Genomic DNA, 56220 nt, shown 5'->3' on the forward strand with positions numbered 1-56220 from the left:
AGCGGTAAGCGGTAAGCGGTAAGCGGTAAGCGGTAAGCGGTAAGCGGTAAGCGGTAAGCGGTAAGCGGTAAGCGGTAAGCGGTAAGCGGTAAGCGGTAAGCGGTAAGCGGTAAGCGGTAAGCGGTAAGCGGTAAGCCAGCAGTATCCTGTCGTGGCCTGGCTCCATGCAACACATGACATCTCACGAGAAAGCCCCTGCAGCTTGAACTGCAGGGGCTTTCATTTGGTGCCTTAGCTCATGGCTTAAAGCTTATCGCTTACAGCTTACACATCCCCCTCTTCCTCATCGTCCGCCAGGTCGCGACCGAAGGCCCGCCACTGGGCCAGGGTCAATACCTCGGTGGATTCGGTCTTGAGGTCATGGGCAATGATCAGTTCACTGCGTTCAAGCTGAACCTTGAGCTCGGCGACCCAGCCGCTCATGCCGCTTCCCGTGTCGGTGGTGTCATACCCCTGGCGAGTGACGAATGTCTCAAGCAAGGCATCGAGGGTTTCGGCTGGCAGCATGCGGTAGGGGACTTCGATAAAACGGCTCATGCGTCACTTGCTCCATCATCTTCTTCGTCCCCGGCTGGCATGGCTTCCCACTCGGCAAGGCGGACAAGAAACGTCTCCTCGTCAATGACGGGTACGCCCGCCTGCTCGGCCTTGGTCAGCTTGCTACCCGCTCCAGGACCCGCCACCAGGCAACTGGTTTTCTTCGATACGCTACCCGCGACCTTGGCACCCAATGCCTGAAGCCTCGTCTTGCCTTCGTCCCGGGTCATGCTTTCCAGTGTCCCAGTCAGCACCCAGGTCTGGCCTTCCAAGGGCGTCGCCCTTTGCTTGATCACGGTTTCATCCCAGTGTACACCCGCTTCGACCAGGGCCTTGATCGTTTCGATGTTGTGCTCTTGTTGAAAGAACGTCGCCACATGGGCCGCCACGATCGGCCCTACATCATTGACCTGTTCCAACGTCTCACGCTCGGCTTGCATGAGCGCCTCCAGAGTGCCGAAGTGAGCCGCCAGGTTAGCTGCGGTGGCTTCGCCTACCTCTCGAATCCCCAGGGCAAAGACGAAACGCGCCAACGTCGTGCCTCGCGCCTTGTCCAATGCTACCACCAGATTATTGGCTGACTTCTCGGCCATGCGCGGCAACTCAGCCAGTTGTTCAGCCGAAAGGAGGAACAGGTCCGCTGGCGTCGTTACCATCTCGCGGTCGACCAGTACATCGATCAACTTGACCCCAAGCCCATCGATATCCATGGCACGCCGGCTGGCGAAATGCTTGAGCGCTTCCTTGCGTTGGGCTGCGCAATACAGACCACCGGAACAGCGCGCCACTGCTTCGCCCTCGACACGCTCGATTTCCGAGTCACACACGGGACAGCGGGCAGGAAATACGATGGGGCGCGCGTCTGCCGGACGCTCATCCTCGATCACCCGCACAACCTGGGGAATGACATCACCTGCCCGGCGGATGGCAACAGTGTCGCCAATCATCACCCCAAGACGTTCAATCTCATCGGCATTGTGCAAGGTCGCATTGGATACTGTCACACCTGCCACATTGACAGGCTCCAGGCGCGCCACTGGAGTGATAGCGCCGGTACGGCCAACCTGAAATTCCACATCATTGAGACGCGTGGTCTGCTCCTGGGCGGGAAACTTGAAGGCAATGGCCCAGCGCGGCGCGCGGGCGACAAAGCCCAGTTCCCGCTGCAGGCGAAGATCATCAACCTTGATCACCGCACCATCGATGTCGTAGCCGAGTCCATCACGGCGCTCGCCAAGATGATGGCAATAGTCAATGACCCCCTTCGCTCCTTTGACCACCTTCAGTTCGCGACTGACCGGGATACCAAGCGATGCCAGACGCTGCATCAGTTGGCTATGTGTTTCATCGCCCATCTGCGGCTCAAGGCGGGCAAGTTGATAGCCGGAAAATTCCAGCGGACGGGTCGCTGTCATCTTCGGGTCGAGCTGACGCAAGCTGCCGGCAGCAGCATTGCGGGGGTTGGCAAAGACTTTTCCATCCTGCTCTCGAGCGCGTTCGTTCATGGCCTCGAAACCCGCGTGGCTCATGATGACTTCTCCCCTGGCTTCTACCAGGGCAGGCACATTCTCGCCACGTAACTGCAAAGGAATGGAACGCAGTGTCTTCAAATTGGACAGGATGCCCTCTCCGGTACGTCCATCTCCCCGTGTCGCCCCACTGACCAGCGTCCCATTTTCGTAGACCAGAGACACCGCTGCTCCGTCGAGCTTGGGCTCACAGCTGAACACCAGGGATTCAGGATCAACTTCCAGCCGCTCCGCCACACGCTCGACAAAGGCACGCAGCTCATCCTCGCTGAACGCATTGTCCAGCGACAACATGGGAATGGCATGGGTTACCTGAGGAAAACCATCGGCAGGTTGAGCGCCAACCCTCTGCGTCGGGGAATCTGCTGTCACCAGCTCAGGGTGCTTTTCCTCCAGTTCCTGCAGGCGACGCAGCCGACGATCGTACTCGGCATCGGTCAGCAGCGGATCATCGAGCACATAGTAACGATAATTGGCGTCATTGAGTTCGGCGCGCAGCCGGTTGGTTTCGTCGAGGATCGAAGCGTCGGTGGTCATGGGAACCTTCAGCGAGACGGGTTGAGCGCTGGCCATTCTACCCCAGAATGAAAACAACCCCATGTTTCCATGGGGTTGTTTTCTCAGGCGGAAAAAACATCAAGGCCGATCAATTCGCCTGATAACGATGCAGACGATGGCGACGTTCGAACTCCTGAACCCGCTGGCGGGCAAATTCTACCGTCTGGGCCGTCATCACACTGCGATTCTCATCCTTCAGTTCACCACCCAGGTGACGAACGATGACCATTGCCGTTTCGACCATGGCTTCGAAAGCCGCAGATGTGTCATTGGCACTTGGCAATGGCATCAACAGAGTGACACCTGGCGTGGAGAATTCATCCATGGCTTCAATCGGGAAAGTCCCCGGCTTGAGTACATTGACCATGGAGAATTGCAGCGCACTGTCAGCATCTGCCGTCTCGAAGCGATGGAAGATACCCATATCGCGGCTATAGCGTAGGCCGCAGGCCATCATCAGCTCCAGCAGCGTAGAGCCCGGGAAACCATTTTCATCGCGCGACATCACACTGATGACGATGATTTCCTCGGCGTTGCTCAGGGCATCGCGAGCATGTTCAGCCTTGACATCATGGCGCAGGACCTTTTCCAGTACAGGATGCGTCCGAACCTTGCTGTAATTCGGTTCATCCCTGGCAGGCTCCATCGCGTCGTCAGCAGTGAAGTCTTCACGAACCTCGTTGTAGTCATAACCTGCCATGTCACCCATGGTTTCATGGACAGGCCCTGCAGTGCTCAACGGTGGCTCTGCATACTGCCCACGATCCGCATTTGGTTCGCGGCGTGGTGAAAACAGCGGATCGTTATCATCAAAGGAAGGCGCTGCTGCTGCCTGAGCTTCCTTGGCTGCTGCTTTTTCCGCAGCCTTCTGCTCAGCCAGGCGAGCTGCTTCGGCAGCTTTCTCTGCTTTCAACTGCTGGCGACGCTCTCGCTCGACCCGCTTGTGCTCGCGCCGCTCGGCCAGGTTCTTCTTCATGGAAGCACTGAAACGCTGCATGGAAGAGCCAACCTTGCGGGAGCGGGACTTCATGGAATCGCCGATTCCTTCGAAATCGACCAGGCGATATTGATCTTCGTCGAAATCATCATGGTCAGCCGGATCAGCAACCAACGGCTCGTGCTCGGAAGCTTCAGCGACAACATCACTTGCATCGCCGTCACCCAGTACCGGTTCAGTACGTTTGTCCTTGCCAGTTCCTGTCTGTCCGGCTTCAGACTTGACGGGGCCATCAGTCTCAGTTGTCACCGACTCGGCCTTATTGTTGCTGAGCGCGTCTGCCACTGGCGCTTGCAAGTCGGAGGAAGCAGTTGACGTCCCGGAAGATGCAACAGTCTCTGTAGACGCCTTGGTCTCTGTAGACGCCTTAGCGGGCTCGACCTGATCAACCTCGGCCCTGGCTTCTTGAGGCGCCGGTGTTGTTCCAGAGAAGCTCCCAAAAGACGTGGTGCCAGGTTCCAGACGCACACGCGGCTTTTCCACCCGGCTCCCGCCTTCCGCGCCTTGACTCTGCGCGTGGCTCTTCTGAGCCTGCCGGAACTCATGCAGCACACGGGAAGGCCCCGGGTGCTCCTGACGTTCCAGCTTGGGTTTCTGTTGCGGCCGGGAGGTGGCTTCAGCGGGTCTGACGACGCGCGCCCCTCCATTGGGCAACTCCCAATTGGTGTCTTCATCGACGGTTTCCTCACCGGCTCCGCTACCAGACATGCTGGTACGCTCACCGGCGTCTACACCGTTTGAGACATCCATCCCCACTGCATCCAAGCGGGGAGTGCGACGCTGACGCTGCAGGCGACGAACCCCATCAATCACGATGAGTGTCACCAGTGCCAGCCCCAGAATGATCAGCCACTCTCTAAGTTCCATGGGTCGTCATGCCTTTGCTAAGGCGCCATGCCTGAAGGTTATTCGTCAATAGCATAGCGTGATCGCGAAAAAAAGGGCCACTTTTTTGTTTGTCAAGCGCCGATTTTTTTACCGGTCTTCTCAACAATGCCCTTCGCATTCGCCCTTCCAACTCCCTCTGCTTTCTTTGCTTTGCAATATTATCGCTGTTTAGCAAACATTTCTTTACAGCATCTCAAACACGTCACGCCTCGGCAAGAGCTGCGGCCTCATCCACATCCACAGACACCAAACGTGACACACCTGGCTCCTGCATTGTCACCCCCATCAATCGCTCTGCAGCTTCCATGGCAATCTTGTTATGGGTGATATAGATGAACTGAACGCTCTCTGACATTTCTTTCACCAACTTTGCGTAACGACCAACATTGGCATCATCCAGAGGAGCATCAACTTCGTCCAACATGCAGAACGGTGCCGGGTTCAATTGGAAGATCGCAAATACTAGTGACAACGCAGTAAGGGCTTTTTCTCCCCCCGAAAGCAAATGAATCGTGCTGTTCTTCTTGCCAGGAGGTCGTGCCATGATCGCCACGCCGGTCTCGAGCAAATCCTCTCCTGTCAGCGTCAACCATGCGGTTCCACCACCAAAGACCCGCGGAAAAAGAGACTGAAGACCGGCATTGACCCGCTCGAAGGTGTCACGAAAACGTGTCCGCGTCTCTTGGTCGATACGCCGAATCGCCTTGTCCAGGGTTTCCAACGCCTCGTTCAATTCAGCCTGTTGGGCCTGCAGGTAATCGCGACGCTCGGCCTGCTGCTCGTACTCTTCGATGGCCGCCAGATTGATCGCGCCCAGGCGTCGAATCTTGTCTCCCAGCTCCTCCAGGCGAGTCTGCCAGGCAGATTCGGTAGCGTTGGGATCCAGTCCTTCGCCGAGCAGATCAGCATCATGGCCCAGTTCCTTTAGCTGCTCATCCTGGCTTTCTGCTTTCAACGCCAACGCTTGAACCTGCATACGGGCTTCCTGCAAGCGCTCTCGAATGCCTTCCAGTTGTCTCTCGTGTCCCTGGCGAGCGTGTTCATCATCGCGCAGACGCTCGACCAGTGCTGCCGCCCTGGCGCGTGCTTCATTAAGATCCCGTTCTTCCCGCTCACGCCGATAGAGCAGTTCGTCGAGTTGCTCGCGACGCTCTTCGCCCGGCTCCTGCAGGCCTTCGCGGGTTTCCTCCAATTCAGCAATGCGTTCCTCGAGACGGGTTCGAGTATCGCCTGCCCGCCCCTGCTGTTCGGCCAGACCAGCACGTTCCGTGGTCAAACGCTGGTGTTCCAGAGTCAGTTGCTGTGCCCGCTCACTCAGGGGACGCTGGCGGGTACGCAAGGACATCAACCGCTCACGTGCCTCTGTGCGTTGACGTTCAAGCCGCTCGCGAATCTCGGCGCCTTCTTCCAGGCGGCTCATGGCCGCCTGCCATTGCTCGCGCATTTCCTCGATGGCAAGCCTGGCCTCTTCATCAGCTTCAGCCAGACTCTCCAGCTCTTCGTGGATCTCGGCGCCTCGACTCGACAGGTGCTCCAGACGGCTTGCCAGTCCACTATCCTGAACCGCCAGCTGCTGACGTTCCTGGTCCAGTTCACGCTCTTCCAGACGCAACTGCTCAAGGGTTTCCTCAGCAGATTCAACCCGAGCGACCGCCTGATCACGCTGCTCCTCGAGCAGTTCCAGGCGCGCTTCTACCTCGGCGAGTTCCTCGGAGGCTTCTTCCAGGCGACGGCGGCTGACCAGTAAAGCATCGGGACCTTCTCCGGCACCGCGCTGACGTACCCAGCCACGACCAAGCCACAACCCATCGGTAGTGATAAGGCTCTGTCCTGCTGCCAGCTCACTGCGCAGCTCCCAGGCCTGCTCTCGCGACTCGGCACAGCGAATACCCGCCAGCCATTCTCCGGCGGCTCCTGCGCCAGACACCTTGACCGCCAGGCTATCGGCAGGGGCCGAAACACCTGCGTGATCGAGTAGCACCAACTCGGCCTGCAACTCGGGGCTCAGCGCCTCACGTACCTGCGACAGCGATGTCAGCCGAGCCTTGAGCCACGGCGCCAGAACCCAGGAAACCACTTCTTCCCAACCGTTATCCACGGACAGGCTCTCACCCAAACGTGGCGACTCACCCAGGCCATGTTCGCTCAAATGGCGATCAAGCCCCTCATCGTGTTCAGCCAAGGCCGCCTCTACCAATGCCTCGAGAGACGATATTTCTCCTTGCAGGGCACTGCGCCGTGAGCGCTCATGTTCACGGTTGGCATCATGTTCACTGAGTGTCTGCCGGCCTTGCTCACGCTGACCAGCAAGCTGTTCACGGCGTTCCTCCAAGGTCTCCTTGCGCTCATCACAAGCGGCCAGGCGCTCCTTGACCTCATCGCGCTGGGCCGAAAGCCCTGCAATATCGGGCAACTCATCCAACTGCTGGCGACGCTTGGCACGCTCGGCCGCCACCCTTTCAAGGCGGCTTTCCAGCTCACGCAGCCGGTCCTGGCTACGTTCTGCGGCCAGGCTATCGGAGCGCCAACGCTCATTGAAAGCTTCCCACTCGGCGTCAGCTTCTTCCACCGCCGGTTCGGCTTCTTCAAGAGCGGCCTCCAGCTCAGCCAGTTGCTCAGCCAGTTCTTCCTGCTCCGGCCCCAGGGTTTCCAGACGCTCTTCCAGACGCATCAAGCGCTGGTCATCGTCCTCTCCCAGCCGTGCCAGTTCCTCGAGTTCACGGCGGGCACTTTCCAGGTCACGGGCTAGTTGCTGATCACGCGAACGGGAATGTTCAAGCTCTTGCTCGATCCGAGCAATAGCCGTGGTGGTCTCATAGAAGCTTGACTGGCGAGTATCCAGTTCCTGGGCCAGGCCGTCGTGCTCGGAGCGCGCCTCTTCAAGGCGCGTCTCACATTGACGCATGCCAAGGATCTCTCGTTCGACAGCGGTTTCCAGCTCAGCAACTCGGCTTTCCTGTTCACCCTGAGTGGCTCGCAGAGCCCTGCCACGTAACAGGGCAAGCTCGCCCTTGACCCGGTGCTCTTCTGTCTTGAGCGTCTGATAGCGTTTGGCCGCCTCAGCCTGACGGCGCAGGCGTTCGAGCTGCTTGTCCAGTTCTTCCCGGATATCCTCTAGACGGTCCAGGTTCTCCTGGGTGCGGCGCATGCGATTTTCCGTTTCGCGGCGGCGCTCCTTGTACTTGGAAATGCCGGCGGCTTCTTCCAGGGTCGAGCGCAGATCTTCTGGTCGCGCTTCGATCAACCGGGAGATCATGCCCTGGCCGATGATGGCATAGGAACGCGGCCCCAGACCGGTCCCTAGAAAGAGGTCCGCAATATCACGGCGGCGGCACTTCTGGCCGTTGAAGAAATAGTTGGACTGAGCGTCTCTGGTAACCTGGCGCTTGACCGAAATTTCGGCGTACTGGGCGTAGGCTCCGCCCATGGAGCCATCGCGATTGTCGAACACCAGCTCCACGGAAGCCATGCCTACCGGTTTACGTCCGGTCGAGCCATTGAAGATGACGTCGGTCATCGACTCGCCACGCAAGGTCTTGGCCGACGACTCCCCCATCACCCAGCGCACCGCATCAATGGTATTGGACTTGCCGCAACCATTGGGGCCGACGATGGCAGTCATATTGCCATCGAAGGGCACCGTCACCGGGTCGACAAAAGACTTGAATCCTGACATGCGGATCGACGTCAGACGCATGGGCTACTCAACCACTCGATCAATCGTAAGCGCGACAGGATCCGCATCTACGTCGGAGACTGCAACCTTTTGTTGCTCTCCCCATAGGTCTCCAGGCTGCGGCTGGGCCTGCCCAGAGCGAGAGACACGAGCCACCAGGCGTACCTCCTGGGCATCGGCAAGGCTGGCCATCGGCGACATGGCATCGTTCACACCAAGGGATAGGGTCAATGGCAACTCACCCAAGCTCACCCGGCGAATGGCCAGCGGCGGTAGGCGTCCTTCGCTGTCTCGCGCGACCACGAATACCGACGTGTCTGCCGGTAGGTCTGCCCCGATGCCATTCGCCAGGGACAAGTGCACCTGTATGTTGGCAGCAGAATCCATTGTCTTGTCACTGCCACTGGAGACCGCAGCAATCCTTGCCTGGGCAACAGCAATACCTTCGCGCATGGCGCCGGCCACCGCTGGGGGAAGGTCAGCCGCCAGAGCACGCCGCCAATAATCGATAGCATTGTCAAAGTCTTCATGCTCGAAGGCATCGATGCCAAGCAGTCCCATCACGGTAGGCTCATTGGCATTCTGGGCCAGGACTTCATCGACCAGGGCCTGGACTTCAGGCGTCAACTGACGTCCCTGCTGGAAATATTCCAACTGGGCCAGTTCCGCCAGCCACCACGGATGGCGACCATCCAGGGAAATCAACTGCTGCAAGGCATGGCGAGCCTGTTCCAGTTGGCCTCCATCACGGTATAGCGGATACAGTGTGCGCCAGACCTGAGGATTATCCGGTTGCTGTTTGGCCTGCTGTTCAAGGGCTGTCACAAGCTCGACAGAGTCTCCATTCTGGCGGGCCTGTTCGATGGTCTGATACAAGGCCAGATTTCCCGCGGCCCCCTTTTCGTGGTACCAGAACAGACTCGCCACGATCACCGCCAGCAGAACCAGAGGCACGGCAAGCTTGCCGGAAGTGGCGCCCTTCAAGGACGATTTTTCTTGCTGAGAAGCATCATCGAGCAGGCTGCGTTGCAGTTCGCGCAAATCCTCGGCAAAGCGCTCGGCATTGATGTCCCCGCGCGCGTGGGCCGCTTCCAGAGAAGCCTCCCTGCGGCGATAGATAGCCACGTTCTGTGCGGTAACATCATCTCGTGCTTCTACTGCCTGCTGTGCCCGCGCGACACTTCCGCTACGCCTCAGAGGCAACATCAACAACCAGGCCGCCGGCATCAGCAACAGGGCAAAGACAATCCAAAGTTCGATCATTTGCCCTCCTTGTGAGAATGCCGCTCTCCAGCCATATCATCCATTTCAATCAGAGCATCCAAGCGGCGCCTCTCTTCGTCGGACAGCTCCCCAGCTCGCGCATTGCGGCGTGAACGGATCAATACGGCCACCACCAAGGCCCCTACCAGCACCAAGGCGCCAGGCAGCCCCCACAGCAGCAACGTACGCCCTTCAAGGCGAGGATTGTAAAGCACATAGTCGCCGAAGCGCTGGACCATGAAGTCGATGATTTCCTTGTCCGAGCGCCCCTCCTGAAGCTGCTGATAGACCCTCTCGCGCATATCCGCGGCAATCGGTGAGTTGGAGTCACCGATGGCTTGATTCTCGCACTTGGGGCAGCGCAATGTGGCCGACAGGTCGTCGAAGCGCTGTTCCATGACCGGGTCATCGAAGGTCCGCACCTCGATGGCGGCCAACGCACTTCCCGCCGTACCAGCCAGGTATAGTGTCAGAATGGCCATCAGAGCGAGAGAGGAGATATGTCTCAACGCCATTTTTCCACCTCCGGCAAGATCACCCTGCGAACATCTTCCGCAGTGATATAGCCCGTATGGTGATAACGAATGACGCCGTCGGCATCGACCAGAAAGCTCTCTGGCGCACCATAGACACCGAGATCAAAGCCAAGCGTTCCTTCAGGATCGAACACATTGACCTCGAATGGATTACCGAACTGCCGCAGGAAGTTTTCCCCCTTTCTGCGTCTTTCTTCCTCGGTGGCCCCTTCCTCCTTGTAATCGACGCCGACCAGGCGCACGCCCTGCTTGGCCAGGGCAAGCAGTTGAGGCATTTCCTGACGGCATGTCGGGCACCAGGAGCCCCACACATTGACCAGCGTGACTTTTCCCTTGAACAGCCCTTGATCGACGATGCGCTGCGGCTCGCTCAAGGTGGAAAGCTCGAAGGCCGGAAAGTCGCGTGCGATCAGGGCCGAATCCCGCTCTGATGGGTTAATCGAGAGGCCTCGAAAGAGGAGCACTCCAAGTACGAGGAATACCAGCAGGGGCAACAGCAGCATCAGGCGTCGCTTCATACCGTTGCCTCCTCTCGAACCTGGGCTATGTCTGTCTGGGCCTGGCGATCCGCCAGCTTGCGCCGGTAACGCCGATCAACCACGGCAATCAAACCACCGGCTGCCATCAACAGTGCCCCCAACCACAGCCAGCGCACGAAAGGCTTGATCTGAATTCGCAGCGCCCAGCTGCCATCCCCCAGATCTTCTCCCATGGCGACATAAAGATCGTGGAACAGGCCAGGACGCAAGGCTACCTGGGTCATGGGCATGCCTCGGGCAATATACAGGCGCTTTTCCGGAGTCATCACAAAACTGGTCGCACTATTTTCGCCATCACGACGGACCTGCACTGTCGCCACCTCGGCGATATAGTTGGGGCCTCGGCGCTCTTCGAGATGGGACATGGTGAAGTGGATACCACTGATATCGACACTATCCCCCTCCGCCATGCGGACATTGCGTTCGACGGAGTAATTGGAGACCAGTGTCACGCCGATAATCGTCACCGCCAGCCCCAGGTGTCCAAGAACCATTCCCCAGTAAGCCGGGGTCAACGCTTTCATGCCTGTCCAACGCGAATCACTGCGAGCACTCTTGTCCCACAGGTCGCGCATGAGAGAGAGCACCAGCCACAATGCAATGGCCAGGCCGATGGATACTTTGAGATCCCATTCGCCGTGATAGACCAGCGGTAGTACGGCCGCAATCAACAAAGCCACGAGCCCCGACAGCCATAGGCGAGCAAGTAGCTCGCGCCCCGCCATGCGTTTCCACCGGGCCACCGGGCCAAGGCCCATGAAAATACACAGGATCACGGTCAATGGCACGAACAGCGCATTGAAGTAAGGCGGTCCGACACTGATCTTGCCCAGCTTCATGGCATCGAGAATCAACGGGTAGATAGTCCCGAGCAATACCGTGACCGTCATCACCACCAGCAGGATGTTGTTGACCAGCAACAAGGCATCTCGCGACAGCCAAGTGAAGGCACCTGGGCGGCTGACGCGTGGCGCACGCAGTGCAAACAGCAGCAACGATGCCCCCACGGTGATCCCGAGCAGGACCAGGACAAACAAGCCCCGAGCCGGGTCGTTGGCAAAGGCGTGAACGGAAGTCAGCACACCGGAACGAACCAGGAAGGTCCCCAGCAGCGACAACGAGAACGTCATGATCGCCAGCAACACCGTCCAGCTCTTGAAGGTTCCACGCTTTTCGGTCACAGCCAGGGAGTGAATCAAGGCTGTGCCGGCAAGCCAAGGCAGCAGTGAAGCGTTTTCCACCGGATCCCAGAACCACCAGCCTCCCCAGCCCAGCTCGTAATAGGCCCACCAGCTACCCAGGGCAATACCCACCGTGAGGAAAGCCCAGGCGATATTGGTCCAGGGGCGGACCCAGCGTGTCCAGGCAGCATCCAGGCGGCCACTTAGCAATGCCGCAATGGCAAAGGCAAATACGACGCTGAACCCGACATAGCCGGTATACAGCATGGGAGGGTGCACGATCAGGCCAAAATCCTGCAGCAGAGGATTGAGGTCGGCGCCATCCATAGGCACATCAGGTAACGAACGATCGAAAGGGTTGGAAGTAAACAGCACAAAGGCCAGGAAACCAAGACTGACTAGTCCCATCACGCCCAGCACGCGCGCCACCATATCCGGCGGCAGGCCACGGGAAAAGCGGCTGACGGCATAGGTCCAGGCGGACAGAATCAAGCTCCACAACAACACGGAGCCTTCATGGTTGCCCCATACGGCACTGAACTTGTAATACCAGGGCAGCATGGAATTGGCGTTGTTGGCCACGTTGATGACACTGAAATCATCGAGTAGATAGCTGGCCGTCAGACAACCATAGGCCAGCAAGAGAAACAGGAACTGTCCCGTTGCCATTGGCCAGGCATAAGCCATCCATAATGGACGCCGGGTAGCCGCCCCGGCCAAGGGCATGACGGCCTGCACGGCGGCCATCAACAAGGCAATGATCAGAGCATAATGACCAACTTCAGGAATCATCTCGATCATGGAGCCTCGCCACTGGTCGCCATTTTCTTGTAGTCTTCGGGCTCATATCCCGAACGTTTCAAGGCCTCGGCCACTTCCGGGGGCATGTAGTTCTCATCATGCTTGGCCAGCACCTGATCTGCATTGAGTTCTTGCTTGTCATTGAGCTTACCGACCACTACCACTCCCTGTCCTTCGCGGAACAGATCGGGCAGGATGCCGCTGTAATGCACCGTCACATCATCGACGTAGTCAGTAATCACGAAGCTGACCTGCAGGCCCTCCGACGAGCGCTCCACACTGCCTTTCTTGACCATCCCTCCGGCACGAATCTGACGCTCGACAGGCGCCTCTCCGGAAGCGATCTGTACCGGGCTGAAAAACAGATTGATATTGCTGCGCAAGGCATACAGCGTCAGTCCGATCGCCACCCCGCACAAGGCAACGAGCCCTACGATCAACAACAAGCGATTGCGCCGCTTAGCTCTCATTTTTTTCTACCCTCTCCGCAGCACTGCCATCGCGACTTTCATTCAGCTTCCTAGACACAGCGCCAGCACCTGTTCCTTCTGCCCACTCCGACTGGGCGGCGACTTCCCTTTTCAACTGACGGCGTAACATGCGTCGTACCTGGCGGCTTTCCCGCCACACCAGTAGCAGGCTCAAGCCAAGAAGCCCCAGACTTATGCCCCAGGCACTCCATACATACGGACCATGGCGCCCCATGGCAAGGAGCTCAGCCAGTGAGTCGAAAGCCATCAACCCGCCCTCTCGAACAAGTCTCGCACCCAGCGCTTGTGCCTCTCTCTGCGCAGGATCTCGCTACGCAGTCGAGTCAACGTCCAGGCAATGAACAAGACATAAAAGCCCAGCACCATGATCAGCAGCGGCAGCCACATCTCCATCGGCATGGCTGGGCGTTCAGTGATGGTGAAGCTGGCTGGCTGGTGCAACGTATTCCACCATTCCACCGAGTACTTGATGATGGGAATGTTGATCACTCCGACCATGGTCAGTACCGATGCGGCCTTGGCTCCACTTTCCAATCGCGGAAAGGCACTGCGGATCAGGATCACACCGCCATACAGGAACAGCAGAATCAGCATCGACGTCAGACGGGCATCCCATTGCCACCATGTGCCCCAGGTTGGCTTGCCCCAGATCGAGCCACTCATCAAGGCGATAAAGGTCATCAAGGCTCCCAACGGAGCCATCATGGCCGCGGCCATATCAGCCACCTTGATCTTCCATACCATGAAGACCAATCCTGCTGCGGCCATGGCAACGAAGATAGTCTGAGCGAGAAAAGCCGCTGGCACGTGAATATAGATGATGCGAAAACTGTTGCCTTGCTGATAATCCGCTGGCGCATAAGCCAGGCCCCAGAGGCTGCCAACGATAATCAGCATCAACGCCATTGCCCAGCACCAGGGAGATAGACGGCCTGAAATGGCATAACACCAGGGTGGTGAACCTAGCTTGTGCACAAAAGTCCACATAAGAGCCTCTTGTTGTTTAACCATGAAGACTGATGCGCAGCGAAGCGGCAATGGCGACAGGTGCCAGCATCAGCGCCAGTGCCAGCATCGCTCCAAGAATCGCCAGATGAGATAGCCACACCCCGCCTGAGACAGCTGTACCAATAGCACCCGTGCCAAAGATCAGCACCGGCATGAACAAGGGCAACACCAATAAGGCCAGAAGCATACCTCCTCTGGCCAACCCCACGGTGAGTGCTGCTCCGATAGCCCCGATCAGGCTGATGCAGGCACTTCCCAGAGCCAAGGATGCCATCAAGGCGACGAAACTCCCCTGTGGCAACGCCATCATCACGCCGAGTAATGGCGCCATCAGTGCCAGCGGCAGCCCCGTAACCAACCAATGCACCAGCACCTTGGCAAGAACCAGAACAGCAAGCGGATGCGGCGAAAGCAACAGTTGTTCGAGAGTGCCATCGTCATAGTCGCTGCGAAACAGACCATCCAGGGAGAGCAATGCCGATAGCAGCGCAGCAACCCACAGCACGCCTGGCGCAATCAGTGACAATCGCTCTGGATCCGGAGAAATCCCCAGAGGAAACAAGGTGATGACCATGGCAAAGAAAACCAGTGGCGTCAGCACATCGCCTGGCCGCCGAGCCATGACCAGCAGATCACGCCGAGCCGTAGTCAGTAATGCCTGCCATAACCCTTCGCCGTTGGCTTTGACGACATCAAGCGGACGAAGTTGCATCATGCTGTCGCTACCCCACCCTGCGTACAAGCCTCCTGATATTGCCCCAGATGGAGGCGCTGCAGGTCAGGAATGTTAGACAAGGCATGATGCGTCGTCACCAATACGGCGCCTCCTCGATGCGCATGCTCCACCAGGCGTTGCTCGAGAATGGCCACACCGGAGACATCAATGGCAGTGAAGGGCTCATCCAGTACCCATAGGGCCCGTGGCGATAACTCCAGGCGTGCCAACGCCACCCGACGTTGCTGGCCGGCAGAAAGCTGGCTGCAGGGGATATCCTCGAAGCCGATCAATCCAACCCTTTCCAGTGCTTGCTCGCAAGCATCCATGGATATCGGCTCTGCTGCCATGGCCTGATACCAACGCAGGTTTTCGAGCGCTGTCAGGCTCTTCTTGATGGCCGGCGCATGCCCGATATAGAGCAGATTACTCAACAGCTCGGCCCGGGCACGTCGCAGGGGCTTTCCCTGCCACAGTACCTCACCTTCCATGTCGCTGATCTGACCACACAGGATCTTAAGCAAGGTCGTCTTGCCACTACCGTTGGGGCCTTCTACACGCAGCACCTCGCCACCGGAAAGTCGCAGGTCCAGACCTTGAAACAGCCAACGCCCATCACGCTCACAGGCGAGTTGTCGGGCTTCCAGACACAGACTCAAAACACACCCTCTCGCAAGCCCCGAGACGAATATAAAAAGTTTTTCCAAATACGCAATCGACTTTACACGGATTGGTCATACCGAGCTACCCACCACAAGAAGCATAAGCATGAAGATTCATCGATCAGGCTTGCGCCTTTTTCAGACACTGCTATGCTTCGTCAAAACACTGTATGTATCGACAGGTTTTTGCCGCAGGGAGACCAAGCGCCATGACCAATGCAACAGTCGCAGCAACAAGCACAGCGAAAACAATCAGCGCAGCTGGAACGACCCGTACAGACGAGACAGCCTGTACAACGACAACGCTTTTCCTGGAACGCCTGCCCAATCTGCCCATTGCCGAAAGCTGGGCCCAGATCGAGGCTAGCGACGATATTGATGGCATGGTGGAGATACCCTTGACCGGGCACGTCTCCGCAGGATTGCCCATCGAAGCATGCAGCGACGACCGCACACTGCGAGTTCCTTCGCGCATGGTCCGGCGCAATACCTATGCCCTCCAGGTACGCGGAGACTCCATGATCGATTGCAATATCTTCGATGGAGATGTGATCATCATCGAACGCCAGGAAAGCGCCGAGAACGGCGAAACTGCTGTTGTGATGATCAATGACCAGGAGGTCACCCTGAAAAAGCTGTATATCGAAAAGAGTGGCGTGCGTCTACAGCCCGCCAATACCAGCATGCCCCCTATCTACTTGAAGAACAGTGATATTCGCGTTCTGGGTCTGGTCATGGGCGTGGCCCGACAGGCGGAGATGGCTGCCTGATGCGATACCCGGTACCGGACCTGGCAGCCGATGCCTGGTTCGAGAGTGAGATAGAAATTGAACGCAGCCGTTTCATCACCTGGCTAGCCCATGCGCCGGATATTGCCGCTTTTGACCAACTGCTGGCTGAAGCGCGAAAAACGCACCCCAATGCCTCTCATCATTGCACGGCCTTCATCGCTGGCCCTCCCGGGGAACAGGTGAATATCGGTTTTTCCGATGATGGCGAGCCCGGCGGCACAGCCGGTCGCCCAATGTTCCAGGCGCTCAGTGGCGATGGCATCGGCCAGGTAGCCGCCGTGGTGACGCGCTATTTTGGAGGGGTCAAGCTTGGCACAGGAGGGTTGGCTCGGGCCTATACCCAAGCCGTAGTCACTGCCTTGGCTGAAGTGCCCCGTCGGGAAGAGACAGAACGCAAGCCAGTCAGAATTCGTATCGATTTCGCTGGTGAAGCGGAAACCCGTGACTGGTGCCGGCAGCGTGATATCTGCATTGATGATGCAGACTATGGCGCCGAGGGCGTCGTGCTTACCCTCGGCTGGCCACGGGATGATAGCGTCGATCTGACGACCCTGACCTCACGCCTCAAGGGGCGGCTGCAGCTCCAGCCGGATGAGTGACGAGCACATCAGCCTGGAGCCTGGCCGTATTCGCCTTGGAGGAAGTTTCCTCAACAACCGAATCCTTCCGGAGATTCCGTGCCGGTACGGCGGCAGCATCTCCGATATAGCGAGCCCGCTTTTCCGGTTTCAGGCGTGCCACATCCACTGCAACCAAACCATCAATGCAGTAACTGAAGCCGGTGTCCACACCAAAGGCATGGAAACGCACACCACCTTCTTCGGCCACTTCCACATATTGCTTGTATAGCGCTGGAACCCCGGCTCCCATGGATTGCAGAGCCTCCTTGAGACGTACAAAGTCCTCGCGTCGGCTAGTGCCGACAAACAGCCGCTCAGCTTCGTGTCTTCCGGCAGCAGACAACTGGCATGGAGCCTTGGGACGAATGGCGTACTCACCATCTCCATGGTAATGACGGTAGTAGCTGACCAACAACTCCTTGGCCAATGGCGGCATATGGTTGGGTATGGTCACAGGGCCGAACAACCAGCGGACCTCGGGGTGCGCACGCAGGTATGCACCAAGCCCGAGCCACAGGTAATCCAGGCTTCGCCTCCCCCAGTAACGCGGCTGAACGAAGCTGCGTCCCAGCTCCAGCCCGTTGCGCCACTCACTCATCGGCGCCGATTCGAGATGGAATATGGTAGCGCTGTACAGCCCTGAAATGCCCTTGGCATCAAGGATTCGCCCGACTTCTCCCAGGCGGTAGGCACCGGCAATCTCCAGGTCCTTGTCATCCCACAGGATCAGATGGCGATAATGCTCGTCATATTCATCCAGGTCACGCTTGAAGCCCGTGCCCTCGCCTACACGACGAAAGGCAATCTCGCGCAAACGACCTATCTCACGCATCACCGCAGAATCAGGCTGATAATCAAACAACAGTATCTGCTTGCCATCCGGCGTTGCACCAAGATGTTCGGCACCGGCCAGTTCCTCGCGCAATTGCTGACGCTTCTCCGGGTGAGCAATACCTGACTCACCGACGAACACCCCCTTCTTGCCCTTGCCCAGGCGATAAACATGCTTGCGCAACAACTTGAGCTTGGACGGTACACTCAGATCATCGCGATCGAAGCGCTCCAGGGTGATGGAACCACCTACCTTGAGAGCAATCTGGCGGCCCTTCTGGTGAAACATCTCATTGGGAAGCAACAGAGTGCCCAGCGGTGAATACAGCCAGGCCAGGGAATAGAAAAGGCTGGTATTACGCCCTCCCACATGCACCGGCACGATGGGGGCATTGGTCTTGCGCGCGGCATGCAGAAAGCCGGACAACCATTTGCCATCCTTGATGCCCGAGGGGCTGGCTCGAGACACCTCGCCAGCAGGAAAGACAATCACGGCCTGTTCAGCGTCCAGAGCATCCACAATACCCTGCAGGCTCTTGCGAAACCCCCTTCGTGACAAGTTGTCCACCGGCAGCAGGCGTGAAGCCAGGGGCTCGATCTGCAGTAACAGGTCATTGGCTACGATCTTCACGTCGGGACGCACGTCTGCCACCATGCGCACCAGTGCCAGCCCGTCCAAGGCACCCAAAGGATGATTGGCAACGATCACTACCCGGCCGGCCACCGGAATATTGTCGCGCTCCTTGGAAGACAGGGTGTAGCCGAAGTTGAGGTGTTCCAGGACACGGTCAATGAATTCGAGCCCACCAGCACGCTGATGACGGACGAGAAAATCATTGATCTCCTGCTCATGGACCAGGCGTTTGAGCGCCGCGACCAGCAGGCCGCGGCACCAGGCGGGCCAGCGTTTGACACTCGGCGCCTTGGCCCGCAGCGCTCCTTCGATATCGATCATGCCCCCACCCCCCTGTTTGGCAATATGGCCAGACTAGGGCGGGCTCATGACAGTTAGATGGCCAGACCAGGACGGAGAAATGACAGTGCGATGCGAGCCGTAAGCCGTAAGCCGTAAGCCGTAAGCCGTAAGCCGTAAGCCGTAAGCCGTAAGCCGTAAGCCGTAAGCCGTAAGCCGCGAGTGTCGAACTGCGAGTCACGAGCAGTCCAGTGCCGCTCTGTGGATCATCGACAAGAATGGGGGGCGGGGTTACTTGCAGCTTAAAACTTACAGCTTATAGCTCGTTTATAAGCAACCTGACCGGCACCCTCCGGAGAGCAGGGCACCGGTCATTACAGGACAAACTTACCCCAGGTACTTGATCATCACTCCTGCAGCTACCGCCGAACCAATGACACCAGCCACATTGGGCCCCATGGCATGCATCAACAGGAAGTTATGGGGGTTGGATTCCAGGCCGATCTTGTTCGATACCCGCGCCGCCATTGGTACCGCCGAAACTCCGGCAGAGCCGATCAATGGATTGATCGGATGCTTGCTGACAGCATTGAGCAGCTTGGCCATCAGCACACCACTGGCCGTACCGATACCAAAGGCAACGATACCGAGGCCGAGAATCCCCAGTGTCTCCACTGCCAGGAAACGCTCGGCCATCAGTTTCGAACCGACGGACAGACCGAGAAAAATAGTCACCGTATTAATCAGCGCATTCTGAGCCGTATCGGAAAGCCGCTCGACCACACCACATTCACGCATCAGGTTGCCAAAGCAGAACATGCCCAGCAAGGGTGCGGCATCAGGCAAGAACAGCACGACCAGAATCAGCAAGACCAGTGGAAACAGAATCTTCTCGACCTTGGAGACCGGGCGCAGCTGGGTCATGACGATTTCACGCTCCTTGGCAGATGTCAGAGCGCGCATGATCGGCGGCTGAATCAACGGCACCAGAGCCATGTAGGAGTATGATGCCACCGCGATGGCACCCAGCAGCTCCGGTGCCAGCAAGCTGGACACATAGATTGACGTCGGGCCATCCGCACCACCGATAATGCCGATGGCAGCCGCCTGCTTGAGCGAGAAGTCCATCCAGCCCATGCTGGTCAGGACCACTGCACCCAGCAAGGTCGCAAATATGCCAAACTGAGCCGCAGCACCAAGGAACAGCGTGCGAGGGTTGGCCAGCAAGGGACCGAAATCCGTCATGGCCCCGACGCCCATGAAGATCACCAGAGGTGCAATGCCCGATGCAATGGCAACGCTGTAGAACTGATACAGCATGCCATGCGCATACCCCGCATCCATGGCCTGGTCATTGGCAGCGCGCAGCAAGGCGGGAGAAATATCCGCATGCAATGCTTCGCCTACCGCATGCCGCCAGCTTTCCATATCAGCACCGCCCGGTAGCGCGACTCCCAGAGTCTGGGCCAACTGCTGAAGCAGCGCTGAATTGCCCAGGTGAGCTGCCTGCTCTGCAGCTGACATGGCAAGCCCCGCCTCGGGGATATTGGCCAGGATGCCGCCAAACCCGATGGGCACCAGCAATAGCGGCTCGAACCGCTTGGCGATGGCAAGCCACAGCAGCAACAGTCCCACCACAATCATCACCGCCTGGCCGAGACTCAGGTTATACAGTCCGGAGCCGTACCAGAGTGTCAGAATCTTCTCCATGAAATGACCCTCAAAGTACGACGAGCGTATCGCCGACGGCCACGCTATCGCCCTCGGATACCTTGACCGCCGACACAGTACCGGCATTGGCCGCCCGAATCTCGGTCTCCATCTTCATGGCTTCAAGGATGATCACCACATCGCCTGCGGCCACGCTGTCTCCCGCCGACACATTGACCTTGAAGATGTTGCCTGCCAATGGCGCCGTGATGGCTTCACCTGAAGATGCCGCGGGCGCAGTCGACGCTGCTGGCTCCGGCGCGACGCTGGCCTCACTGATCTGGGTGATATCGCCACCTTCGCTGACTTCGACCACATAGGCGCTGCCATTGACCTTGACGGTATAGGTCTCGGGCCCAGCCTCGGACGCCGGTGCACGGGAAGTAGCAGGAACCACTGCCTTATTGCTCTCGCCAGCCTCAGGTGCAGGCTCGAAGGCCTCGGGATTGTCACGATGACTCAGGAACTTGAGGCCAATCTGCGGGAACAGGGCGTACGTCAGCACGTCGTCGACTTCCTGCTCACCTTCAGCCAGGCGAATGCCTTCGGCCTTGGCCTTTTCGCGCAACTCACTGGCCAGCCTGTCCATTTCCGGTGCCAGGTTGTCAGCAGGACGGCAAGTGATCGGCTCGCCGCCTTCCAGCACCCTGCTCTGCAACTCTGTGTTGAAGGAAGCAGGCGCACAACCGTATTCCCCCTTGAGCAGTGCCTGAACTTCCTTGGAAATGGACTTATAACGCTCGCCCATCATCACATTCATTACCGCCTGGGTGCCGACGATCTGCGATGTCGGTGTGACCAGAGGAATGTAGCCAAGATCCTCACGCACCCGTGGAATCTCTGCCAGCACCTCATCCAGCTTGTCGCCTGCCCCTTGCTCCTTGAGCTGGCTCTCCATGTTGGTCAGCATGCCCCCCGGCACCTGAGCCACCAGGATGCGCGAGTCGATGCCCCTGAGAGAGCCCTCAAAGGCAGCATACTTCTTGCGCACTTCACGAAAATAGGCCGCGATGTCCTCGAGCAGCTCCAGATCCAGGCCAGTATCACGCCCGGTGCCCTGAAGTATCGCCACCACCGACTCGGTGGGGCTATGCCCATAGGTCATGGACATGGAAGAGATGGCAGTATCGACATTGTCGATGCCGGCTTCGGCAGCCTTGATAGCCGTCGCGGTGGACATGCCAGTGGTGGCATGACACTGCATGTGGATAGGTATATCAACAGCCTGTTTCAGGCGAGACACCAACTCGAAGGCATCGTAGGGCTTGAGCAGACCTGCCATGTCCTTGATGCACAGAGAGTCTGCCCCCATGGCAGCGATGCGCTTGCCAAGCTCCACCCACCCTTCCAAGGTATGCACTGGGCTCACGGTGTAGGACATGGTGCCTTGTGCATGCCCCCCAACCTTTCGCACAGCCTGAATGGCACGTTCCAGATTGCGCGGGTCGTTCATGGCATCGAAGACACGGAACACATCCACGCCATTGACCTTGGCTCGCTCGACAAAGCGATCGACCACATCATCCGCATAGTGGCGGTAGCCCAACAGGTTCTGCCCACGCAGCAGCATCTGTTGGGGTGTATTGGGCATGGCTTCCTTGAGCGCACGAATGCGCTCCCAGGGATCTTCACCCAGATAGCGAATACATGCGTCGAAAGTGGCTCCGCCCCAGGATTCCAGAGACCAGAAGCCAACCTTGTCCAGCTTTTCGGCGATAGGCAGCATGTCATCTAGACGCATGCGGGTAGCGAACAGCGATTGGTGGGCATCGCGAAGGACGACATCAGTGATGCCGAGCGGGCGTTGAGTCTCGCTCATCGTCGGTTCCTTGAATGTGTTGGAAGTTATCGTTGAAAGCGTCAGAGAAACCTATGTCCAGGCCATGAGGGCTGCTACAATCGCACGCCCCGTGCAGGCTCGTGGAATCAACCTAGCGACGATGGCGCTGGCGATACTTGTGCACTGCCGCTGAAATCGCGGCGATCAAGGCCTCGTCTTTCTTGCCTGAGACATCAGAAGGTTGGCCGGCTACTGCTGGAAGGCTTGGCTCCGGCTCAGGGAAGAAGCGCCCGAGAACTCGAGACATCAAGGTAGTGGCAATCACCAGCACCGTAAGAAAAACAAAAACGAAGCCCATTCCGAGCCCCATCAGGGCAAGACCTTCATTCAGCAACGGCATTCAGAATCCTCCGGATTAGCGCAAGAAAACTCTTCGAGTTGTCGTAATTTTCGTAAAATTGCCGTATTTATAACGAATTCATTGTTATAGCCTGCCACACTCCCGGGCCATGACAATGGCGTAAAGGTAGCAGCTTTGGTTGTTAAATTACTACATAATGACCAAGACCTAGACAAAGGTCGTATAGGTCTTGCCCCCATGGAAGGCGTCATCGACGCTCACTGCCGCGACCTGCTCACCCGCGAAGCAGGCTTTGACTGGACCGTCACCGAGTTCGTCCGCGTTGTCGACGCGCGCCTGCCACCTCGAGTCTTCTACAAGCACTGTCCAGAGCTGTTAAACAATCATCATCCAGAACTCCAACCCGCAACACCCACCGGCATCCCTGTACATCTGCAGCTGCTGGGGTCAGATCCAGATGCCCTGGCAGCCAATGCCCATCAGGCCCTACGCCTGGGGGCCATCAGCCTGGACCTGAACTTTGGCTGTCCAGCCAAGCTCGTCAACCGCCACGACGGCGGGGCCTCCATGCTACGCGACCCGGAGCGCCTCTACCGTGCCGTGGACGCCGTCCAGAGTGCCGTGGGCGACCACATTCCGGTGACAGCCAAAATTCGCCTGGGGTTCTCCGACCGCCGCCTGGCTCTGGCTTGCGCCCAGGCCGCAGAAGCCGGAGGCGCCGCACAACTGGTGGTACATGCCCGCACCCGCGACGAAGGCTATCGCCCTCCAGCTCACTGGGAGTGGATCGGACGCATCCGAACCCGGCTTTCCATCCCTGTCGTCGCCAATGGCGACATATGGAGTCTAGAAGATTACTGGAAGGCCCGAACTCTCTCTGGCTGTCGCGATGTCATGCTTGGGCGCGGCGCCTTGGCCGACCCCTGGTTGGCACCACGCATTCGCCACTGGCAACGCACCGGACACCGCTTGGCACCAACCACCTGGTCCCAACGCGCCAGCCTGCTCAGCGCATATGCTGCAATGCAGCGTAATACACTACCAGATAAAGTGGTGGTCTCGCTATTGAAGCAATGGCTGAATCACATGCGAGCCCGAAACCCCGAAGCAGCCCAACGCTTCCAGGCTTTACGCCGCATTACTGATCTCAATACCTTTCTCGGCGGACTCAATCAACCGGCGCCACCGGCCATTGCCGTCGGCCAGCCATGAACATGAAAGACCTCTCCCACCATCTCCACACCATCCTTCAGGGATGATTCAACTGCCAGGGAGAGGCTAGTGATGGCATAAAAACCACTAATGACATAGAAGCCACTGATGACATTACTGCTGGCCGCGTTTCCGGCGTATTGGCACAGCGCTCAGACACCCACGATCCTCGCGCGGAATTTACGACCTTTCAGTTTTCCATTGGCGAGCTTGCCCAGCGCCTTTTTAGCGACCTCGCGCTCCACCGCTACAAAAGTAGAGAAATCAAACAGCTGAATTTTCCCGATCTGGGCTCCGTCAATGCCACCTTCCCCTGTCAGTGCACCAACAACATCCCCAGCACGCACCTTCTGCTTCTTGCCACCATCAATCTGCAGCGTAGACATCACCGGCCGTGAAGCCACAAAGTCCCTGGGCAACGGCGGAACTTCCTGCAGTGTTATCGGCTGCTGTGTCGACTCCTCCAACCGCTCCAGTTTGTAGATCTCCTTCTTGCTGACCAGAGACAACGCCACCCCCTTCTGCCCTGCCCGGCCGGTGCGGCCGATCCGGTGCACATGCACCTCCGGGTCGCGTGAAAGGTGGTAGTTGACCACCACCGGCAGCTCCTCAATATCCAGCCCGCGCGCAGCCACGTCTGTCGCCACCAGAATGGAAGCGCTGCCATTGGCAAACAGCGCCAGCGTACAATCGCGATCCTTCTGCTCCATATCTCCATGGAGCGCAAGCGCGGAGAATCCGGCGCGCTTCAACGCCTGCGCAGCCTCATCGGTGTCCTTCCTGGTATTGCAGAAAACCAGTACCGAGGAAGCATCGAAGTTGGCCAGCAACTGGTATAGCGCTGCGGGCCGCTCTTCGTTGCTCTCCACCCGGTAGTATTTCTGCTCTATCGTGCTCTGGGTGTGCGGCGAGGAGACTTCCACCTTGACTGGGTTGCGCAACACCCGCTCCGCCAGTGCATCGATGGTCTTGGGATAAGTGGCTGAAAACAGCAGCGTCTGACGCTGCTGTGGCAGCTCCGCCAGAATCTGGTCCAGCACCGCCTGAAAGCCCATATCCAGCATCCGGTCCGCCTCGTCCAACACAAGAGCCTGCACCTCGCTCAGGTCGAGATTGCCCTTGCGCAGGTGATCATCAATGCGCCCGGGCGTGCCCACCACGATATGCGCCCCATGCTTGAGCGAGCCGACCTGCGGCCCGAAGGGCATACCGCCACACAGAGTCAGGATCTTGATGTTGGGAATGGTCCTCGCCAGTTTGCGCAACTCCCTCGCCACCTGGTCCGCCAGCTCACGGGTAGGACACAACACCAGTGCCTGCACCCGGAACTGCTCTACCTGTAGCTTGTGCAGCAGGCCCAGACCAAAGGTCACGGTCTTGCCTGAGCCGGTCCTGGCCTGGCCGATCACATCCCGCCCCTCCATAATCGCCGGCAGCGCGGCGGCCTGGATTTCCGTCAGGTGGGTATAGCCGAGATCCTCCAGGTTTGTCAGGAGGGGCTGCTGTAGTGGCAGCGACTGGAAATCGCGCGGGTGGTTGGTATCCGGGGTTGTCAAAGCAGGGACTCGTTTGGTTTGGTTTGGAAGGAGAGAGGGCGGTGCATTTTAGGTAAGCGCGGGGCAATACCCTGGTGGAAGTGGGCATGAGCCGCATTTGCGCGCCTTCCGGCCCCCAGGCCTTGCCCCAGACAGCCTTCACTACCAGGGGCCGGTACGTGCTGCTGGGGGGAAACACGCCAGATGAGCGCGCAGTTTGAGCACCAGGGAGTCAGACTCGTCAATCGTCGTTCTGCTCGTCCCAGGTCGGCGCCATGCGCTCGGCCTGTTCTTCACGAACGTCATCGATGACGGCCATCAGGTTCTCGACATCGACACTGGCCGTGTCATGCTCGAAATGCCCGGTAAGGGAGCTGTCCGGGTGCAGTTCACCCGCCTCATAGAGCGCCCAGATCTCCTTGCCGTAATCGGTAGTCAATAGCTCCGGGGCAAAGCGGCCGAAATAGGCGCGCATATTGTCGACGTCGCGCTCCAGCATCATGGCAGCACTGTTGTTGCCGGCGGCGTCCACCGCCTGGGGCAAATCAATGATCACCGGGCCGTGGCGGTCCACCAGCACGTTGAACTCGGAAAGGTCGCCATGCACCAGGCCAGCACACAACATGCGCACGACGTCGGCCATCACCTGGCCGTGGTAGTCGCGAGCCTGCTCCGCGCTCAGTGTGACGTCATCCAGCCGCGGGGCGGCGTAGCCCTCGTCGTCGGACACCAGCTCCATCAGCAGAACGCCATTGACGAAGCCGCATGGCCGGGGAACGCGCACGCCAGCCGACGCCAGTCGATACAGGGCATCGACCTCAGCATTCAGCCAGGCCTGTTCCTGCTCTTGCTGGCCGTAGCGGGTCTTCTTCGACATCGCCCGGGCGCGGCGGCTATTGCGCGTTTTACGGCCTTCCTGATACTGCACCGCTTGCTTGAAGCTGCGCTGCCTGGCTTCCTTGAAAACCTTGGCACAGCGCAAGTCGTCACCGCAACGCACCACATACACCTGTGCTTCCTTGCCGCTCATCAACTGGGCAATGACCTCATCGATCATGCCATCATCGACCAGCGGCTGTAATCTCTTGGGTACTTTCATGGTTCTTGGTCATCCGTCCTATTCAGTCCTGAATTCAACCAATAAGTACAGCACCCGCAGCATCCAGGATACCCGAGCCTTCACCCAGAAAAACCTGTGCCGGTGTCCGAGACACTTTCATGGACGATTGTTCAGCTTGTCTACCGATCAACGTACCTCGGCATCGCGCTCCGATCCTCTTCGTAACATACCGCCGCTACAGGCATTCACAGCACTTTCGCCCTTTCAGACTCCGCTTCACGATGGGCACACTTGCCGCTCGGCAGCCCTCCATCGCTCGGCGTACTCCAGCACCACTCTCTCGAGCTCAGTACCAGTCAAGACGCTATGGACCATGCCTGGCGCACAAAAAAACACCCTCACAAAGGAGGGTGGATAAACGATCGCGACCGGGCAGCAACTCCGTCCGCTAGCCGGCCAGCACAAACAGAAAACCCGCCCTCATCGAGGACGGGTAGGAATCTGGCGCGCCCGGGAGGATTCGAACCTCCGACCACCTGATTCGTAGTCAGGTACTCTATCCAGCTGAGCTACGGGCGCGTAGGCAATGCGAGTCAATAACACAAGCACTGCAATGATGTATAAATGGCGCGCCCGGGAGGATTCGAACCTCCGACCACCTGATTCGTAGTCAGGTACTCTATCCAGCTGAGCTACGGGCGCATGCCTACATCTGATACCACATCTTACAGTACCGATTTCGAGACCAGTTCTCCGAAAGAACTTGAACCCGAATGGCGGAGAGGGAGGGATTCGAACCCTCGATGAGGCTATAAACCCCATACTCCCTTAGCAGGGGAGCGCCTTCAGCCACTCGGCCACCTCTCCCTCATCGGCACGGTGCGTATCCTACCGATATCCCAAGGCTTTGTCCAGCCTAATGATAAAAAATCTTCTCATCAGGCCAGGCAGCAGCATCATTCGCCACTGTCCCCATCGGTGGTGCCACCACCAGCCTTTTCACGTTGGATTCTCTGGTAGATCTCTTCGCGATGCACCGCAACATCCTTCGGGGCATTAACGCCGATACGCACCTGGTTTCCCTTGACCCCAAGAACAGTGACTGTGATGTCATCACCAATCATCAGGGTTTCGCCAACACGGCGGGTCAGGATAAGCATGACTGATCTCCTTCTCAGACCAATAACGAGAGTCGCTTCAACACCCCAGGCTCAGCCGAGACAACTCTATATAATTATGTAAATTGCAGGCGACAACGACTCATGACACCTGATTGTCCCGTTTAAGGGAAGCCCAGACATCACTTTAGGATATCCAGGCCTACCTTAAGCGTAGAAGGTGTACGCGATGGCGGAAGCTTATTCGCTCTCGATATCAGTCATGTCGAGACCAAAAGCGCTATGCAGGGCCCGAACCGCCAGTTCCATCTGCTTTTCATCGATCACAACAGAGATCTTGATTTCAGACGTCGAGACCATGCGAATATTGATGTTCTCTTCGGACAATACCTTGAACATCTTGGAAGCGACACCTGCATGAGAGCGCATGCCAACACCCACCAAGGATACCTTGGCAATGTTATCGTCGCCACGCAGCTCACCACCACCAAGCGCCGGAATTACCTGCTCTTCAAGGATACGTGTGGTCTGCTTGTAGTCGCCCTTGGCCACAGTGAAGGTGAAATCCGTGTAATCACCGGTCGGAGCAACATTCTGGACAATCATGTCCACTTCAATGTTGGCATCGGCAATCGGACCCAGGATACGAGATGCCACGCCAGGCACATCAGGAGTGTTCAACAGGGTCAGCTTGGCTTCGTTAGCGGTGAAGGCGATACCGGAGATCAGCGGTTCTTCCATAGAGTCCTCGTCTTGTTCTGAGTCTGCAATAATCAGGGTGCCGGGACCGTCCTCGAAGCTGGACAGCACACGCAGCGGAACATTGTACTTGCCGGCAAATTCAACCGAACGAATCTGCAATACCTTGGAGCCGAGGCTGGCCAGCTCGAGCATTTCCTCGACAGTAATGGTATCCAGGCGCTGGGCCTTGGTGCAGACGCGCGGGTCGGTCGTATAGACACCATCCACATCGGTGTAGATCTGGCACTCGTCGGCCTTCAGGGCTGCAGCCAACGCCACTCCTGTCGTGTCGGAACCACCACGCCCCAGGGTGGTGATGTTGCCTTCTTCATCGACCCCTTGGAAACCGGCCACCACCACGACACGACCTTCATCCAGGTCTTCGCGCATCTCATCAGTTTCGATGCGCTGAATACGCGCCTTGGTATGGGCACTGTCGGTGAGAATGCCTACCTGCGATCCTGTGTAGGAAGTAGCGGGCACACCCAGCTTGTGCAACGCCATGGCCAACAGAGAGATCGTCACCTGTTCACCGGTGGACACCAACATGTCCATCTCGCGAGGTGTCGGATCTTCGTTGATCTCGTTGGCCAGACCAATCAAGCGATTGGTTTCACCACTCATGGCCGAAACCACGACCACCACCTGATGGCCAGCGTCACGAAAGCCCTTGACCTTCTCGGCAACCGCTTTGATCCGCTCGACAGAGCCGACTGAAGTACCACCGAATTTCTGTACGTATAGTGCCATATATGCCGATTTCCTCGCTCGCTGTACTGTTCAGGAAGCCTGAGCTGGTCTGCACTGTTCCCAGTACATTCCAGTAAGCCTCCATGTATGAATGAACTCTTGTATCGAGTGTCGTCAGAGGCAGAAAAAAGGCCGGGGAGCCACAACGTCTTCCCGGCCATCAGGCTCAGAGTTTGGCTTCAAGCCACGCAGGCACACTTTCCAGTGCTGCTGGCAGCGCCGCTACATCACTTCCTCCCGCCTGGGCCATGTCAGGACGACCACCACCCTTGCCACCGACTTGGCTGGCTACGTGATTGACCAATTCCCCGGCCTTGACCTTGGAAGTCAGATCCTCTGTTACGCCTGCGATCAAACTGACCTTGCCAGAATCCTTGTCAGCCACACCGAGTACCACCACTCCGGAACCCAGCTTGCTTTTGAGTTGGTCGAGCATACCGCGAAGATCCTTACCGGATACCCCTTCCAACTGAGTGGAAAGCACTTTGATGCCCTGAACATCTCGGGCCTGACCAAGCATGTCGCTACCTGCAGCACTGGCAAGCTTCGCCTTGAGGCGTTCCAGTTCCTTTTCCAGGCCACGGTTGCGCTCAACCAGAGATTCAACACGCTCTTCCACCTGCTCCGGCTTGGCCTTGAGACGGGCAGCGACACGTCCCAGCGTAGCTTCCTGATCCGCAAACCAGGCCAGGGCACCCTCACCGGTAATGGCTTCAATGCGACGAACACCGGCAGCGATCCCACTCTCTGCCACGATGTGGAAACAGCCAATATCGCCACTGCGGCGCACATGCGTGCCGCCACACAGTTCAATGGAGAAGTCATCTGCACCGATCGTCAGCACCCGCACGCTATCCGCATACTTGGCCTCGAACAGGGCAGCCGCTCCCTTGGCCTTGGCCTCATCCAGCGTCATGCTCTCGACTTTCGTATCAGCGTTGGCCAGGACCTGCTCATTGACCAGACGCTCGACCTCAGCCAGTTGCTCCGCTGTCACTGCCTCGAAATGGTTGAAGTCAAAACGCAGACGCTCTGGCGTCACCAGCGAGCCCTTCTGCTGGACATGCTCCCCCAGCACCATGCGCAAGGCCTTGTGCATCAGATGGGTCGCGGAATGATTGCGCACGGTAGCGGCACGCAAGGCCGGATCGACCTTCGGTGCCACTTCAGTCCCCACCACCAACTGACCTTCCAGCATCAGGCCCTGATGGAGGTGGTGACCAGACTGCTTCTGAGTATCGTTGACCAGGAAGCGACCGCCATCGGTGTAGAGATAGCCGGTATCCCCCACCTGGCCGCCGGACTCACCATAGAAAGGCGTGCGGTCCAGCACCACCGTCCCTTTCTGCTCGGCACCCAGGCTTTCCAGTGCATTGCCTGCAACATCATAGATAGCAACGACCTTGGCACTGTCTTCCAGGCGATCATAGCCAGTGAAGTCTGTCTGGCCATCCAACTCGATGGTAACGCCGTAGTCAGCACCGAACTGGCTCGCAGCCCGCGCGCGCTCACGCTGGGCCTCGAGTTCGCGCTCGAAGCCAGCCTCGTCCAGCGTCACACCACGCTCGCGACAGACATCCGCCGTAAGGTCATACGGGAAACCGTAAGTGTCATAGAGCTTGAATACGGTTTCACCTGGCAGCACATTGCCGGACAACCCCGCCAGTGCGTCTTCAAGCAAGCCCATGCCGTGATCCAGGGTACGGGCAAACTGCTCCTCTTCCTTGAGCAACACACGCTCGATCTGTTCACGGGACTGATGCAGCTCCGGATACGCATCACCCATTTCTGTATCCAGGGCAGTCACCAGACGATGGAAGAAGGCCCCCTTGGCGCCCAGCTTGTGTCCATGGCGAACCGCACGACGGATGATACGGCGCAGTACATAGCCGCGACCTTCATTGGACGGCAGAACACCATCGGCAATCAGGAAGGCACAAGAACGAATATGGTCGGCAATGACACGCAGAGACGGCGTCTTGGTGTCGGCATGGCCAGTCGCTTCGGCAGCCGCTGCCAGCAGGTTCTGGAACAGGTCGATCTCGTAGTTGGAGTGCACACCCTGCATCACCGCAGCAATACGCTCCAATCCCATGCCAGTATCGATGGACGGCTTGGGCAACGGGTTCAGATTGCCCTGAGCATCGCGATCGTACTGCATGAACACCAGGTTCCAGATCTCGATGTAGCGGTCACCGTCTTCATCGGGGCTGCCAGGAGGACCTCCAGCCACCTCCGGGCCATGATCATAGAAGATCTCAGAGCTGGGACCACAAGGTCCGGTGTCTCCCATCTGCCAGAAGTTGTCCTCGTCCAGCTTGGAGAAGCGTTCTGGATCGACGCCCATCTCGTCCTTCCAGATACGCTCGGCCTCGTCATCGCTGATGTGTACCGTGACCCACAGCTTTTCCTTGGGCAAGCCCAGCACTTCCGTCAGGAAGGTCCAGGCAAAACGAATCGCATCACGCTTGAAGTAGTCGCCAAAGCTGAAGTTGCCCAGCATCTCGAAGAAAGTGTGATGACGAGCGGTGTAACCGACGTTATCCAGGTCGTTATGCTTACCGCCAGCACGGACACAACGCTGCGCTGAAGTGGCACGAACGTAGTCACGCGGATCACGACCAAGGAATACATCCTTGAACGGAACCATGCCAGCATTGGTGAACAGCAAGGTCGGGTCATTGCCCGGCACAAGAGAACTGGACGGTACGCGGGTGTGGCCGTGTTCCTCGAAGTAACTCAGAAAGGCCTGTCTGATGTCTGCGCTTTTCATGAAATATCCGTGGCGATGAGCGGGGTACGCGTCGAGCCCACGGCACGCTGCCGAGGCACGCCGACGACCTCACGGGGGTGAACTCAGCAGGAAACGAGCCTGCGATTTCAGGACCCCAAGGTGTCGAAAGGGGGAATATTATAACGCAGATGTCAAGCGACTAAAGTGGCAGGGGCCATTGAAAGTCATCAAAACACTCAATCACGACGTTTGAGTGCCTTTTTTACTTGCTCGAAGGTGAAGCCGCGCGACGCAAGAAAGCGCTCTCGGCGGCCCTTTTCCTTTACAGGCAACGTAGCAAAATCTTCTTCGCCGAAGCGCCGTTGCAGCACTTCTCTCGCCTGTTCTTCCCAGTCGATGCCCAGATCGCGCTCGATTTGCGCCAGGACCTGACTGGCCATGGATCGATCAATGCCCCGCAGAGAAATATCCGCCAGCATCTTCACGATTCCTTGGCCACGTTGTACCCGACCACGCAGGAAACTTTCCGCAAAACGTTCATCGCTTTGCAGTCCCTGCGTCTCCAGATCGCTCAGCGTGTCGCTGATGATGGCGGATCCATGCCCCCTGACCTTCAGACGTTCAACCAGCTCCTGGCGCGAATATTCACGTCGCGCCAGTAGCCGAATGGCGTCATCACGGGCAGTTGGCTGCGCTGACGTCACAGCAGGTCGTCACCCAGGTCATCCACACCCGATAGCGAGGCCACCGGCGCTTCCTCTTTTTCCTGCTTGGGCTCAGGCTGAGTCAGCAGCTGGGCACGAATCTGGGATTCAATCTCGGCCATGATCTCGGGGTTGTCCTCCAGGAACTGGGCAGAATTGGCCTTGCCCTGCCCGATCTTGTTGCCGTTGTAGCTGTACCATGCACCCGCCTTGTCGACCAGCTTGCATTGCACACCTAGGTCAATGACCTCTCCAGCATGGTAAATACCCTTGCCGTAAAGGATCTGGAACTCGGCCTGGCGGAATGGAGGAGCCACCTTGTTCTTGACCACCTTGACCCGGGTTTCATTGCCCGTGACCTCATCACCCTGCTTGACCGAGCCAGTACGGCGAATATCGAGACGTACGCTGGAATAGAACTTCAACGCGTTACCACCGGTCGTGGTCTCAGGGCTGCCAAACATGACCCCGATCTTCATGCGAATCTGGTTGATGAATACGACCATGCAGTTGGCATTCTTGATGTGGCCCGTGATCTTGCGCAGCGCCTGGGACATCAGGCGAGCCTGCAGGCCCACATGGGAGTCGCCCATCTCGCCTTCGATTTCCGCACGCGGCGTCAATGCTGCCACCGAGTCGATGATGATCACATCGACACCGCCGGAACGCACCAGCATGTCGCAGATTTCCAGGGCTTGTTCGCCGGTATCCGGCTGGGACACCAGCAGGTCGTCCAGGTTGACGCCCAGCTTCTCCGCATAGCTGGGGTCCAGCGCATGTTCAGCATCGATGAAGGCGCAGGTCTTGCCGTCCTTCTGGGCCTGGGCAATGACTGAAAGGGTCAGGGTCGTCTTGCCGGAGGACTCGGGGCCGAAGATCTCGACAATACGCCCATACGGCAGACCACCGATGCCCAAGGCAATATCCAGGCTCAGCGAGCCAGTGGAAACAGAAGGCATCATCACCCGTGGCGCATCACCCAGACGCATCACGGTTCCCTTGCCGAATTGACGCTCAATCTGGGAAAGAGCGGCGTTCAACGCCTTGCTGCGGTTGTCGTCCTGGGCCATGTGGAAGCTCCTGTCTTGAACTAGCGCCTGATTACCAGCATTGAATACTGGTGGCGGTCAGCAGATCGAAAAGTCGGGTAAGAGTACTGTATGACTGAACAGTAGTATGACGAAAAACACAGTCTTCGACCAGCCCTTGATTGAGGCAATTTCTGGGAGGCTATGATAGCAAAGGCGGTTTATGCACCAGCTTCAAGCGCCTGGATCAGCCCCAGCAACGCATGGCGCACGGCCTGTTCGCGGACCTCTCCTCGCCCCCCAGGAAAGCAGCAGCTCTCAGTCGATACCCGGCCATGTGCTGACCAGGCAAACCACACCAGTCCTACAGGCTTGTCGGGAGTGCCGCCAGAAGGGCCGGCAACGCCACTGATCGCCACGCCAAGTTCGGCACCACTATCCTGGCAGGCTCCTTGAACCATGGCCTCAACCACTGCCTGGCTGACAGCACCATGTTGCTCCAGAGTCGCTTCTGGAACCCCCAGCAGACGAGTCTTGGCCGCATTGGAATAGGTGACGTAGCCTGTCTCGAAATATGCCGAACTGCCGGAAATATCGGTGATGGCAGCAGCCACACCGCCTCCGGTACACGACTCTGCGGCAGTCACGGCCACGCCCTGGGCCAGGCACATTTTCCCCAGGCGTTCGGAAAGCATCATCAACGGTGTAGAAGGAGCAGTAGCAGGAACATCAGCCGGCATCAGGAAGCTCCAGAAACGTCTGTTTGCAGCAGTTGCAGCCCATGGGTGCCGGGAGTTCTCCCGACACCAGAGGCATTCTGCTATTCGATGATTCGGTGGATGGCCAGTATTCGACGATGATCAATATTTGGTAATGACCCAGATAGCGTGAATGATGCCCGGGATGTAACCGAAGATGGTCAACAGGATATTGAGCCAGAACTGCAGGCCGAGACCAACCTGGAGAAACACGCCCACCGGGGGAAGCAGAATGGCCAACAAAATGCGAACGACATCCATATGCATGACTCCTTGGTAAATATGTACAAAGAGTAGCCCTGCCGCTCTTCGCAGAGCAACACTCAGCCAACAATCATCATGCTATGTGCACGATTGTACGCACTGGATTACGGATGCTGGGCAGTGTTTGCCCATGCTATTCTGAGCGGCCATTGCGCCATCTGCAGAGCGCCACATCCATGTACCAGGAAAGTCCCTAGCCCATGAACGACATGGCCAAGCCCAGCGCCCCCACTCATACGCCGATGATGAGCGCGTATGTACAGGCATACAGCGTCATCACTGGGAAAACCGCGCCATTACTGGGTTTTTCAGCCACCTAAGGAGGGACGCCAACTCCATCATTTGGCATAGAGTGGCGTCCAGTTTGCCCCATTGATGCCCCACACCTTCCAGGCAACCCTACTTTGAGTTGCCTTTTTTTGTCGCCCTCTAATACTGTATATATAGACAGCATTCATAGAGGACTATGCTCATGGCCAAACGACAGAAACCGAAGGTACACAAACCCACCAGCTATGAGTTGTTATGCCAGCGGGTGCAGCGGGCCATCAACGCACCTCGCGCTCAGCGCGAAGGCACTGTGACCATCTCCCGTGAAGCCGATGAAAACGAGGCAGACTGGCATCGTATGCTCGAAGAGCTTGAAACAATCGAAGAAGTGACATTGGTCCCTCTTGATGATGGCTGCATGAGGCTTCGTTGGAGCCCACAGGAGTAAGTACCATGGCACTGTATTTTGAAGTATTAGGTAGAGTCAGTGAGTCAGCGCCACTCACCAAGTTGCCGTTGGCCGCTGGAGAAGTCCGCGCGGGCTTCCCCTCTCCTGCTGATGATTACCTCGAGGGCGAGCTGGACCTAATCTCCCACCTGATCCCGCATCCCAGCGCCACGTTTTACCTTCGTTCCCGTGGTGACAGCATGGCGGGACTGGGTATCTATGATGGAGATCTTCTCATCGTTGACCGGTCGATCGACCACAAGGTGGGGCATGTCCTGATCATGGCCATAGATGGAGAACTCACCTGCAAGCAATTGGGCAAGATTGGTAACAGGGAATACCTGTTTTCTGCCAATGCCGAATATCCGCCGCTGCCGCTACGTGGCCACGACTGCAATGTCTGGGGTGTCGTAACACATAACATCCACCCTCACCCGCCAGGTACTGTGTGATGATTGCTCTGGCTGACTGCAATTCGTTCTATGTCTCCTGCGAGCGCGTCTTCAATCCACGCCTCGAAGGCAGGCCCGTAGGTGTGCTATCGAACAACGATGGCTGCGTTGTAGCCCGATCACAGGAAATAAAGGACCTGGGCGTTGGTATGGGCCAGCCTGCACACGAGATCCCTCCGACAACCCGGCGACAGTGTGTTCTCCTGAGCTCAAATTATGCGCTTTATGGAGACATGTCGAAACGGGTGACGGCGGTCTATGGCCAGTACACGCCTGATGTAGAGGTGTACTCGATCGACGAGTCGTTCCTGCATTGGACTGGTTTTGACCCTCGCTCACTGGATGAGCGATGCCAGGCCATGCGCCAGCAGGTACGGCGCGATACAGGTATTCCTATCAGCGTAGGGATCAGCACAAGTAAGGTATTGGCAAAGCTGGCCAATCACGTAGCGAAGAGAGAGCCAGCATTTGAAGGCGTGGCCACTCTATATCCCGATGCGCCTGAGACTCGACGGCTGCTTGAGCAGCTACCGCTGACAGAGATATGGGGTGTAGCTGGAAGAATGGCACTACGGTTGAATGCACTGGGCATTGAGACTGCATGGGACCTACGCCAGGCAGACCCGAAGCATATCAGGCGACACTCGTCTGTGGTCATGGAGCGGATCGTGTGGGAGCTCAGGGGGCAGGATTGCATACCCCTGGATGACATGACGCAGCCGAAAAAGCAGATCATGACGAGTCGATCATTCGGGCGGTTGACGGGAGAGATGGCTGATTTGCGAGATGCTGTCCGCACACACGCTTGCCGTGGAGCCGAGAAGCTGCGCAAGCAGCAAAGCCTGACCAGGGCTGTGATGGTATTCGTTCGGACGAATCCGTTCCGCACGGATCTACCACAGCACAAAGACAGCGTGGTTGTTGCTCTGGCCGGAGCGACTGACGATAGTCGGTTGATCGTGAGGGCAGCCTTGCATGGGTTGGAAGTGCTTTATCGGAAAGGGTACCAATACCAGAAGGCGGGAGTGATGCTGATGGATCTATGTGATCAGTCAGCTGAACAGCTGGATTTGATGGCCGTGCCGGTGGACGACGAAACGCGCCTACGTCGAGAGCGACTTATGGCAACGATGGACAAGCTGAACAGGGAGCATGGACGAGGAACAGTCTCTCTAGGCATATCTCGCCCAGGTAGTGCGTGGCATTTGCAGTGCCAGCATCGGACACCGCGCTATACAACCAAGTGGGACGAGTTGCCTGTGGTCAAGTGCTGACCGGCTCGACCAGCTCGGAGCCTTCTACACCGGAGCGATTGACCTCACGACTCACAGGCCAATGGGTTACCAGCTCGGCAGGGATATGCCGTACGACACTGCGGATGGTTTCTCTATCGGTGATGTCTGAGTCCATCCACAGCTCAAGGCTCACGTCATCCAGTGCCAGGGGCATTCTATCATGCACTTCTTTGGCGGCTCCGCGGGCAGGCTCAGTGATGATGGCACAGCAAGCTGAGCCGTCTTCATATTCAGCCCAGATTCTAGCCAGCATCGACAGCTCTCGATCTTCACGACATAGATATAGGGCTGCTTGCCAGTGTCTGCAGTGATCCACTCATATCACCCATCAGCCGGTACCAGGCAGCGGTGTTTACGGAAAGCAGCCTGAAAATAGCGACTGGTGGCCACTGCCTCGGCTTTCGCGTTAGTAGGCTGGGGAGATCCTTCCTTCGCCCAACGGGGGCGATAGCCCCACCACATTTCACCAAGCTGAATCTCTTCCTCTGGATCAGGCCGCCATACGACAGGAATCCAGATGCCTGGCGGAACGTTATAGCGGGGCTCCCAAGCTATGTGGGGCTCAGGTATACCCAGGCGACGAGATATCGCCGGGGCTGAGAGAAGATGGCATATCGTCCGCACATGCTTTGAGCATAGCAGGAGGACATTAGTCATCAGTGTCTAATCGAGCAGTGCACCAGCCTGCTTGGCACGTTCAAGCACCACATTGTAGTAGGACGGATCACACACGAAGGGGATGCGCTTGGTTCTAAACGTCTTTATCAAGGCGATTGTCCGGTGGCGGCCATCCATCGGGTGAAGATTCTCCATAATCTCAGGGTACTCGACGCTTCCCTTTGAAACGTAACTCTTAACCTTGTCCCATCGAATTGGGTGAATATCGAAAGCCCCAACTCCCATGTTGGATAGTACAAAATCGGCATCAAGGAAAAGGATCGGCCAATCATCAGCTACAGGCGGCTGGTAGAAATGAATCTCATCCAAGCTGGCTGGGTAGACATACTTCCTGCAAGCAGGAATTTCATCAGCGGATGAAAAAAGCACCTTGCCTTTGAACTCTGACCAATCGCCTGGGTAACAGGCAAAATCAACCTCATGAACGGCAGGATCGTAAAAAGTAGGCTCCCAATCGCTACCAATGATGGTTGATAGAGGAACATTGAGAGAAGCGCGACTGTTGTCATCAGATTTCATTGATGCACCTTTCCATGTCGTAGAAATTGAGCTTATTACACACATGTTTGAGGAAAGCATGCGAGCATGCTACCCAGAATGGCATAGTGTGTGAGAAATCGACCAGTTGGATATGTGTGGTACCCGTGCTATCAAGTATGACCATGGGAGTTCAGCACAGGGAAATGTGGCATGTTGTTTCAATCAGGGGACGGAATGATTTTTGTGGATGACGCTACTACACACGATGGACGAGTCATCACTGGAAAGCCTAACCACACGATGAATGGTCAACCAGCAGCCTTTCATGGGTGTCGCGCGAAATGGGGGAACAACTAGCCGCTTCTTAGTCCCTAAAGCGACATCTGGCTGATGAATCGTCAATCTAAGCACGATAAAGCATGCCGCCTACCGAGGGGGCTACCGATCAACGATTGGTCTCAGCAAGGTCGGGCGCCTGAACAGCTTTGGGAGCGTTTGCTTGTAGGATCGATGGAATTGGCCATGAAAAGATCATCACCTTCTTACCGCAAGCATGCGGAATGGACACTGGCGGAACTGGAGCTACTCGAGCGTCATTTTCATTCAATGACCGTGACGGCGCTACATCAACGATATTTCCCCGAGCGCACTCTGGCTGCTGTGAGGCGGATGGCAGGAAAGCTGGGGCTGAAGAAGTATTCCGTCCAGCGGGAATATGACCAACCCGCCTGGACAGAGGAAGAATGGCAACTCGTAGCGAAACACTACCCTGCCCTTAAAGCACCCGAAATACAGCGTCGTTTTCTGCCTCACCGGAGCGTCATTGCGATTCGAGCCGCTGCCAAGAAACTTGGCTTACGGGCATTCGACACTCATCCTTGGACGGAAATGGATGAGGTTCTACTACGACGCTTTTACCCTTTAGGCGGAACAGAACTGGTCCACCAATATTTACCGAATCGCACCTTCGAAGCCATCAAAGCAAGAGCTCTTGCAAAAGGGATTGAGTATGTCCGCCGAGGCGATGGGCACAAAGGTGATAAGTGGACTGAAGAGGAGCTGGAGAAACTTAGACAACATAGCCACCTACCAGCCAAGGAACTCGCCGAATTATTTCCACACCGTCCTCGAAAGTCGGTCATCAACACACGGTCCAAGATGCGTTTGAGTCCGGCTCAGAAGTGGTCACAAGATGAGTTGAAGACGTTACGAGAGCATCTCAAGGCACCGCTTGATGACGTATGTGCATTGTTTCCGCACCGGCCACGACAAAGCGTCTATCTCAAACGCAAGAAAGTACGTCGTGAGTTAGAGGGGAAGAGCGTCAATCCTCATGACACACTGCATTTAAATACCATCAACAAATGGACTCAGGGGGAAATCGACATCTTGCACCAGCATCTGGACCTTCCCTTGGGTGAACTGTGTCTGCTGTTTCCTCAGCGTCCCTACGATGGTATTCGAAAGAAACGGGCGCAGTTACGCCGCCAGCGTGCTGATAGGTAAACAAAACCCGCCAAGGCCCATCCGACAAGGCCTTGGCGGGGTTACAGCAGGGTATTTGAGCAGGGAGGCTCTCATACCCATGTACAGCATAGCAGACGATTCAGTGATGTTCTGATACTTCGTGTTCAGGGTTGCTAATGATCGACTGATGGCCATGGAAGCCGTCATAAGAGACCGTCCTTGGCCAAGACGTGGTCGCTCCCTGGTGTGATACGACGGCCATCCTGGCGCAGATGCCCGTCCCTGAGCGTAACTCGCAACACGCTATTACGATACCCACCTCTTCGACACAAGAATGTAAGAGATCGCCGACAAAGCCTGTAAGCGATTTCCAACAATAAGGTGCTTTTTCGGGGGTATGCCTGCAGTCCCAACCATACTAGGCTAGGTGGCCAACTCTGCGCAGTATTGCTGTACGGCGGCATGCATATCTGCCGGTGACTGTGCTTCTCGGATGGCAGCCTTGGCTTTGATCCTGGCGGACTCCTTGGCTGCCTCGGAGGTGCACCAGGCTTTTCTGGCTACTGTCACGCTCTGGATGACCTCGGCCAGCGTGCACCCTAGCGCCTCTGCCTCTGCTCGCAATACAGGGCCACCGCCTGCCAATACCTCCTGCCACTTCACCTCCCGGATGGTGGTAAAGTCTGACTTCGCCGCCAATGCCGCCTGATCGACCTGGTCCAGGTAATGCGCTATCGCCTCTTCTTGGGAGGCAAATCGCGCCACATTGAATTTAGCCATCCAGGGTGATCTCCAGTTCAGCATTCAAGTAAGGGACAAGGCCTGAGAACTGGAATTGGTAGGTGCCAGGCACATCGAACTGTATCTCCGTCGGCTCGCTATCGGTCTCTGTTTCCATCCCGGCCACCTCGACCCTCAGCCCAGGCGGTAGGTGGCGGAAGGTGACGGCGAGCCCGTCAATGTCATGGGAGAGATCCAAGGCACGCTTGGGCGTCACCACCCCGTCCTGTACATGATGCGTGATGGCATCAAAACTCGGGTCGCAGCTGACAATCTTTCTGACCTGTAATGCCGCATCCGACTCACTACCCGAAAACATGCCCACGATCTCCCCGGTACCGGGAATATAAACGGCAAAGCTGTTCATCCCTTATCTCCTGACAGCGAGTGATGTAATAAAGCGTGTATGCGCACCGATAGTGCACTCATCATTATTTTCGTTAATGACGTCTTTAAATCGGATTTGCAGTTGGTAGTTCCTTGTCCCAGTGGTGGTTCTGTTATCGAGGTAGGTGTACCTCGCCGGGATTCCTGTCGGATTGCCGTATGGATTGTTCGTGGTAATGTCGAGGATTTGATTGGGCCCCATATTGATCGGAACAACCATGAAGGTCTTCAGTACGGTGCCGCCGTCAATCAGTCTGACTTCTACGTCACCACTCATCCATTTGGAACCGGAGCGAAGTCGGTAAACCGCGTTATACCCAATCGTCAGCAGGGCCTTGGCGCCTTGCGTGTTGGTGGTTAACGTCGCAAAGGTGCGCCAGACATCCTTTCCTGAACCGAGCGCCTGGGCATCATTCACTACTGCTGAAGGGATCGTGACGGCATTCCCAGCAATCTTCAGCGTGTTGACCTGAGCGTTGCCAATTTTGGCCGACGTGATGGCCGCATTGGCAATCTTGGCATTGGTGATGGCGGCATTCGCAATCTTGGCGGCCGTGATAGCCGCATTGGCGATCTTGGCCGCAGTGATCGCGGCATTCTTGATTTTTGCGGAGCCAATGGTGGCATCACCGATCGCGGCTTCATTGATGATGGTTTTCAAACCATCAATGACAAAAGGCAGAATCTTGTTGGCGTCCGTAGTGCCTACCCAGAAGCGGTTGGCCAGGAACCCGATATCGACGGTCTTGCCATCGTTGTAGATCCCCATGCCGCCAATCAGGTTATTGGCCTGCACCTGAAGCAGGTAACTCGCCGCCATAACGGGATCGACACGGAACGCCTGCACGTTAGTGAAGCGCATACCCACACCAGAATTGGCATTCTTCGCAATACCAAAACGAACATACGCCGCATTCTTGGGTGCAGTGGAGGTTGCTGGACCGTATCGCTTCCAGTCGAAGGAACAGTTTTCTACAGGTCCTGAATCCACAGAGATCTCGTTCCGGTCCGCATCGAGCCAGCGAAAACGGCAGGTCGCAATGTTCGCATCTCCGTTGCCCTCTGCACCGTTACACTGATCGTATGACAGCGTGAACACGTCACCTTCACGACAAGGCACTTCACTCGAAATCGCTTGCTTGAATGCATTGGCAGGAAAGATGTAGAAATCTCGATTGGCCGCTTTCGTACCATTCCGGGTCTGTGCCGCACGGTGCTGGCCTTCTGGCATGAAATGCCAGCCAAGCGTCTTCCATCCGGTTTCAGCACCAGCATCGAAGTTGCCGTTGACCACCAGGTTGTTGCCATCGGCCTGTGCCTGGATCGAGGTCTCGAAAGTTTGCTTTACCCCGGCCAGCTCTTTGCCCATCGAGGTCTGAACATCCGTGACCTGCTTGGCGAGCGCCTTATCGCCATCGACAATGGCCTGAGTGTTTTCCTGCACGGTCGAGGATAGGTCTTCGACACTGCTCTGGGTCGTGTTGATTTGCTCGGCCAGCGCCTTATCGCCTTCGATATAGGCGCGTGCGACTTCCTGCAGAATGGACGTATTGCTGTCAGCCACTGACTGGACGTGACGGATGCGCTCTGCCAGCACCTTGTCCGCCTTGTAGGCTTGAACATTGGTGACACTCAGGCCGCCCTTTCCCATGTTGCGAAGGAGGACTACGCGCGCCTTGATAGCCCGCTCGGGCACCGTGACAGAGACAGGGCCATAGGTTTCCCATGTACTGGACGTGATGGCTTCATTGATGAGGAGGCTGTCGGCAAGCCGCTCGCCATGTTCATCCGACCATTCCACGCCCATCGCGAAAGGCACGTCCCCACCAATGAATACGGCGCAGTCGGCACTGACGGTGAATATGTCACCCGCGGCCACGGATACCTGGGTGAACTGCGCCAGGGCGGCAACGTACTCCGTCTCTCTGCCAACGAACCGAAGCATGTACTCTGCCGGTGCCGCATTGGTCACGGGGAGATCATCAGCATCTCGGCGCACGATAAAGACATGCTCTTCGCCTTTAAGGACTTCCCATTCCTCCAGTCCTCTTTCGAATCGGCCATTCTGTACCAGTGTCTGTTCGCCCAGCTCGACGTTAATCTTCTCGTCGACCTCAGTGACGCTTGCCTCCAGTCGCGGGATCTTGTCGATGGTCTCGCGCAATGCAGGGTAAAGATGATCCTCTTTGATCTCCCCGCTGATCACCTGCAGGATCTTGGCAGGATCGTTATCAGTCGTGGCCTCGACGGCATAGAAGGCAGAGACGAACTTCGCGGACCAGCCGCGGACGTAGTAGTAATACGTGGTGTCCGGTTCCAGCTCAGTGTCGGCTATCAACGAGCCGATTCCCAGGCGCAGGGCAGAAGTTTCGACATCACCCAGCGCCAGTGGCGCCAGGGAACGGAAAAACTCCCACTGCAAATTGGGATAAATCCCGCGAGGGCGCAGCACGATAGAGAAGGTGCCGATATCCAGATCCACCTGGGTCGGCGCGGTCACGGGATGCCCGGTCGCTGTCAGGTTGGCGGTCTGAGACCAGCCCGAGACCATGTTGCCATTGCGTGTCTGGATCTGAATTTCGTAGTGCTCGCCGTCCTCCACATCGCGGATGGTCAGCTGGCCGGACGCCGAAAACGGCCCAGCCTTCTGCCATTGCGCGGTCCCGACAACACGATAGCGGGCTTCTACTTCCAGAGACGGCAAGCCGACCTGAGCATTGAACGCATAGGCAACGCGAATCAACGTCTGAAATGAGCCGTCAGGATTTTGGTGAGCGGCATCCTCGCCACCCCGCACCGCTGTGATGTGTGGGACCGGTGGACGGATACGATCAGGCGGAATCGGCTTGGTGATGCCCGGGTCAAATTCCGGCGCTTTGCTGAAGTCCAAGATATCCGTGGCAGCAGGCACCAAGGTCAGGTCGGCCGTAAAGTCGGCACCAGGCTCGATGCGTGTCACCTTGCAATCAATGGATTCTCTGCCCAGAGGGCCAAAGATCACCAGATCCCCTACTTTCACCGGTACCGGCTCGACCATCGTCAGCGTATTGGTCATGCCGACCACGGAGGCGATCACCGGGGTCGTCGACTGTGGGCCTTCGTGGCCACGTACCCGGATGCCATACGGCTGTGAGGTGTCGTACGGCAGCTTTTCATCCAGGACAATGGTGTCATTGATGACCGCTTTGACACGCCCCCAGCCCAATCCGACCAAGATGGCATCATAGGCGAGACGCACACGATTGCCCCGCACCACGGCCAGGTGCTCCCAATCCATGCTGACACGGTGTGTTTCTGGACGTAGAACAGCTTGCCGGAAATAATACTGACCGTGGTACCAGGCTTCGTCAGGGTCGGCCACCCCCTGAGTTTCGAAGTCTTCAAAGCGGGTAGCGTTGGAAGCGTTATACCCTTCGCGGTAGATGATACGCTCAGCATCCGTCCAGGTCTTCGGATCGATGTACTTTACCCGCAGCGCATGAGGAAGGTCCTTGAACTGACGTGAGCTGCTGAAGCCCGTCGCATTACGCGGCGTAATGGCTTGTACGACTGGCGCGTTGGGGTCATCGCGCACCACACCAAACAGTCCATCCTGCAAGCTGAACGATGCAAGGCCGCCGGCCGCAATGGTACGAGCACGCTCGAACAAGGTTTCTGAGCCATCATGCACCCAGTGGTAGTGCAGTCCCTCGTTGTCACACCATTTCGCCCACTCCGTAATACCCACAATGTCGAGCTGAGCATCACTAATGGGGCGGCCAACCTGCTTACCCGTGAGCGCATCGAGGTAGGCCCAGGCCGGGTTGCTGGTGGCCTTCATCACGAAATCGGTGCCATTCCATACACGCAGGACAGCTTGCGAGCGGATGTTGAGCTGATCGATAACCCCATTGAGCTGATCCGTGGCACGGATACGCAGCGCCATGATCACATGGTCGCCTTTATAGGCCGGGCCTTTCTGGATAGAACGAAGAGTGGCCCAAGTGAAGTCGGAGTAAACGGCTTCGGTGCCGCCATGGTACGAGCGTAGGCGGGTGACACGGACATCGTACTGGCCGGCAGGGACTTTCCAGCGCTTGTTTACGCGCAGCGTTTCCTTCACCGGTCCCTTGAGGAGCCAAGCCTCTTCTTTCACGGTCCAGGAAGACGCACCTTTCTTGCGGTATTCAATCTTGAACTCGACTTGGGTGAGAGAATCGGTGCCATTGTCATTGATGGAACGCAGACCATTGGCTGCCACCAGGTCAATACTGATTTCTCGAGTGTTGGGCGCTGTGGTGCGCGTAGCAGTGTTGCCGTCTGGTACCCAGGTGTCATCCCTCAAGTCGCCCTCATGGTTCAATGCGACACCGATGGCTTCCTCGGCAATATCGGGATAGTCGAGATCAACCTGGCTAGGCAGGCCGATTTCCCACTCGACATCTTCATACTCTCCCATGTTGGTTTCACCGACCCGGATGGCATTGCCAACGTCGGTGGTGTGATCCAGCTTGGGCAGTCCAGGTCCAACACGATGTCCGGCAATTTCCAGTGGGCCATAACCCAGCACCACCATCATGCGCAGGTACTGGTCATTACCGGCAATCTCAGTCACGGGATTGGCAGCAAGCTTGGGATACCAGCGCGGGTTACCGTAGACACGCGGCACCACGCCATAGGGCTCGGCCTGATTGCGCGTGCCGGTGATGGACTGACGTACCTTGCTGCTGCCGGGATTTTCAGGGCCGCTGGGGATCTTGGGCGGGATCAAGGCATTGACGGCCAAGGAGCCCGCGATGGTGACAGCGGCAGACGCGGCGGCTTGTACTGCCGGTGCGTAAGCCGCGAGCGCCACGCCGCCGGTGTAGGCTGCCACGACGGCCACCGCGATCATGGCGACCGCGCGCCCGATATCATCTTGCGGGTTGGCGTAGACGGTGACGATACTGCCTAAGGGGAGGGATTCTGCCCAGCGATGGCGCTCCCATACCTCGCCATCCACCTGGGCAAACACGTTGTCCGGTAAGTCCCCCAACGTCTCCAGCAGTGTGGTGCCATCAGGCAGCTCGGCGGAATAGCAATCACTGCGAAGCGGATGCGGGCGAGCAACAAGCGTGGTCATACCGATAGAATCCTTCAATGCGGTCGCGCCAGTAGAGACTTGTGAATGGTTCGAGGCAGGCGTCTTTATGGCGTGTGGTGTGCAACATCCACCCAGGACTGACGACAAGGCCGATGTGATGGGGCTGTCCATCTACCAGCAACAGGACGGCATCCCAAGGCGCTGGCTCTGGCACTTCTGTCCAGTCCACGAGGCCAGCCTGGATCATGGCCGCCGTCGTAGGCGTCAGGGTCTGGGAATAGCCCGCATGCTCGGGCAACAAGATGCTCAGACGTTCGGCGTAGACCAGGCGTAGCAGGCCATAGCAGTCATAACGCGGCCCTCGGCCTCCCGGTGCAAACGGCAGGCCGATATATTCGGAGACGTCAATCATCGTGGAATCAGTTGAATAAGCCGGGGGCGGTTCCTGGATTCAGGATGTCCTGGCAGGCCGGTTCATTAAGAAGGTCGATGGCATAGCCGATATCAAGCGTGATCGTGTCGATACCGATGTCATGACTCAGCAAGGAAAGGTCTAACGGGCCGATTTCGCGCGTGACCGTGCCGTTCTGTACCCGCACCACATACATGCGAACACTGGGCATGGACGATACCGAACGCAGCAATTCCACCAGCGTCCGGTCGACGTTATCGACGCGAATCTGAACATTGGGAATCTTCTCGTCGGTGTCCTCGGGCAGGGTCGGCTCGAAGGGCAGACCAATCCACTGATGGCCATCGAACTGGATCGCCACTTTGTTGTTAACGATGCGCACAGGCTCTGACATGTCCGCATGGCTGAAAGCCAGGCACATCAACATGACGGCATCACTGTGCTGCGCGAAAAGTTCGCGAACGGCCCCGGCAGATATCGAACGAACGGCCAAAGCTAACCTCCGGACAGTAAAAAACCGGTACGAGGACCGGCGATAAAGGTTCAGGACATTGTTGGGGTATGTTAGGACTAAGTATTGGATAGTTTGATACAGCAAGGGACAAGCAATGAATGAGAATCAGCGTGGTGGATGGGTTTTTCACAACATACAGATTAAATTTCATCGAAAAACGCCGATGCTGACCGCTAAGTTAACAAAAGGAAAAGAATCAATTAAGCCCACCTTAGAGCTTCCCGATAACTACAAATCACTCACTGTATGGGACATGATGAGCCTATTGTGGAATGAAGTGGGGCGACGAAGCGAGGGATCAGACTGCTCAGTTTCTGATGTTCATGGACATGCTTATGAAAAACCCAAATGAGGTGGCCGCCCGTACTTTTCTGGGAGGTGCTGTGCACTCTTGTCAGCACAATGGCAAAATGGGCGATGAGCTCGCTATGCTGGTTTTCCAGAAGGTGTTCCCAGAGGAAGAGCTTCCGGCGGTGCTGTCGAGCGAAATATTCGAAACTCTTTCCGTTCGCCAGCAAGATAAATAGTTGCATACGAGATGAGGTCATCTGGGATCACCAGTTGGCCTTTGTCATATATCACCTCAGGGTTGAATCTCCAAGTTCATCGTTAATTGTTGGTAGTAGGTCCCAGAACCAAGCGGTTCCAAGGCGTACTTCTCCTTTCCTACAAACAGCATCGTGACAGGCGTCTTCTTTCGCGGATGAAGCATCGAGAAAGGCAACGATCCATCCAGCAAGGTGTTTTCAAAGAAGTCTTCGAAAATATCGGCTTGGTCCGCTTCCAACAGAAAGCTCAACGGTAAGGGCTTCTCCACTGCGGTAAAGCGTCGCCGCGTTTTCTTCGGCCCGGCATCCATCCCGGACTCGAGGACATTATTGCCGGGCACTTCTCGATAGCCATCCGCCAAAGGTTCCTGGGGCAACTCAGCAGGCCATTGGATCATCCGATCGGTCTCCTTTTGGCGCCATGATTGCGGGCCATGATGCTGTCCATGGAGCCGTCGTTGTGCATAGCTTTGACCTCATCACGAATCAAGACGCGAAACCGGCGCATGCCATTAGGGTCGCGCGACTCCTGCACCTCTGCCCGAGCGCCACGCTGGCGTTGATCAATGATCTGCACCAGGGGGCCACCTCCCACAAGATTGGCCTGCCCTCCCACCAGACCGCCACTGGCGTAGCCCGGCATGTTGTTCAGGCGCTCGAGCATCGGGAGGACACCCGGTTTTTCGACAATGCTTTTTTTGACGACAAATTCGCCTGCGTGGACGATGCCTGCTGGATCAAGCCGATTACCCGGCCCGGTCCAGCCTCCCTCGGAGAACTTGCCCAGGTTGGCGTAGATGCCACCCGCTGAGCCGCCGCCACTGCCACCACCAAAGCTAAACAAGCTGCCCCAGTCAAAACTCCCGACGGCCCCTGACAGAGCATCGGCAGCAGGTTCGGTGACGGCTTTGCGAATCGTCAGGCGCGCCAGGTCCTGGGCAATGCCGGACAGCACGTCGCGGAAGTTCTCTCCGCCGATCACGGCATCTTCAAACGCAGACGAAAAGGTCATGCCCAGTTCACGCGCCGCATCATTCGTGTCATCGAGCTGGTCGGCGTCCAGGAGTCCACCCGTTCGCACCTGCTCCATGAAGCCGCCCGTCAGATCTCGGGTAAATTCATTGCTGAGTCGACGCTGGGCATCCGCGAGGTTGAAGGTGTCATCGGCGGCCGCCTTGATATCGAGCTGCGCCATCTCTTCGCGGAATTTGCGATGGGCGGCCTCCAGGGGAAAGAGGCGATCGATCAGGGACTTCTGCACCGTATCGAGCTGCTCGAGGCGTTCATATTCGCTCTGCAGGCTGAGCAAGTACTCGGCACGTTCCCGACTGAGCCCACTGAGGTTGCCGCGTTCGAGCTCATAACGCAGCCGGGCCACTTCGGAGGTTTCCCCAAACAGGGCAATCTGTTGACTCAGATTATTCGCTAGGGATTGATAGCGCTGCTCGAGCTGCTTAGTCTCGTTGGCGCGGCCTTGAGCTGCTCGCTCTGCCGCCTCCCGGGCTGCTTCAGCCTGCTCCTGGCGGATTCCCTCCATGTCGAGCATCGACTGCTGAAAGACGGTGTAGCCCCGCATCCAGTCCGGCAGGTCATCCATGCCATCCAATTGGCGCAGCGTCGCCCCCATGGCAGACGGATCTCGAAGGACTGCCAGCTGCTCGGCGATCTTGTCATTGAGCTTGCCCCAGGCCTCAAGGGTGTCATCGCTCGGCGCCCCGTTGTTGATGCTGTTGCCCAGGTTATCGGCCGCCTTGGCCGCCTGCTCCATGATTTCTTTATTCTCGGCAATGATCGCAGTGCTGCGCTTGGCGTTCTGATCATGGTCCGAATACGTACCGGCCAGGGTGCGCCAGGAGGCAATCTTTTCTTCAGGAACCTCGACACGAGAAGTCACCCATTGCAGAACTTCATCCAGGCTCTTGGCCCCTGACTCAACTTCTTTAAATGCCCCCACTAAGGTGTTAACAAATTCGTCTCTCCCCCCATGGGGATCAATGAGTAGGTAGAGCGAGAGACTTTGAGACGCAGCTCGTCCAGTGCAGCTGCAGCCTTATCGACCTCTTCTGCCTGGCGGTTTCCCCATTTCACAAGGGCAGCTTGTTGTTGGTCGCGTGTCAGCTGACGGAACTTTTCCGTGATGGAGTCGAGGGGCTGCTCCAGGTCGGTCAGCGATGCCGCCACGTCATCCGAACTGTCACGGAACATCAACATGGCGCTGGCCGCCAGCACTGCCACGCCCACCGGGCCGCCGACCAGTCCAATCGCCCCCGCGGCACCACGGGCCACAAGATTGGCACGTGCCAAGGCAGCCGTCTGCGCATTGGTGGCTGCCGTACTGGCGGCTTTGGCACGGGTTAAGCGATCGTCCGCCCTGGCCAGGTTGTCGAGGGCAAAGGTATGGGCATTGGTACCCGTCGTCGCCTTGGCCTCGGCCACCGCTCGCGCTTGCAGAGCCTTGGCTGTTTGCAGTTCTGCCGCGGCACGACGGGCTGCCTGCTGGGTGGCTTGAGCTTCTGCGATGGTTTCGGCCCGCATCGCCGCAATTTTACTGATCGTTGCCGCCGTTGATGACGCCAGAGAACCAGCCAGCCGGCCGGCATACAGGGCGGCCAACCCACCTGCTGTCGTCAGTGCAGCCTGCATGACGACATCCGCGCCTCCCACTTCCTGGATGAAGGTCGTCACGTTGGTGGTCGCTTGCGCCAGCCCGGGCCCTAAATCCGCTGCAACCTGGTTGGACAGGCCTTGCGCCGCCCCTTTCAGTACATTGAGTGCGCGAGCCGCTTCACTGGCATTGCGGATGTCTACCTCATCCATGGCAATGCCGAGGGCATGCGCTTCCTCGGTATACTGCCGCAGCAGCCCCGCACCGTTCTCCAGCAAGGGCTGGAGGCGAACTGCTTCATCGGCCAGGGTCTCAAGGAAATGCGTGCGTTGTGATGGGTCAAGATGCTGCAGGGAGTCGGCAATCTTCAACAACTGTTGATCAGGCGATAAGCGTAGAAGCTCGCGGATATTCAGCCCCATCTTGCCGATGAGGTCAGCGGCTTCACCACCGCCATTCGCCGCAAAATCCCCCAGCTTGTCCTGGACATCCTTGAAGATGTCTCCCATTTTGTCGGCTTCCAGGCCGACCTGTTGCCCTGCGTACTGCCAGGCCTGCAAGGTGCTGGTAGAGGCACCCAGCGATTGCGCCAAGGCATCAGTGTTGGCAATGGCCTGCGCCTGGCTGGCCACATTACCTGCGGCAAAAGTCCCCGCGATCAGCGCCCCGACACCGGTGGCAATGCGCTTGAAGTTTTCAAGCCCACGACCGTTGGCTTCGATATCCTCGGAGAACTGGTGGGACTGACGTGAACCTCGCTCAAATCCTTTGCCCAGTCGTTCCAGTTCCCTGTCGGTAGCCCGCATGGCGCGCACTGCGCTGCTGCTATCCCCTTCAATGACCAGGCCGGTGCGGTAAGTTTTGGACATGAGAACCCCGAAGCGTGACAAACAAAACCCCGCCGAAGCGGGGGGAGATCAATGGCGGTTGAGTACTTCCAATGCGCCGGCTTCAATATCGCGAAGGTATTCCAGGCAAGTACGCCGGTTCTGGACCTCATGCACCTCCATAACAGAAGTCACACTGGGAATATCCAGCCCCTGGTAGAAACACCCGAACATCCCGGCGACGACTCGCCACTGGTTACCACATGCCTGGAACACTTCGAGCGCTTCAACGTGATCGCCCCATACCTCGACATCATCGGGAGGAATGGCATTCCCCAATTCCCCGAGTGGAATGCCGAAGGCGTTCGCATCCTGCTCGAGTGACGATGGCCCCCGGCTGGCTCCGGCCCAATGCCGGCCGAGGGCCTTCAGTTTCCCTTGCGTGCCGAAGCCAGACCGCTCTGTGCCTTGAACCAGCTTTGAATCAACGGGGTACGGAGATAGCTCTTGCGCAACAGCTGCTGTGCCAACTCCTGACTGAAAGGCACCGCCTTGCCCTGCTCGTCCTCGACGGGCCCCAGATCGAGCAGATCTTCCGCCACCAGCTCTTCATCTGTGATCAGTCCACGCTGAAGCTGGTCAGTTCGCTCTTTCGCATCCGGAAAGTCGTAGAGTTTCCAACGTGCTTCCAGCACGGAAACCGCCTCGTCTCCAGGTGTGAGAACTTCCAAGGATACGGTGATATCGGGGACTTCCTTGATGACAAACGCCATGCCAATTCCTCAGGTAAAAGTGATGGTGAACTCGTCATCACCAGCATCGGGCAAGTAGCGTGTACCCAACTGGTAATGCAGGATGCCGTCTGAATCAGCCCGCGACAGGGTACTCAGTTGGACCTTTGGACCGGTAATGGTGACGATATTGCCGGCCTGGGTGCCATGACCAATGGACACCGGTGCCAGGGTGATGCCGTTATGGCTTTCCAATGCTTCGAAATAGTTCTTGGTGGTGATGCTGGGGGCTTCGATCTCGACTTGACCTGTTGAGGCCCGGTCGGTGATCAGGACCTTTTCACAGCCCACCAGGTTGCGATGCACCACCTCATTGCCCATGTTCAGAGACAGCGATTGCAGGCATCCAGAATGACCGTGCACATTGCGTACCGGGGTATTCTGCTTGTTCACCACCAGCTCATCCACGATATCGGTGAGCGTCTGACTCAGTGCCTGGCTCAGGGCTTCTGGACGCTGGTAGAGGCCTGTCAGCGTGAAGGCCATAGTGGGTACTTGCTTGGCCGTCAGATTGAACTCGACGTTGCCGCGTACCCCTGGCACCTTCTGGACCTGGCCATCTTCGGCGAACCAGACACAGAAACTCTCCGGATTCGCGGTGGCCGGGGCATAGGTCACCTGGGTGTCCGCTTCGATGGTTTCCGACAGGCCGCAAGCCCTCAGCAACAGCCCGAAATTCGGCGGGGTACCTGCTGTTCCCGAACCGGCCAGCGGAATCGTGGAGGTGATGGTAGTGAATGGCGCCACATTGATTTCGGCGTTGGCACCGAAGTGCTCACGCAGACGGGTACGCTCTGTCCTATCCCCTTCGTAGGGACTGCTGTCCAATTCCGACACCAGCATCATGGTGGCCGTGGCGATGTCAGCCCCTGCCCCATACTCTGCTTCAGGCGCGACCAGCAGAATCTTCGTTCTTGTGTTCAGCATTGCGTTTCTCGCTCTTTGTGGGAGTCAGGTCCGCTGGGCGGGTGGGTTTGGGATTGGCCTGTTTGTGGCCACTGCGCTCGACAAGCACGCGCTTGCCTCCGCGCAGCTCGTAACGGCCGCCGGATTGGGTTGGCATTGAGGTAACTCCTTGGGTTCACACTTGATCCACCTGGGCAGGTGGAAGATACAGCGGGGGAAATTACTCAGCTGAATATGAGTCGCTGGTAGCGATATTGCTCGCGCCAGTACACCAGACGCCCGGATGTCATGACACGCTGACCTCCAGCGTATTCAAGAGGCGAAACGCCATCGCTGGACTCTAATCCAAGAAGCGCATCAGTTATGGCTCGTCGCTGTCGCTCAATTGCGGTCTGATCTGCCACCACCACGATGGCGATCTCTTCGTGGACGGTTTGGCGAACACGACAAGTGGCAAGTGCATTGGGCTCAGCTTCGGACTTCACAATGTGAACAAAGGCAACAGGAAGCTCCGATCCGGAAGCCGCGATACACGTTGCCTGGAGTTCAAAGTGGGCCCGGTACTGACGAGGATCGAATTCATAATCGGTGGCCGCATCGGTAATTTCCCAACTTTCCATGCCCTCGTGTACTTCCACTCGCGCTACCAGGCTGTCTGACATGGTGCGCAATGGGTCGAATACTGGGCTGCGCAGGCTGAGCACATAGGTATCGACCCGCCCCAGTCGAAAGCCATCGATGTCGATGTCATCTTGCCCTGCAAGGTGGTAAACACCCGTGATTTCCGGGGCATCATTGGGTAGGTGAACAGGCCACAAATGCCCATTCACCACTGGGTCTACGAGTGAAACCAGGCTTGGCACGGTGTCAGACTGACGGACATCTGCTTCAGCACTTCTCCTTGCGGACATGCCGATAGTGGCGAGACGACTCAGCACCTGGTCGATCATGTTCGTAACCCCTTGCGATCCAAGTAATCACGCAGACCGTGATAGAAGCGTCCCGCCATACCACTCTGCGTTTGCTCCAGCGCAGGTGTCATAAACGGGTTGGCTTCCATGTGCTCGGTACCGAGCTCCTGCCACATTCCCTTGCGACCTTGCCAGCGGCCATTGACCTTACGATTGGGTCCCACCAATAAGGCAACATTCTGGGCGGGAATGCCGAGCCGAGACTTGGCTGACTTGCTGAGTGAGCGGTGGCCAATAGCTCGTGCCATCGCCCCGGTGTCCTGAGGCGCTAGTCTCTTGGCCAGCCTTTTAGTAGGAGCAATGGCTCGTACCAAACCCGCTCGCACAGCGCCATGCTGCAAGCTGGCTTCGAGTGCTCTCAAATCATGAAGCGCCTCATCGAAACCTTCACTGCGTAAATGCCACTCATACCCACTCATGACACATCACCTCCAGCTCACGCTGACGACCGTCGACATCGATAGGTCGGCCATCTATGCGATAGACCCGATCCCCAAGCCGGAAACGCAACGTCTTGCCAGTGGCCTCGGCAACATCAGATCGCCAACGCAGACGGATCCTCGCCGTGGTGCTGCTTTGTGCTTCCTGGGCGGACAACAGCAATCGGCCTTGCAGCGGGGCGACGTTGGCCCACACCGTGGCACCGGCCACCCATTCGGTGGGCTCGGCACCCGAATCGGTTCGTGGACCTTTCTGATAGTGCTCCAGGGTCACACGGTGTCGAAGTCGTCCTGCTTGCATCGGTCACCCCACGGCATGGATCGTATGCGGCGCCAGCAGCATCTCGACGCCCAGAGGAAGGTCTGTGGCGATCGTACCGGTTACCACTGCTTCGCGGTGTTCATAGAAATGACCAATCAGCAACAACAGTGCGGCACGCACATCGGGAGGTGTGGTACTTGGGCCCACGGTTGCTGTGATCGTCACGCTCTCAGGCTCAGCAATGGTGGCTGGCCACTGGCTGCCCCATGAGGGAGCGAGTGTCGGATAGATCGGACGGCTATCGAGACGCAGCGCACTGGCTTCCAGGGACTGGCCAATACCAGCAAGATCGATGAAATCAACAGCATCAACGCCAGTCACTGGTGTCCAAGGCAACTGGATGGGACTATCCCCTGCTGGAAACTCATCCAGCACCAGGGTTTCGGAGCGCTGCCGCAGTGCCATACAGGTACGGGCTTCCGCATGGTGATAGGCTGCCTCGATCAAAGCCTCGAGCAAGCTGTCTTCCGAGGTGTCGTCACCGACTGCAGCCAGATCAGCGATGAGGCGTAAGTGCAGCTTGGCGTCGGCAAGCGTGATCATTGGGTGCATCCCGTTATGGCTTTCGGCGCAGCCACTCGCACTCGCAAGTGGCTGCCTGATTTATCAATGGATCGTTCAGGTCTTGTCCGCACCTTCCGTGCCTGTGGGCTTGGTGGCCCCCCCAGCCTTCTTCGGCGCAGAAGTTTCCTGCTTGACCGTCGCAGTGGGCACAGCGATCTTGCGGTCCTCGAGTTGCTTGGCACGCGCTGGTTCAAATCCTGCTCGGTCCCCTTGGGCATAACGTCCCCAGGGTCTGCGGAAGGTCATGGAAATCAAGTTGGTTTTTGGTTCGGCCATGGTCTGGCTCCTTATCAGCAATCAGAAAGAGACAGGGCCGCATCATGCGGCCCCACAAGCGAGGCGCTTACCAGGGGATTTGAGTCCCCATCACCAAACCTTCTGGATGGCGGAAAGCAATGTCATGTTCCTTCACCACTCGGATCAGAGACTGATTGCGAGCGAAGGCGCTAACCAGGTTGTCCGCAGCATCCTTGTAGGTGGCTTCCCGGCTGAAGTCGATGGTCATGGTGTCACTTTCGCCGATCACCACATCGTTCCAGTCCGCGAAGTAGATCTCCGACTCGTTGTTGGCCGCTGCGCCGGAGGTATCGAGGTTGGTAGGAATGGTGGTGGTGTGTTTGATCGGCCAGCCCTTGAGCTCACCATTAGCCATTTCTGGATAGACCTTGTTGCCATTGCCATCACGCAGGCCAAACAGCTTCATGTAAGTACGCGGCGAGAGTCCCCAGCCAGGATTGAGCAACAGACTGTCGCTCTCCATCAGCTTGAGGATCAGGCTATCCAGATAGGCATCGATGCCTGCCAGGTCGGCAGTGCCCGACCAGGGCACCACTCGGCCTTCTGTCACACAGGTAGGGCCAAACCCGGTCGGGGTATCATTGGCGCCTGTGTCACGCAGGAAAGCCTTGTCCTCGCGTACGGCCATGGAGGCCAGCATATCGTTGAGGAACAGCTGTTCCACCTGGAAGCCTGCACGTCCGATCAACTGGTTGGAGATGGGCACCAAGGTGATCATGGTCTTGGCGTTTAGCGCGACATCATCCGTACTGCCTTCGGAGGCCAACACATCCGAACCTTCTCCGACATAGCTGGAGGTCGCTCCTGATGCCATGCGCGGTAGACTGAGATTGCCGTTGGGCAGCGGCATGGTGCGAGCCCCCAGACTGCGCACGACGGTCCTTGGCCGCAACAACTCGATCACTTCATCGTGCAGGTTCTGGGGTACCAGGGAGCCGCCCGAGTTGGCACTGGTCTCCACGGCCATGGCCACCTCAGCATCCCCGATCTCGGTATTGGCAAACTTGATGGCGTCATCTAGGTTGCCCTTGCCAGCGGCCACGGACATGGCCATACGGGCCACTTTGGCACCAGTGTACTGCTTGAGTTCAGGCTTGGTGACCACGGCAGGAGCACGTTGGCCGAAGGTTGATACTGGCTGGGAAGCCGCGGCGTTCATGCGTTCAGTGCGCTCGGCCCGCTCCAGCTTGGTGGTCAGTTCATCGAACTGGCTAGCCAGCTGCTCGAATTGAGTCAGTTGTTCGGCCGTCAGCTCACCATTTTCCGCTTCCAATTTCGCCAACGCTTGCACCTGGGCGTTCACCTCGGCGCGTTCGCGGCGGAGAGTTTCAATGTCGTACATGTGGCATCCTCATCGGTTAGGCACAAAAAAGGCGGCCATTGGCCGCCTTGGGGTGTCGCTCCGCCGCCAGG

At 57.5% G+C, this 56220-nt stretch carries 55 protein-coding genes and 3 tRNA genes; 8 read left to right on the forward strand and 50 right to left on the reverse strand.

Annotated features, from left to right (window positions below; genetic code table 11):
• Positions 1–264 precede the first annotated feature (264 nt).
• From Q1K07_RS15195 to ccmA, 13 genes are all read right to left on the reverse strand, one after another.
• The gene (locus tag Q1K07_RS15195) at positions 265–537 is read right to left on the reverse strand and encodes a YheU family protein (protein ID WP_300312622.1); all 273 of its coding nucleotides are present in this window, start codon (positions 535–537) and stop codon (positions 265–267) included.
• Positions 534–2603, reverse strand: a complete 2070-nt coding sequence (ligA, locus tag Q1K07_RS15200; protein WP_300312625.1) for an NAD-dependent DNA ligase LigA — start codon at positions 2601–2603, stop codon at positions 534–536. The genes Q1K07_RS15195 and ligA overlap by 4 nt, the downstream gene beginning before the upstream one ends.
• 109 nt (positions 2604–2712) lie before the next feature.
• Entirely contained in the window at positions 2713–4488 is a 1776-nt protein-coding gene (gene zipA, locus Q1K07_RS15205) for a cell division protein ZipA (protein WP_300312628.1), read from the reverse strand.
• 223 nt (positions 4489–4711) lie between these two features.
• Positions 4712–8206, reverse strand: coding sequence for a chromosome segregation protein SMC (gene smc, locus Q1K07_RS15210; RefSeq protein WP_300312631.1), 3495 nt, complete (start codon positions 8204–8206; stop codon positions 4712–4714).
• A gap of 3 nt (positions 8207–8209) precedes the next feature.
• Positions 8210–9448, reverse strand: coding sequence for a c-type cytochrome biogenesis protein CcmI (ccmI, locus tag Q1K07_RS15215; protein ID WP_300312634.1), 1239 nt, complete (start codon positions 9446–9448; stop codon positions 8210–8212).
• Positions 9445–9930: a cytochrome c-type biogenesis protein gene (locus Q1K07_RS15220; protein ID WP_300312904.1), complete on the reverse strand. Its 486-nt coding sequence runs from the start codon at positions 9928–9930 to the stop codon at positions 9445–9447. Before Q1K07_RS15220 ends, ccmI begins: the two co-directional genes overlap by 4 nt.
• 23 nt (positions 9931–9953) lie before the next feature.
• Positions 9954–10502: a DsbE family thiol:disulfide interchange protein gene (locus tag Q1K07_RS15225; RefSeq protein ID WP_300312637.1), complete on the reverse strand. Its 549-nt coding sequence runs from the start codon at positions 10500–10502 to the stop codon at positions 9954–9956.
• Entirely contained in the window at positions 10499–12505 is a 2007-nt protein-coding gene (locus Q1K07_RS15230) for a heme lyase CcmF/NrfE family subunit (RefSeq protein WP_300312639.1), read from the reverse strand. Before Q1K07_RS15230 ends, Q1K07_RS15225 begins: the two co-directional genes overlap by 4 nt.
• The gene (gene ccmE / locus Q1K07_RS15235; RefSeq protein ID WP_300312641.1) at positions 12502–12975 is read right to left on the reverse strand and encodes a cytochrome c maturation protein CcmE; all 474 of its coding nucleotides are present in this window, start codon (positions 12973–12975) and stop codon (positions 12502–12504) included. The genes Q1K07_RS15230 and ccmE overlap by 4 nt, the downstream gene beginning before the upstream one ends.
• Positions 12965–13243, reverse strand: coding sequence for a heme exporter protein CcmD (gene ccmD / locus Q1K07_RS15240; RefSeq protein ID WP_300312643.1), 279 nt, complete (start codon positions 13241–13243; stop codon positions 12965–12967). Before ccmD ends, ccmE begins: the two co-directional genes overlap by 11 nt.
• Positions 13243–13983, reverse strand: a complete 741-nt coding sequence (locus Q1K07_RS15245) for a heme ABC transporter permease (protein ID WP_300312645.1) — start codon at positions 13981–13983, stop codon at positions 13243–13245. The genes ccmD and Q1K07_RS15245 overlap by 1 nt, the downstream gene beginning before the upstream one ends.
• Positions 13984–13999: 16 nt before the next feature.
• Positions 14000–14719: a heme exporter protein CcmB gene (gene ccmB / locus Q1K07_RS15250; protein ID WP_300312648.1), complete on the reverse strand. Its 720-nt coding sequence runs from the start codon at positions 14717–14719 to the stop codon at positions 14000–14002.
• Positions 14716–15378: a cytochrome c biogenesis heme-transporting ATPase CcmA gene (ccmA, locus tag Q1K07_RS15255; RefSeq protein ID WP_300312651.1), complete on the reverse strand. Its 663-nt coding sequence runs from the start codon at positions 15376–15378 to the stop codon at positions 14716–14718. The genes ccmB and ccmA overlap by 4 nt, the downstream gene beginning before the upstream one ends.
• A 212-nt stretch (positions 15379–15590) precedes the next feature.
• Here ccmA and Q1K07_RS15260 point away from each other — a divergent pair, with 212 nt between their 5' ends.
• Together Q1K07_RS15260 and Q1K07_RS15265 are read left to right on the forward strand one after the other, a co-directional pair.
• Entirely contained in the window at positions 15591–16151 is a 561-nt protein-coding gene (locus Q1K07_RS15260; protein ID WP_300312653.1) for a LexA family transcriptional regulator, read from the forward strand.
• Complete coding sequence (locus tag Q1K07_RS15265) at positions 16151–16771, forward strand: YigZ family protein (protein ID WP_300312656.1); 621 nt, start codon at positions 16151–16153, stop codon at positions 16769–16771. The genes Q1K07_RS15260 and Q1K07_RS15265 overlap by 1 nt, the downstream gene beginning before the upstream one ends.
• Here the strand turns inward: Q1K07_RS15265 and Q1K07_RS15270 are convergent.
• From Q1K07_RS15270 to Q1K07_RS15285, 4 genes are all read right to left on the reverse strand, one after another.
• On the reverse strand, positions 16737–18578 hold the full coding sequence (locus tag Q1K07_RS15270; RefSeq protein WP_300312659.1) for a lysophospholipid acyltransferase family protein: 1842 nt from the start codon (positions 18576–18578) through the stop codon (positions 16737–16739). The two genes, Q1K07_RS15265 and Q1K07_RS15270, sit on opposite strands and share 35 nt — an antisense overlap.
• Positions 18579–18923: 345 nt before the next feature.
• Positions 18924–20246: a sodium ion-translocating decarboxylase subunit beta gene (locus tag Q1K07_RS15275; protein ID WP_300312661.1), complete on the reverse strand. Its 1323-nt coding sequence runs from the start codon at positions 20244–20246 to the stop codon at positions 18924–18926.
• A gap of 10 nt (positions 20247–20256) precedes the next feature.
• Complete coding sequence (gene oadA / locus Q1K07_RS15280; protein WP_300312664.1) at positions 20257–22065, reverse strand: sodium-extruding oxaloacetate decarboxylase subunit alpha; 1809 nt, start codon at positions 22063–22065, stop codon at positions 20257–20259.
• A gap of 112 nt (positions 22066–22177) precedes the next feature.
• Complete coding sequence (locus Q1K07_RS15285) at positions 22178–22426, reverse strand: OadG family protein (protein WP_300312667.1); 249 nt, start codon at positions 22424–22426, stop codon at positions 22178–22180.
• A gap of 198 nt (positions 22427–22624) precedes the next feature.
• Between Q1K07_RS15285 and Q1K07_RS15290 the strand changes: the two genes are divergently transcribed.
• Positions 22625–23599, forward strand: a complete 975-nt coding sequence (locus Q1K07_RS15290; RefSeq protein ID WP_300312670.1) for a tRNA-dihydrouridine synthase — start codon at positions 22625–22627, stop codon at positions 23597–23599.
• Positions 23600–23751: 152 nt separating this feature from the next.
• Here the strand turns inward: Q1K07_RS15290 and dbpA are convergent, their stop codons facing one another.
• From dbpA to Q1K07_RS15350, 12 genes are all read right to left on the reverse strand, one after another.
• Positions 23752–25155: an ATP-dependent RNA helicase DbpA gene (dbpA, locus tag Q1K07_RS15295; RefSeq protein WP_300312673.1), complete on the reverse strand. Its 1404-nt coding sequence runs from the start codon at positions 25153–25155 to the stop codon at positions 23752–23754.
• 220 nt (positions 25156–25375) lie between these two features.
• Positions 25376–26233 carry a PA4780 family RIO1-like protein kinase gene (locus tag Q1K07_RS15300; RefSeq protein ID WP_300312677.1) on the reverse strand — a complete coding sequence of 286 codons (858 nt, stop codon included), beginning with the start codon at positions 26231–26233 and terminating at the stop codon, positions 25376–25378.
• A 463-nt stretch (positions 26234–26696) separates the two neighbouring features.
• Positions 26697–26773 (reverse strand) — tRNA-Arg (locus Q1K07_RS15305).
• Between the two features lie 46 nt (positions 26774–26819).
• Positions 26820–26896 (reverse strand) — tRNA-Arg (locus Q1K07_RS15310).
• A 72-nt stretch (positions 26897–26968) separates the two neighbouring features.
• A tRNA-Ser gene (locus Q1K07_RS15315) sits at positions 26969–27061 on the reverse strand.
• Between the two features lie 89 nt (positions 27062–27150).
• Positions 27151–27354: a carbon storage regulator CsrA gene (gene csrA, locus Q1K07_RS15320; protein WP_149286197.1), complete on the reverse strand. Its 204-nt coding sequence runs from the start codon at positions 27352–27354 to the stop codon at positions 27151–27153.
• A gap of 198 nt (positions 27355–27552) precedes the next feature.
• Positions 27553–28803 (reverse strand): aspartate kinase, encoded by a 1251-nt coding sequence (locus Q1K07_RS15325; RefSeq protein ID WP_300312683.1) that lies wholly within the window; start codon positions 28801–28803, stop codon positions 27553–27555.
• Positions 28804–28969: 166 nt separating this feature from the next.
• Positions 28970–31576 carry an alanine--tRNA ligase gene (alaS, locus tag Q1K07_RS15330; RefSeq protein WP_300312686.1) on the reverse strand — a complete coding sequence of 869 codons (2607 nt, stop codon included), beginning with the start codon at positions 31574–31576 and terminating at the stop codon, positions 28970–28972.
• Positions 31577–31773: 197 nt separating this feature from the next.
• Positions 31774–32241 (reverse strand): regulatory protein RecX, encoded by a 468-nt coding sequence (locus Q1K07_RS15335; protein WP_300312689.1) that lies wholly within the window; start codon positions 32239–32241, stop codon positions 31774–31776.
• Complete coding sequence (gene recA / locus Q1K07_RS15340; protein ID WP_300312691.1) at positions 32238–33311, reverse strand: recombinase RecA; 1074 nt, start codon at positions 33309–33311, stop codon at positions 32238–32240. The genes Q1K07_RS15335 and recA overlap by 4 nt, the downstream gene beginning before the upstream one ends.
• A 179-nt stretch (positions 33312–33490) precedes the next feature.
• On the reverse strand, positions 33491–34009 hold the full coding sequence (locus tag Q1K07_RS15345) for a CinA family protein (protein ID WP_300312694.1): 519 nt from the start codon (positions 34007–34009) through the stop codon (positions 33491–33493).
• Between the two features lie 120 nt (positions 34010–34129).
• Complete coding sequence (locus Q1K07_RS15350) at positions 34130–34288, reverse strand: YqaE/Pmp3 family membrane protein (protein ID WP_149286203.1); 159 nt, start codon at positions 34286–34288, stop codon at positions 34130–34132.
• Between the two features lie 475 nt (positions 34289–34763).
• Between Q1K07_RS15350 and Q1K07_RS15355 the strand changes: the two genes are divergently transcribed.
• Genes Q1K07_RS15355 through Q1K07_RS15365 form a run of 3 tightly spaced genes read left to right on the forward strand, consistent with a single transcriptional unit; the run spans position 34764 to position 36735 of the window.
• A complete protein-coding gene (locus Q1K07_RS15355; RefSeq protein WP_300312698.1) occupies positions 34764–35009 on the forward strand; it encodes a DUF1654 domain-containing protein in 246 nt (81 codons plus the stop codon).
• A gap of 5 nt (positions 35010–35014) precedes the next feature.
• Entirely contained in the window at positions 35015–35461 is a 447-nt protein-coding gene (gene umuD, locus Q1K07_RS15360) for a translesion error-prone DNA polymerase V autoproteolytic subunit (protein WP_300312701.1), read from the forward strand.
• Positions 35461–36735: a Y-family DNA polymerase gene (locus Q1K07_RS15365; RefSeq protein ID WP_300312703.1), complete on the forward strand. Its 1275-nt coding sequence runs from the start codon at positions 35461–35463 to the stop codon at positions 36733–36735. Before umuD ends, Q1K07_RS15365 begins: the two co-directional genes overlap by 1 nt.
• Here the strand turns inward: Q1K07_RS15365 and Q1K07_RS15370 are convergent.
• From Q1K07_RS15370 to Q1K07_RS15380, 3 genes are all read right to left on the reverse strand, one after another.
• A complete protein-coding gene (locus Q1K07_RS15370; RefSeq protein WP_300312706.1) occupies positions 36725–37009 on the reverse strand; it encodes an SOS response-associated peptidase family protein in 285 nt (94 codons plus the stop codon). The genes Q1K07_RS15365 and Q1K07_RS15370 overlap by 11 nt on opposite strands.
• Before the next feature lie 68 nt (positions 37010–37077).
• Positions 37078–37413, reverse strand: coding sequence for an SOS response-associated peptidase family protein (locus Q1K07_RS15375; RefSeq protein ID WP_300312709.1), 336 nt, complete (start codon positions 37411–37413; stop codon positions 37078–37080).
• 6 nt (positions 37414–37419) lie between these two features.
• A complete protein-coding gene (locus Q1K07_RS15380; RefSeq protein ID WP_300312712.1) occupies positions 37420–37953 on the reverse strand; it encodes a hypothetical protein in 534 nt (177 codons plus the stop codon).
• Positions 37954–38436: 483 nt separating this feature from the next.
• Here Q1K07_RS15380 and Q1K07_RS15385 point away from each other — a divergent pair, with 483 nt between their 5' ends.
• The gene (locus Q1K07_RS15385; protein ID WP_300312715.1) at positions 38437–39420 is read left to right on the forward strand and encodes a hypothetical protein; all 984 of its coding nucleotides are present in this window, start codon (positions 38437–38439) and stop codon (positions 39418–39420) included.
• A 384-nt stretch (positions 39421–39804) separates the two neighbouring features.
• Here Q1K07_RS15385 and Q1K07_RS15390 read toward each other — a convergent pair whose 3' ends face one another.
• From Q1K07_RS15390 to Q1K07_RS15410, 5 genes are read right to left on the reverse strand one after another with little or no spacing between them, the layout of a single operon-like run.
• Complete coding sequence (locus Q1K07_RS15390; protein ID WP_300312718.1) at positions 39805–40161, reverse strand: hypothetical protein; 357 nt, start codon at positions 40159–40161, stop codon at positions 39805–39807.
• Positions 40154–40528, reverse strand: coding sequence for a hypothetical protein (locus Q1K07_RS15395; protein WP_300312721.1), 375 nt, complete (start codon positions 40526–40528; stop codon positions 40154–40156). The genes Q1K07_RS15390 and Q1K07_RS15395 overlap by 8 nt, the downstream gene beginning before the upstream one ends.
• 3 nt (positions 40529–40531) lie before the next feature.
• Positions 40532–45649 (reverse strand): host specificity factor TipJ family phage tail protein, encoded by a 5118-nt coding sequence (locus Q1K07_RS15400; RefSeq protein ID WP_300312723.1) that lies wholly within the window; start codon positions 45647–45649, stop codon positions 40532–40534.
• Positions 45609–46022 (reverse strand): NlpC/P60 family protein, encoded by a 414-nt coding sequence (locus tag Q1K07_RS15405; protein ID WP_300312726.1) that lies wholly within the window; start codon positions 46020–46022, stop codon positions 45609–45611. Before Q1K07_RS15405 ends, Q1K07_RS15400 begins: the two co-directional genes overlap by 41 nt.
• A 7-nt stretch (positions 46023–46029) precedes the next feature.
• The gene (locus Q1K07_RS15410; RefSeq protein WP_300312729.1) at positions 46030–46515 is read right to left on the reverse strand and encodes a DUF1833 family protein; all 486 of its coding nucleotides are present in this window, start codon (positions 46513–46515) and stop codon (positions 46030–46032) included.
• Between the two features lie 293 nt (positions 46516–46808).
• On the opposite strand from Q1K07_RS15410, the gene Q1K07_RS15415 reads away from it, so the two are divergent.
• Positions 46809–47063: a hypothetical protein gene (locus Q1K07_RS15415; protein WP_300312732.1), complete on the forward strand. Its 255-nt coding sequence runs from the start codon at positions 46809–46811 to the stop codon at positions 47061–47063.
• Between the two features lie 56 nt (positions 47064–47119).
• Here Q1K07_RS15415 and Q1K07_RS15420 read toward each other — a convergent pair whose 3' ends face one another.
• From Q1K07_RS15420 to Q1K07_RS15480, 13 genes are all read right to left on the reverse strand, one after another.
• Positions 47120–47482, reverse strand: coding sequence for a hypothetical protein (locus Q1K07_RS15420; protein ID WP_300312734.1), 363 nt, complete (start codon positions 47480–47482; stop codon positions 47120–47122).
• Positions 47479–48978: a hypothetical protein gene (locus tag Q1K07_RS15425; protein WP_300312737.1), complete on the reverse strand. Its 1500-nt coding sequence runs from the start codon at positions 48976–48978 to the stop codon at positions 47479–47481. The genes Q1K07_RS15420 and Q1K07_RS15425 overlap by 4 nt, the downstream gene beginning before the upstream one ends.
• 59 nt (positions 48979–49037) lie before the next feature.
• On the reverse strand, positions 49038–50558 hold the full coding sequence (locus Q1K07_RS15430) for a hypothetical protein (protein ID WP_300312740.1): 1521 nt from the start codon (positions 50556–50558) through the stop codon (positions 49038–49040).
• A 48-nt stretch (positions 50559–50606) separates the two neighbouring features.
• The gene (locus Q1K07_RS21270; RefSeq protein WP_366945084.1) at positions 50607–50792 is read right to left on the reverse strand and encodes a hypothetical protein; all 186 of its coding nucleotides are present in this window, start codon (positions 50790–50792) and stop codon (positions 50607–50609) included.
• 152 nt (positions 50793–50944) lie between these two features.
• The gene (locus tag Q1K07_RS15440) at positions 50945–51289 is read right to left on the reverse strand and encodes a hypothetical protein (RefSeq protein ID WP_300312745.1); all 345 of its coding nucleotides are present in this window, start codon (positions 51287–51289) and stop codon (positions 50945–50947) included.
• A gap of 9 nt (positions 51290–51298) precedes the next feature.
• Positions 51299–52234, reverse strand: a complete 936-nt coding sequence (locus Q1K07_RS15445) for a hypothetical protein (protein WP_300312748.1) — start codon at positions 52232–52234, stop codon at positions 51299–51301.
• The gene (locus Q1K07_RS15450; protein WP_300312750.1) at positions 52194–52370 is read right to left on the reverse strand and encodes a hypothetical protein; all 177 of its coding nucleotides are present in this window, start codon (positions 52368–52370) and stop codon (positions 52194–52196) included. Before Q1K07_RS15450 ends, Q1K07_RS15445 begins: the two co-directional genes overlap by 41 nt.
• Before the next feature lie 67 nt (positions 52371–52437).
• Positions 52438–53163 carry a hypothetical protein gene (locus Q1K07_RS15455; RefSeq protein WP_300312752.1) on the reverse strand — a complete coding sequence of 242 codons (726 nt, stop codon included), beginning with the start codon at positions 53161–53163 and terminating at the stop codon, positions 52438–52440.
• A complete protein-coding gene (locus Q1K07_RS15460) occupies positions 53160–53603 on the reverse strand; it encodes an HK97-gp10 family putative phage morphogenesis protein (protein ID WP_300312754.1) in 444 nt (147 codons plus the stop codon). The genes Q1K07_RS15455 and Q1K07_RS15460 overlap by 4 nt, the downstream gene beginning before the upstream one ends.
• Positions 53590–53925, reverse strand: a complete 336-nt coding sequence (locus Q1K07_RS15465) for a phage head closure protein (RefSeq protein ID WP_300312757.1) — start codon at positions 53923–53925, stop codon at positions 53590–53592. The genes Q1K07_RS15460 and Q1K07_RS15465 overlap by 14 nt, the downstream gene beginning before the upstream one ends.
• A gap of 3 nt (positions 53926–53928) precedes the next feature.
• A complete protein-coding gene (locus Q1K07_RS15470) occupies positions 53929–54489 on the reverse strand; it encodes a head-tail connector protein (RefSeq protein ID WP_300312759.1) in 561 nt (186 codons plus the stop codon).
• Between the two features lie 75 nt (positions 54490–54564).
• Entirely contained in the window at positions 54565–54786 is a 222-nt protein-coding gene (locus Q1K07_RS15475) for a hypothetical protein (RefSeq protein ID WP_300312762.1), read from the reverse strand.
• 67 nt (positions 54787–54853) lie between these two features.
• Positions 54854–56149, reverse strand: a complete 1296-nt coding sequence (locus Q1K07_RS15480; RefSeq protein WP_300312764.1) for a phage major capsid protein — start codon at positions 56147–56149, stop codon at positions 54854–54856.
• Positions 56150–56220: the final 71 nt, after the last annotated feature.

This window comes from Halomonas sp. (assembly GCF_029263665.1).
In the GTDB taxonomy this organism is placed as follows: domain Bacteria; phylum Pseudomonadota; class Gammaproteobacteria; order Pseudomonadales; family Halomonadaceae; genus Halomonas.

Excerpts from the sequence above, each read along its gene's own strand:
- Q1K07_RS15195 (WP_300312622.1), bottom strand. The coding sequence starts at position 537 with ATGAGCCGTTTTATCGAAGTCCCCTACCGCATGCTGCCAGCCGAAACC.
- ligA (WP_300312625.1), bottom strand. The coding sequence starts at position 2,603 with ATGACCACCGACGCTTCGATCCTCGACGAAACCAACCGGCTGCGCGCC.
- zipA (WP_300312628.1), bottom strand. The coding sequence starts at position 4,488 with ATGGAACTTAGAGAGTGGCTGATCATTCTGGGGCTGGCACTGGTGACA.
- smc (WP_300312631.1), bottom strand. The coding sequence starts at position 8,206 with ATGCGTCTGACGTCGATCCGCATGTCAGGATTCAAGTCTTTTGTCGAC.
- ccmI (WP_300312634.1), bottom strand. The coding sequence starts at position 9,448 with ATGATCGAACTTTGGATTGTCTTTGCCCTGTTGCTGATGCCGGCGGCC.
- Q1K07_RS15220 (WP_300312904.1), bottom strand. The coding sequence starts at position 9,930 with ATGGCCATTCTGACACTATACCTGGCTGGTACGGCGGGAAGTGCGTTG.
- Q1K07_RS15225 (WP_300312637.1), bottom strand. The coding sequence starts at position 10,502 with ATGAAGCGACGCCTGATGCTGCTGTTGCCCCTGCTGGTATTCCTCGTA.
- Q1K07_RS15230 (WP_300312639.1), bottom strand. The coding sequence starts at position 12,505 with ATGATCGAGATGATTCCTGAAGTTGGTCATTATGCTCTGATCATTGCC.
- ccmE (WP_300312641.1), bottom strand. The coding sequence starts at position 12,975 with ATGAGAGCTAAGCGGCGCAATCGCTTGTTGTTGATCGTAGGGCTCGTT.
- ccmD (WP_300312643.1), bottom strand. The coding sequence starts at position 13,243 with ATGGCTTTCGACTCACTGGCTGAGCTCCTTGCCATGGGGCGCCATGGT.
- Q1K07_RS15245 (WP_300312645.1), bottom strand. The coding sequence starts at position 13,983 with ATGTGGACTTTTGTGCACAAGCTAGGTTCACCACCCTGGTGTTATGCC.
- ccmB (WP_300312648.1), bottom strand. The coding sequence starts at position 14,719 with ATGATGCAACTTCGTCCGCTTGATGTCGTCAAAGCCAACGGCGAAGGG.
- Q1K07_RS15260 (WP_300312653.1), top strand. The coding sequence starts at position 15,591 with ATGACCAATGCAACAGTCGCAGCAACAAGCACAGCGAAAACAATCAGC.
- Q1K07_RS15265 (WP_300312656.1), top strand. The coding sequence starts at position 16,151 with ATGCGATACCCGGTACCGGACCTGGCAGCCGATGCCTGGTTCGAGAGT.
- Q1K07_RS15270 (WP_300312659.1), bottom strand. The coding sequence starts at position 18,578 with ATGATCGATATCGAAGGAGCGCTGCGGGCCAAGGCGCCGAGTGTCAAA.
- Q1K07_RS15275 (WP_300312661.1), bottom strand. The coding sequence starts at position 20,246 with ATGGAGAAGATTCTGACACTCTGGTACGGCTCCGGACTGTATAACCTG.
- oadA (WP_300312664.1), bottom strand. The coding sequence starts at position 22,065 with ATGAGCGAGACTCAACGCCCGCTCGGCATCACTGATGTCGTCCTTCGC.
- Q1K07_RS15285 (WP_300312667.1), bottom strand. The coding sequence starts at position 22,426 with ATGCCGTTGCTGAATGAAGGTCTTGCCCTGATGGGGCTCGGAATGGGC.
- Q1K07_RS15290 (WP_300312670.1), top strand. The coding sequence starts at position 22,625 with ATGGAAGGCGTCATCGACGCTCACTGCCGCGACCTGCTCACCCGCGAA.
- Q1K07_RS15300 (WP_300312677.1), bottom strand. The coding sequence starts at position 26,233 with ATGAAAGTACCCAAGAGATTACAGCCGCTGGTCGATGATGGCATGATC.
- csrA (WP_149286197.1), bottom strand. The coding sequence starts at position 27,354 with ATGCTTATCCTGACCCGCCGTGTTGGCGAAACCCTGATGATTGGTGAT.
- Q1K07_RS15325 (WP_300312683.1), bottom strand. The coding sequence starts at position 28,803 with ATGGCACTATACGTACAGAAATTCGGTGGTACTTCAGTCGGCTCTGTC.
- alaS (WP_300312686.1), bottom strand. The coding sequence starts at position 31,576 with ATGAAAAGCGCAGACATCAGACAGGCCTTTCTGAGTTACTTCGAGGAA.
- recA (WP_300312691.1), bottom strand. The coding sequence starts at position 33,311 with ATGGCCCAGGACGACAACCGCAGCAAGGCGTTGAACGCCGCTCTTTCC.
- Q1K07_RS15345 (WP_300312694.1), bottom strand. The coding sequence starts at position 34,009 with ATGCCGGCTGATGTTCCTGCTACTGCTCCTTCTACACCGTTGATGATG.
- Q1K07_RS15350 (WP_149286203.1), bottom strand. The coding sequence starts at position 34,288 with ATGGATGTCGTTCGCATTTTGTTGGCCATTCTGCTTCCCCCGGTGGGC.
- Q1K07_RS15355 (WP_300312698.1), top strand. The coding sequence starts at position 34,764 with ATGGCCAAACGACAGAAACCGAAGGTACACAAACCCACCAGCTATGAG.
- umuD (WP_300312701.1), top strand. The coding sequence starts at position 35,015 with ATGGCACTGTATTTTGAAGTATTAGGTAGAGTCAGTGAGTCAGCGCCA.
- Q1K07_RS15365 (WP_300312703.1), top strand. The coding sequence starts at position 35,461 with ATGATTGCTCTGGCTGACTGCAATTCGTTCTATGTCTCCTGCGAGCGC.
- Q1K07_RS15370 (WP_300312706.1), bottom strand. The coding sequence starts at position 37,009 with ATGCTGGCTAGAATCTGGGCTGAATATGAAGACGGCTCAGCTTGCTGT.
- Q1K07_RS15375 (WP_300312709.1), bottom strand. The coding sequence starts at position 37,413 with ATGACTAATGTCCTCCTGCTATGCTCAAAGCATGTGCGGACGATATGC.
- Q1K07_RS15380 (WP_300312712.1), bottom strand. The coding sequence starts at position 37,953 with ATGAAATCTGATGACAACAGTCGCGCTTCTCTCAATGTTCCTCTATCA.
- Q1K07_RS15385 (WP_300312715.1), top strand. The coding sequence starts at position 38,437 with ATGAAAAGATCATCACCTTCTTACCGCAAGCATGCGGAATGGACACTG.
- Q1K07_RS15390 (WP_300312718.1), bottom strand. The coding sequence starts at position 40,161 with ATGGCTAAATTCAATGTGGCGCGATTTGCCTCCCAAGAAGAGGCGATA.
- Q1K07_RS15395 (WP_300312721.1), bottom strand. The coding sequence starts at position 40,528 with ATGAACAGCTTTGCCGTTTATATTCCCGGTACCGGGGAGATCGTGGGC.
- Q1K07_RS15400 (WP_300312723.1), bottom strand. The coding sequence starts at position 45,649 with ATGACCACGCTTGTTGCTCGCCCGCATCCGCTTCGCAGTGATTGCTAT.
- Q1K07_RS15405 (WP_300312726.1), bottom strand. The coding sequence starts at position 46,022 with ATGATTGACGTCTCCGAATATATCGGCCTGCCGTTTGCACCGGGAGGC.
- Q1K07_RS15415 (WP_300312732.1), top strand. The coding sequence starts at position 46,809 with ATGAAGTGGGGCGACGAAGCGAGGGATCAGACTGCTCAGTTTCTGATG.
- Q1K07_RS15420 (WP_300312734.1), bottom strand. The coding sequence starts at position 47,482 with ATGATCCAATGGCCTGCTGAGTTGCCCCAGGAACCTTTGGCGGATGGC.
- Q1K07_RS15430 (WP_300312740.1), bottom strand. The coding sequence starts at position 50,558 with ATGTCCAAAACTTACCGCACCGGCCTGGTCATTGAAGGGGATAGCAGC.
- Q1K07_RS15440 (WP_300312745.1), bottom strand. The coding sequence starts at position 51,289 with ATGGCGTTTGTCATCAAGGAAGTCCCCGATATCACCGTATCCTTGGAA.
- Q1K07_RS15445 (WP_300312748.1), bottom strand. The coding sequence starts at position 52,234 with ATGCTGAACACAAGAACGAAGATTCTGCTGGTCGCGCCTGAAGCAGAG.
- Q1K07_RS15450 (WP_300312750.1), bottom strand. The coding sequence starts at position 52,370 with ATGCCAACCCAATCCGGCGGCCGTTACGAGCTGCGCGGAGGCAAGCGC.
- Q1K07_RS15455 (WP_300312752.1), bottom strand. The coding sequence starts at position 53,163 with ATGATCGACCAGGTGCTGAGTCGTCTCGCCACTATCGGCATGTCCGCA.
- Q1K07_RS15460 (WP_300312754.1), bottom strand. The coding sequence starts at position 53,603 with ATGAGTGGGTATGAGTGGCATTTACGCAGTGAAGGTTTCGATGAGGCG.
- Q1K07_RS15465 (WP_300312757.1), bottom strand. The coding sequence starts at position 53,925 with ATGCAAGCAGGACGACTTCGACACCGTGTGACCCTGGAGCACTATCAG.
- Q1K07_RS15470 (WP_300312759.1), bottom strand. The coding sequence starts at position 54,489 with ATGATCACGCTTGCCGACGCCAAGCTGCACTTACGCCTCATCGCTGAT.
- Q1K07_RS15475 (WP_300312762.1), bottom strand. The coding sequence starts at position 54,786 with ATGGCCGAACCAAAAACCAACTTGATTTCCATGACCTTCCGCAGACCC.
- Q1K07_RS15480 (WP_300312764.1), bottom strand. The coding sequence starts at position 56,149 with ATGTACGACATTGAAACTCTCCGCCGCGAACGCGCCGAGGTGAACGCC.